Genomic DNA, 57,671 nt, shown 5'->3' on the forward strand with positions numbered 1-57,671 from the left:
CCAAGCTCGCCGGCGGCGTCCACCGTCTCGACGGCCAGCTCATGGTCGTCCTCGACGTCGATCGCGTCCTCGAGCTCAAAACCGAAGTGCAGATGGCTGCGTGAGCCCCAACAACATCGAAGCCGGAGAACCAAAATGAAAACGTGTTTGGTGGTCGATGATTCCAGCGTCGTGCGCAAGATCGCGCGCCGGATCCTGGAAGGCCTGGAATTCGAAGTCACCGAGGCCGAGGACGGCTCGAAAGCGCTCGAGATCTGCAAGCGGCAGCTGCCCGACGCGGTGCTGCTCGACTGGAACATGCCGGTGATGGACGGCTTCGAGTTCATGGGCCACATGCGCCGCCTGCCCGGCGGTGAGGAGCCCAAGGTCGTGTTCTGCACCACCGAAAACAACGTGGCTCATATCGCTCAGGCGCTCAGCGGCGGCGCCAACGAGTACATCATGAAGCCCTTCGACAAAGACATTATCGCCGACAAGTTCGCCGAAGTCGGCTTGATCCCGGTCGGACAAGCAATGGTCTGAGTGTGTCTGGCCCGAGTGCTTGGGCCAGAGTGTTCCCAGTACACCTTCCGAGAGGCTATCCGTGACCCCGACCGAGTATGAGTATCTGCGTAAGTTCCTGAGGGATCATTCCGGGCTCGACCTGTCCGCAGACAAGCAATATCTGATTGAAAGTCGGCTGCTGCCGCTCGCCCGCAAGGCCGGCCTCTCCGGCATCGGCGAGCTCGTGCAGAAGCTGCAGGGCGCAGGATCGGGCGCGCTCGTCACCAGCGTGGTCGAGGCGATGACCACCAACGAGACCTTCTTCTTCCGCGACAAGGTCCCGTTCGATCATTTCCGCGACACCATCATGCCGGAGATCATCAAGGCCCGCGCCGGCCGCCGCAGCGTGCGCATCTGGTGCGCCGCCGGCTCGACCGGACAGGAACCCTATTCACTGGCGATGAGCCTGAAGGAGATGGGCGCGGCCCTGACCGGCTGGCGCGTCGAGATCATCGCGACCGACCTGTCGCAGGAGGTGCTCGAGAAGGCCAAGGCCGGCATCTACAGCCAGTTCGAAGTGCAGCGCGGCCTGCCGATCCAGATGCTGATGAAATATTTCAAGCAGACCGGCGAAACCTGGCAGATCAATCCCGAGCTGCGGGCGATGATCCAGCACCGGCAGCTCAATCTGCTGCACGATTTCGCCCAGCTCGGCACCTTCGACGTCATCTTCTGCCGCAACGTGCTGATCTATTTCGATCAGGACACCAAGATCAACATCTTCAACCGCCTGGCGCGCCAGATCGAGCCCGACGGCTTCCTGGTGCTGGGCGCGGCCGAAACCGTGGTCGGGTTGACCGACACGTTCAGGCCGATCCCGGAGCGGCGCGGCCTCTACAAGCCGAACGACCCGCGTGCCGCAGCCGCCAAGCCGGCACTCGCCGGCGCGGCGCCGCGCATGGCGGTCATGGCAGGACGATAGGCATGGTCGAGGATGGCAAGGGCGCTGAACGCGTAACTTTCAGTCGCGGCTATGATGTCTGCATCATGGCGATCGACGGCACCTGGCGCCGCGACTGCAAGCTCAACGCGATCTCCGACACCGACGCGATCCTCACCGTGGAAGGCTCGATTCAGGGGTTGAACCTGAAAGAGTTCTTCCTGCTGCTGTCGTCCACCGGCCTCGCCTATCGCCGCTGCGAGCTGGTGCGCGTCAACGGCGCCGAAATGGACATCCAGTTCCTGCGCGGCAAGAACCGGAAGAAGCGCGGCGCAGCCGGTGGCCGTGACGAGGCGGCCTGACCGTCACATGCGTCTCGCCGCCGTTTGCCGGGACGTTGGTTCATATTTGCTGAAACATCCCCCACAATTTGCCGTAGCGGCTTTACGCCGCCTAAGCGCGAGCGGTGTATCCATTGCCGGTCTCAATCTCAGGATACGGCAATGCCCAGAAGCTCACTCTCTCCCATCCCGTCCAACCTGCCCGACGGCGCCGAACGGCGTGCGCTTCAGCTCCTGGTGGTCGATGACGACGCCACGCAGCGCAGCCTGATCACGGTCGCCGCCAAGCAGGCCGGCCACGAAGTCACGGTGGCCCCGTCCGTGACGGAAGCGATCGAAAAGCTCCGTGCCGCCCGTTTCGACTGCGTGACGCTCGATCTCGTGCTGGAGGATGGCGACGGTATCGACGTGCTGGGCGAGATGGCAAAGGTGAAATTTGCCGGCGCCGTGATCGTCATCAGCGGCATGGACGGCAAGCGCCGCAGCGCCGCCCGCAACTTCGCCCGTTCGGTCGGGATCGAGCTCCAGAGCCTGCCCAAGCCACTGGATCTCGCGGCCCTGCGCATCAGCCTCGCCAATCTCGGCAAGACCGCGATGGGCCTGCCGGCGATCCACACCTGGGGTGGTGTCGCCACCGACGCAATCGTGGGACGGCACCGCGCCTGAGCCGCGAAGCTGCCATGCGATGATCCGGCCGCGCCGGCGCGCCGATCGCGATCTACACCGTGCTTCCGGTTTCCGACAGGCATTCCAGGGCGTGGCCAAGGCCCGCCCGGCAGGCGCCGAGGGCGGCGCTCGCCGTGGCGTACCGCGGCGTGACGTCGTCGAGAACGAAAACGTCCGCGGAACCTTCCTGATCGCTGCCGTGTTCTTGATCCGTGGCTGCGGCGATGCGGCGCATGCTGGTCTCGACCTGCACGATCAGCAAGCGAAGGTCGGCCGCAATCAACTGAAGGCTCTCGACTTCGGGCATTGCGGCCAGAGGCGACGTGTCGGCCAAATTTAGCATGGATATTCTCCGTCCCCTGCAATTAGGCGCCTTGCCGCTACTTGTGCGTTAAGTCCATGTCCCGTACAAATACGGGTGGGCCGAATCCGCGCCTAACGCCATAACGGTTGGCGCGGACGCGAGTCCTTCATGCCAACCGGATGTGGCACATGGCCGAACAAAGCTCTCGCGGTGAAATCTTCGTGGTCGACGACGACGCTGCCGTTCGCGACACCTTGTCGATGGTGTTGAAGGCGGCGGGCTATGAGGTGATCTGTTTTGCGGACGGCGCAGCCTTGCTCTCCGTCGCGCGAAGCCGCACACCTGCAGCAGTCCTGCTCGACGTGCACATTCCCGGCAAGTCGGGCCTCGACATTCTCAAGGAGCTGCACGGCGAAGACTATCCGGCACCGATCTTCATGATCTCCGGACAGGGCGACATCGCGATGGCGGTCGGGGCCATCAAGAGCGGTGCGCTCGACTTCATCGAGAAGCCGTTCCGCGGCAGCGAGATCGTCGGCCGGCTCGACGAGGCGATCGGCGCCTATGCACGCAGGCAGTCGGAGAACGCGGCGCCGAAGTTCGGCTCGCTCCATTTCCCCGGACGCGAGCCGTTGACGCGGCGCGAGCGCGAGGTGCTCGAGCAGTTCGCCGCCGGCGCATCCAACAAGGAAGCCGGTCGCACGCTCGGCATCAGCCCGCGCACCATCGAGGATCACCGCGCCAACATCATGAAGAAGCTCGGCGCGCGCAATGCCGCCGATCTGATCCGCATCGTGATGACCGCGGCCCAGCGCGCGTCGTAAGTCTTTTGGTGGAGTTTTCGTAGCCCGGCTCATCCGGGCTACGGAGTCCTCAAGCGCTCAACGCCTTGCGGATGATCCGCGCCAGATCCGATTTGCGATAGGGCTTCGCCAGCAGCAGAACGCCTGAATCCAGCCGGCCGTGATGGATGATCGCGTTCTCGGTATAGCCGGACGTATAGACCACCCTGAGATCCGGACGTGTCCTCTGCAGTTGGTCGGCGAGCTGCCGTCCGTTCATCTTGCCGGGCATGATGACGTCGGTGAACAGGAGGTCGAACGGTTTTCCGGCGGCGACGATTGCGAGCGCCTCCGCGGCGTTCGCAGCCTGCAACGTGACGTAGCCCAGCGAATGCAGCTGTGCCAGCACGTAGTCGCGCACCAGCCGGTCGTCCTCGACCACCAGGATCGTTTCGTGTCCGCCCTCGATGGTTGCCGGAATCACGCCCTCGCCGACCGCCGTCGGCGTCTTGCCGGGCGGCAGGTACATCTTGATCGTGGTGCCGTGCCGTTCCTCGCTGTAGATCTTGATATGGCCCGCGGACTGCTTGATGAAGCCGTAGACCATCGAAAGCCCGAGTCCGGTGCCCTTGCCCGGCCCCTTCGAGGTGAAGAACGGATCGAACACCCTGGCCAGCATGTTGGCGGGAATGCCGCTGCCGGTATCGCTCACGGCGATCAGCACGTAATGGCCCGGCCGGACGTCGTTGACGCTGGCATAGATCTCGTCGAGATAGGCGGCGCCCGTCTCCACGATCAGCTTGCCGCCGCCGGGCATGGCGTCGCGGGCATTGAGCGCGAGGTTGAGGATCGCGGTGGTGAGCTGGTTGGGATCGACGATCGCGACGCAGTTCTCGTCCTCGAACACCGATTCGATCTGGATCTGCTCGCCCAGCGTCGGCCGCAGCAGTTTCGCGGTGTCGATGATCAGCGAGTTGATGTCGATCTCGCTCGGCTGGAGCGGCTGCTTGCGCGCGAAGGCGAGCAGGTGCTGGGTCAGATCGGCGCCGCGCGCGGCGGCCTCGTCGATCATCTTGGTGATGGCGGCAAGCTGCGGCTCCTTCTCGACCGCCTCCGCCAGGATCTCGATCGTTCCGGTGATGACGGTGAGGATGTTGTTGAAGTCGTGCGCCACGCCGCCGGTGAGTTGGCCGACCGCCTCCATCTTCTCGGCGTGGCGGATGCGCTCCTCGGCCGCGATCTTGTCGGTAAGGTCGCGGTAGAAGACGTTGAACAGCAGGCCCTCGCGGCGCTTCAGCGCGGTGACGCTCAGCTCGGCCTTGAACTCCTTGCCGTCGCGGCGGCGGCACATGAGCTCGCGGCGGCGGTTCAGCGTCCTGCCGTCCTCGCTTCCCAGGAAATGCTTCAGACCCGCCCTGACCCTTTCGCGTTCGCTCTCGGCGACGATCAGGTCGATCGTGCTCTTGCCGAGCACCTCGTCGCGGCTCCAGCCGAAGAGTTGCTCGGCCTGCGAGTTCCAGTTCAATATGCCGCCCATCTCGTCGGTCTGGACGAAGGCGTCGAGTGAGGTCTCGACGATGTTGCGGGCGAGCCGTTCGCTTTCACGCAGCGATTCCTGCGCGAGCCGCGCCTCCGTCATGTCGCGGCCGACGAAGAAGAAGCGCTTCGCCGGCTCGGACCAGCTGCCGAGCCAGGACAGCCAGACCTCGTGGCCGTCCTGGTGGAAGCAGCGGGTGTCGGCGAGCGTGGGACGTTCGCCGCGCCGCAGCGCGCGCATCTCTCCGCGCGACTGGTCGAGATGGTCGGGATGAATGAAATCGGCGCCGCTGCGGCCGATCATCTGCTCGGGCCGGTAGCCGAGAATGATTTCGCTGCTCGGGCTGATCTGCGCGATATGGCCGCGCGCGTCCATCACCATGATCAGATCCTGCGACGTATCGAAGATCTGCCGTCGCTCCTCGATCTGATGCTGCAGCACCCGCTCGGCCCGCCGCGCCTCGGTGAGGCTGCGCGCGGTGCCGGAGGCACCGACGATCTCGCCCGACGGCCCCTTGATCGGCGACAGGCTGAGCGAGATCTCCACTGGCGTGCCGTCCTTGCGCAGGCGCACCGTCTCGAAGCGTTCGATCGGCTCGCCTCTGGCGATCCGCCTCAGATAGTCCTTGCCCTGCTCGCGCCGGTCGGCCGGAACGATGATCGAGGTGGAGTTCCCGATCGCCTCCTGCGCCGAATAGCCGTAAAGGCGCTCGGCGGCGGGATTCCAGCCGGTGATGACGGCGTCGAGCGATTGCATCACGATCGCATCGTCGGACGATTCGACCGCGGAGCTGAACAGGCGCTCGCGCTCTTCATGATGGCTTCGGGCGGCCTCGGTGCGGCGATGCTCCTCGACCTCGCGTTCGAGGGCGGCCGTCTTCGCGCGCGTCTCCTCGACCATCCGGGCAAAAGCCCGGGCCAGCACGCCCGTTTCGCCGCTGGCATCGAGGGGAATGTCGGCGGACCGTCCGCTGCCGATGGCCTCCACCGCCGCGGTCAGACGTCCGATCGGGCGGGTCAGCGAGCGCGCCAGCAGCACCGCAAGTAAAGCTGCGCCGATCACGGCAAGCAGGCCGACCAGCGAAGAGGTTCTTTGAATCGCGGCCGGAACGCGGCCGAACACGGACGGCGGGACCGTCTCGATGATCGCCACCCACTCCTTGCCCGCAAGCATCGCCGGTGCGATCGCCGCTCCACTCGGCCGGCCCGATCGATCGGTCATGAGCTGTGTGGATCCTTGCGGCAGGCCGGCCCGTGCTGCAAAGAACGGAAAGTCCTTGCGCCAATCGTTGGCGTGGCCATGAAATGAGCCGAATTCCTGCGCGCGGTCGGGATGAACGAGATAATCCCCGCGCGAATTCACGACATAGATCTCGCCTCCGGCGCCAGCGGTCGTGCGGACGCGGTCGAGCGCCGGACGCATGTCGATATTGGCAATGATGATGCCGAACGGCTTGGCGTCCGGCGTGAACAGCGGCGTTGCGACGCGCAACGTCGGAATGTGAGGATCCGTGGTTCCCCCCTGCCGGGTGGCGAGATCGACCGGCGAAACATAGATGTCCCCCGGCGCCAGTCGCATCGTCGCCTGGAAATAGGGTCGCTCGCTCTTGTTCTCCAGTTCGTTGTCGGGAGCGATCCGTGCCGCCCCATTCGGACCGGAGCGATCGACGCGGACCAGTTCGCGCTGGTCGTGATCAAGGCCGATAATACGAAACTCGCCGTAGCTGGGCTTGGCCTCGATTTCGGCCGCGAGCCGTGCCGCGATGCGCTCGCGCCAGGTCTGCTCCGAAACGCCGTCGAGGGCGTCGATGCCGCCATTGATGTGGGCACGGATCAGGCCATTGATGGCTACGGCGGAGCGATAGCCGAGCAGGTCGCCGCGGGCTCCGGCGACGTAGGATTCAAGATGGGTGGCCAGCAGGCTCGACTGGGCTTCGATCCGCTCCAGGACGCGCGGAATGACGGCCTGGCTGATGTTGCGATAGCCCAGCCAGCCGACCGCGGCCACGGTCACCGCCACCAGCAGGATCATCGCGATGGCGAGCCGCGTTGCGAGCGTCATGGGGATATTCGTACCACGTCCCGAATGGTCGCGCCCGATCTGGCCCGCAGCGGATCGGATGCTGTTGTCATCGGCGCTCGGTGCTGACATCGGGAGCCTGCCGCGCCGCCGCGAAGCAGCCGTCGACCGCAGCGAGCAGGGCGTCGGGCGGGAACGGCTTCTGGAGGCTTGCCACCGCGCCGAGCTTGGTCGCCATCTTCAGGAAATCCGGCTCCGCATAGCTCTCAGGCGTGATCGAACGGCCGGAAATGACGATGATCGGAATGGCCGGGGCTAGCGCCCTTATGTGGCGCATCGCCTCCAGCCCGTCCATGCCGGGCATGAAGATGTCGAGAAACAGCAGGTCGAACCGGCCGGCCTCGAACAGCGCAATTCCCCTGCGGCCGTCGCCGGCGACGGTGACGTGATGACCGGCCCTCTCCAGGATCAGCCGGATCGTGATTTGAACGGCCGGGTCGTCATCCACGATCAGGATGTTGGCCACGTCTGAATTCCTCCGGGCCGGAGTGGGGCCTCCCCGCCGGCCGCAAATCAAACCATCAAAAATGAAATTGTTGCGCGGATTCCGCTCAGCCCGCAAGCACTTCGCGCGATTACGGGGCCCGGTCGGTCGCTGTTGCTTCGTGTCCCAATATATGCACGTTTGCGTGCATACCGGAAGGCTGAGTTCGGCACATCCGGCGACTTGCGACGTGTGGACGGCGTGTGAGAAGAGCGGACGGATATGCAGAGGAAAAAGCAATGACCAAGAAGAAAACGCCCGACCAGCTTCGCAGCGCGCGCTGGTTCGCGCCCGACGATCTCCGCTCGTTCGGCCATCGCTCCCGCGCCATGCAGATGGGCTACGCGCCGGAGGAGTGGAAGGACCGCCCGATCATCGCGATCCTCAATACATGGTCGGACGCCCAGCCTTGCCACATGCATTTCAAGTCGCGCGTCGACGACGTCAAGCGCGGCATCCTCATGGCCGGCGGCCTGCCGGTGGAGCTGCCGGCGCTGTCGCTGTCGGAATCGCTGCTCAAGCCGACCACGATGCTCTATCGCAATCTGCTCGCGATGGATGCCGAGGAGCTGCTGCGCAGCCATCCCGTCGACGGCGTGGTGCTGATGGGCGGCTGCGACAAGACCACCCCGGCGCTGCTGCTGGGCGCGACCTCGATGAACATTCCGGCGATCTATCTGCCGGCAGGTCCCATGCTGCGCGGCAACTGGAAGGGCAAGACGCTGGGCTCCGGCTCGGACGGATGGAAATACTGGGACGAGCGCCGCGCCGGAAAAATCTCCGACAAGGACTGGCTCGACATCGAAGCCGGCATCGCCCGCAGCTACGGCACCTGCATGACCATGGGGACGGCCTCGACCATGACCGCGATCGCGGAAGCGATCGGCATGACGCTGCCGGGCGCTTCCTCGATTCCGGCCGCTGACGCCAACCACATCCGCATGGCCTCCGAATGCGGCCGCCGCATCGTCGAGATGGTGTGGGAGGATTTGACCCCGAAGACGATCCAGACCCGCAAGGCGTTCGAGAACGCGATCGCGGTGGCGATGGCGATGGGCTGCTCGACCAATGCGATCATCCATCTGATCGCACAGGCCCGCCGCGCCGGGCTGGACATCGGCCTCGACGATTTCGAGATCGCCAGCCGCAAGGTGCCCGTCATCGCCAACGTGCGTCCGAGCGGCGATGCCTATCTGATGGAGGACTTCTTCTACGCCGGCGGCCTGCCGGCCTTGATGGGCCAGATCAAGCCGCACCTGCATCTCGACTGCATGACGGTCACCGGCAAGACTGTCGGCGAGAACATCGATGGCGCCGAGGTCCACAATGACGATGTGATCCGCTCGGTCGACAATCCCATCTACAAGGAAGGCGCACTCGCCGTGCTCAAGGGCAATCTGGCGCCCGACGGCTGCGTCATCAAGCCCTCCGCCTGCGCGCCGCGCTTCCTCAAGCACACCGGACCGGCGCTGGTGTTCGACGACTACCCGTCGATGAAGAAGGCGGTCGACGATCCCGATCTCGACGTCACCGAGGACCATATCCTCATTCTGCGCAATGCGGGGCCGCAGGGCGGACCGGGCATGCCGGAATGGGGCATGCTGCCGATCCCGACAAAACTCGTGAAGCAGGGCGTGCGCGACATGGTGCGCATTTCCGATGCGCGCATGAGCGGCACCAGCTACGGCGCCTGCATATTGCACGTCGCGCCGGAATCGTATGTCGGCGGTCCGCTGGCGCTGGTCCGCAACGGCGATCGCATCACGCTCGACGTGGCCGCGCGCACCATCAATCTCGACGTTCCCGAAGCCGAGCTCGACAAGCGCCGCGCCGCCTGGAAGCAGCCCGAGCGCCGCTTCGAACGCGGCTATGGCTGGATGTTCACCAAGCACATCAAGCAGGCCAATGACGGCTGCGACTTCGACTTCCTCGAGACCGATTTCGGCGCGCCGATCGGCGAGCCGTCGATTTACTAGAGAGCAAGACATGACCAAACTCAGCGAAGCCACCCGCAACAAGCTCAAATCCGTTTCCACCGCTACGGTCGCCACCGCCTTGTTCAAGCGCGGCCTGCGCATCCAGATGATCCAGGATGTGCACCCCTTGGGCGCGGACCAGCCGACCATGGTCGGTGAAGCCTTCACGCTGCGCTACATGCCGGCCCGCGAGGATCTCAACACCATCGACGTCTTCAAGGATCGCTCGCATCCGCAGCGCAAGGCGGTCGAGGATTGCCCGGCAGGCAGCGTGCTGGTGATGGACAGCCGCAAGGACGCGCGTGCCGCCTCGGCCGGCGCGATCCTGGTGACGCGGCTGATGAAGCGCGGTGTCGCCGGCGTCGTCACCGACGGCGGTTTCCGCGATTCCGCCGAGATCGCGAAACTCGGCATCCCCGCCTATCACCACCGCCCGAGCGCACCGACCAACCTCACGCTGCACCAGGCGATCGAGATCAACGTCCCGATCGGCTGCGGCGACGCGCCGGTATTTCCCGGCGACGTCATCTTGGGCGATGCCGACGGCGTCATCGTGATCCCCGCGCATCTCGCCGACGAGATCGCCAACGAGACCTTCGAGATGACCGCGTTCGAGGATTTCGTCACCGAGGAAGTAGGCCGAGGTCGCGGCATTTTTGGTCTTTATCCCGCGACCGATCCGCAGACGCTCACCGACTTCGCGGAATGGCGGAAGAGGAACGGGCGGTAGTTGGTTTGACGGTGGAGGGTGTGGCTACACCCCGGCCTCCGCCATCCCTGCCGCCCACAGCGCGAACGCATAGACGATCGCGACCTCATCGAGCCGGTCGAAGCGTCCCGAGGCGCCGCCGTGACCGGCGCCCATGTTGGTGCGCAGGAGAACCGGGCCGCCGCCGCTCATGGTCGCGCGCAGGCGCGCGATCCATTTAGCTGGCTCCCAATAGGTGACCCGCGGATCGGTCAGCCCGCCCATCGCCAGGATCGAGGGATAGTCTTTCGCCGCGACGTTGTCGTAGGGCGAGTAGGACAGGATCGTGCGAAAATCCTTTTCGCTCTCGATCGGATTGCCCCATTCGGGCCATTCCGGCGGCGTCAGCGGCAACGTGTCGTCGAGCATGGTGTTGAGCACGTCGACGAACGGCACTTCGGCGACGATGCCCGCGAACAATTCGCCGGCGCGGTTCGCCACCGCGCCCATCAGCATGCCGCCGGCCGAGCCGCCATGGCCGACGATGCGTTTCGCGCTGGTGTATTTCGCATCGATCAGCGCCCGCGCGCTGGCGGCAAAATCGTCGAACGAATTGGTCTTCTTCTCGCGCTTGCCGTCGAGATACCAGCCCCAGCCCTTGTCGGCGCCGCCGCGGATATGGGCGATGGCGTAGACGAAGCCGCGATCGACCAGCGACAGCCTGTTGGCGCTGAACGAGGCCGGCATCGCCATGCCGTAGGAGCCGTAGCCGTAGAGCAGCAGCGGCGCCGCGCCGTCGAGCTTGAGCCCGCGGCGATGCAGGATCGACACCGGCACCTCGGCGCCGTCCTGCGCCTTCGCCATGATGCGCGTCGTGACGTAGTCGGCGGCGTTGTGGCCCGACGGGATCTCTTGCCGCTTGCGCAAGGTGCGCGTGCGCCCGGTCATGTCATAGTCATAGACTTCCGACGGCGTCGTCATCGACGAATAGGCGAAGCGCAAATTCGTCGTCTCGAACTCGTAGGAGCCCATCGTATCGAGCGAGTAGGCCGCTTCGTCGAAGGCGATGGCGTGTTCCACGTTTGAGGCGAGGTCGCGGATCACGATCGACGGCAGCGCATTGGCGCGCTCCAGCCGCACCAGATGGCCGGCATAGAGATCGAGGTCGATGATGTAGATGCCGGGACGGTACGGGATCAGATCGCGCCAGTTCTTGCGCTCGGGAGAGGCGAGCGGCGCGGTGACGATCTTGAAGTCGATGGCGTCGTCGGCATTGGTGAGGATGAAGAGCTGGTCATCGCGGTCGGCGAGCGAATATTGCACGCCCTCCTCGCGCGCCGCGACCAGGCGCGGCGGCGCCTCCGGGTGAGCAAGATCGATCAACCGCTGCTCCGACGTCTCGTGATCGCCGCCCGCGATCACGCAGAACCGGCCGCTGGTGCTCTCGTGCAGATGGGTGAACCAGCCGGAATCCTGTTCCTCGTAGACGAGCGTGTCGTCGGCCTGCCTGGTGCCAAGCTTGTGCCGCCACACCTGCATCGGCCGGTGATTGTCGTCGAGCTTCACATAGAAGAAGGATTTTGCATCCGCGCTCCAGACCACGCCGCCATCGGTCTCCTCGACGAGATCGTCGAAATCCTTCCCTGTGGCCCAGTCGCGGACGCGGATCGTAAAATACTCCGAACCCTTGGTGTCGGCGCTCCAGGCCTGCAGCTTGTGGTCGTTCGAGTGGCGGCTGCCGCCGAACTTGAAGTATTCGTGGTTCTTGGCGAGCGCATCGCCGTCGAGCACGATATGGCCCTCGCCGCCGTCGCGCGGCATGCGGCCGAACAGCTCGTGCTGCCCGCCTTCGCGGAATCTGCGGAAATAGGCGAACGGACCGTCCGGCGACGGCACGCTGGAATCGTCCTCCTTGATCCGTCCGCGCATCTCGCGCACCAGCACCTTCTGCAAGGACGAGGTGTGGCCGAGCAGGCTCTCGGTGTAGACGTTCTCTTCATCCAGATATTTGCGGATGTCGGGATCGAGCACCTTCGGGTCGCGCAGCACCTCCTGCCATTTGTCGTCCTTCAGCCAGGCGTAATCGTCGGTCACGGTGATGCCGTGCCGCGTGAAGGAATGCGGCCGGCGCGGGGCGACGGGGGGCTGGGAAGGTGTTCTGGGTTGCGTCACTCGATCCTCATTCAGATGCGTCGGCGTTCTTTCACCTCTCCCCGCTTGCGGGGAGAGGTCGGATTGCATCTTCGATGCAATCCGGGTGAGGGGGACTCTCCGCGAGTTCAACTCTCACTACCTTGCTGAAGCAGGCCCTCACCCCAATCCTCTCCCCGTAAGAACGGGAGAGGGAGAAGGAAGGGCGCCGCGTTGCCTCTTATATCGTCCCGATTCCTCGAATTGCCAGCGGCACCACACCAAGTCGCCGGGTTGTTGATGCGCTGCTTCTATGCTTTAGGGGCCATATCTCCGCCGCCGGTCCAGCCTCATGCTGTTCAACTCGTACCCGTTCATCCTGCTGTTCCTTCCCATCGTTCTGGCCGGCTATTTCTGGCTGGGGCGGCGCAGCAATCTGACGCCGGTGATCTGGCTGGCGGCGGCCTCGCTTGCCTTCTACGCCATCGGCAACTGGCAATTCGTGGCCCTGCTGCTGGTCTCGATCGCGTTCAACTATGGCGTCGGCCATCTCCTCATCGTGGCGAAGCTCGCTCCCATGCAGCGCCGCGCGGCGCTCGCGCTTGGCGTTGCCGGCGATCTCCTCGTGCTCGGAATCTTCAAATATGCCGGATTTGTCGCCGAGAACGTCAATGCGCTGGCCGGGACGCATGTCGCGCTTCATATCCTGCTGCCGGTCGGCATCTCCTTCTACACCTTCACCCAGATCGCGTTCCTGGTCGATGCCTGGCGCGGCCAGGTCGCGGCCTACGCGCTGCCGCACTACGCGCTTTTCGTGACGTATTTTCCGCATCTGATCGCGGGCCCGATCCTCCACCACAAGGACATGATCCCGCAATTCGAGCGCGAGGAATCCAAGCATCCGGACGGGCATCTGATGCTGTGCGGTATCATCATCTTCGCGATCGGCCTGTTCAAGAAGACCTGCCTTGCCGACGGCATCCAGCCGCTGGTCGCGCTCGCCTTCGAGGCGCGCTCGCCGAGCTTCGACCAGGCCTGGCTCGGTGCGCTGGCCTATACGTTCCAGCTCTATTTCGACTTCTCCGGCTATTCCGACATGGCGATCGGCATATCGCTGATGTTCGGCATCTTCCTGCCCGTCAATTTCAATTCGCCCTACAAGGCCACCAGCATCGTCGAGTTCTGGCGCCGCTGGCACATGACGCTGTCGCAATTCTTGCGCGACTATCTCTACATTCCGCTCGGCGGGAACAGGCACGGCCGGGTGCTGCGTTACGTGAACCTGTCGATCACGATGCTGCTCGGCGGGCTCTGGCACGGTGCGGCCTGGACGTTCGTGGTGTGGGGCGCGTTGCACGGCGCCTATCTCTGCATCAACCATGCCTTCAGCGCGCTGGTGCCGAGCGTTCCGAGGCCTCTTGCGCGCCCGGTCCGCATGGCGGGGGCGGCGCTGACGTTCCTTGCCGTCGTCGTCGCCTGGGTGTTTTTCCGCGCCGAGCGCATCGATTGGGCGCTGCGAATCCTCGGCGCCATGGCTGATCCCGCGAACATCGCCTTCGGCCGTGCCGAGATCGCGGCGCTGGTGCAGATCACGATCTACGCTGCGCTGGTGTGGCTGGCGCCGAACACGCAGGGAATCATGGGATATGACCACGCCAATCGCCGGGTCGGTGAGAGCCTGAGGGCAGGGCGCATGCGGTCGCTGTTCCTCTATGCCGCGTCGCTCGTGCTCGCGTTCGGGTTTCTCGGCATCCAGAGCCACAGCGAATTCATCTATTTCCGGTTCTGATGCAAAGCGCATTCACATATTCGGGACGTGTTCTCCTCGCGAGCGTCGCGTGCGTCCTGGGCGCGGCCGCGCTCACCTTCGTCGTCGATCCGCTGCAACTGTTCCGCTCCTCGCGTCTCGCCCCGGCTTTCTATTCCGACGACACGCGGGTGCAGAACGCCGGGCTGATCCGCAGCCAGTCGTTCGACACCGCCTTCATGGGCACCTCGCTCGCGATTCACTTTCGCCAGAGCGACATCGATCGTGCGCTCGGCGTCCATTCGCTCAAGCTGGCGATGACCGGATCCAATTCGCGTCAGCAGGGCTTCGTGCTGGAGCAGGCGATCGATCACGGCGCGAGGCGCGTGGTCTGGGCGATGGACGATTTCATTTTTGTCGATGCGGCCGGCATCGAGGCCGATCCTTATCTCGCCGTCGATCTCTATCGCGGGACGGCAAAGGGGATCGCGTCCTATCTGTTCAACGCGACGATGGCGAAGGAATCCCTGTTCGCTCTGCTGCGGTCAGTTCCGCCGCTGCGGGGCCCGCTGGGCCGGGTGGCGCCGTTTCTCCCCGTCAAGTTTGCGTTGTCCGACGTCGACGACATCTACGCGCTGCCGCGGGATTTCGAGGTCGCACGTGGCTACAATGCGAAAAGGACGCTCGCGGCCTTCGCTTACATCACCGATCCCGTGCGCAGCCGTTTCCTCGGCGAAGGCTACGGCTACGACGCCATGGTGCGGCATTTCGAGCACGATGCCGTCGGCCTGATCGCGCGCCATCCGGACGTGACCTTCGACATCTACTTCCCGCCTTATTCGATCCTGCAATTCGTCGCGATGCGCGACGCCTCGCCGGCGACGCTGAAGATCGTCACAGATCTCACGGCCTTCATCGCACAGCGCCTGACGCAGCTTCCCAATGTGCGCTTGTACGATTTCCGCGCGATCAAGGCGGTGACGCACGACCTCGACAATTACGGCGACGTCATCCACCATTCGCCGGTGATTGATGCGAAGGTGCTGTCGTGGCTGGCGCGTGGAGAGTACAGGGTCGACCCGAAGGCGCCGCTGGCGTCGCTGAACGAGCTGAAGGCGCAGGTCGAGGCGTATCGCGTCGAGCACTGATGTTCCCCTCTCCCCTTCTTGTGGGAGAGGGTGGCTCGCCGCAGTCGCGGCGAGACGGGCTATCTAACCGCGAGTCCATTTCGCAATTCAGATCGCGGAAGGCAACCCCTCATCCGGCGCTTCGCGCCACCTTCTGCCACAAGGGGAGCAGGAAAAAAGACGCCTTACACCGCCACCTCTTCGCCGAGATACGCGACCGCTGCTTCGAGCCCGCCCTTGCCGTGCGGGATCTTCAGCGCGTTCAGGCCGATCTCGATGACCCCTAACGTGCCGAGCAGCATCGGCGCATTGACGTGGCCCATATGGGCGATGCGGAAGGCCTGTCCCGAGAGTTCGCCGATGCCGGTGCCGAGCACGACGCCGCACTTCTCCTTGCAATAGCGTTGCAGGATTGCCGGATCGTGGCCATTGCTCATGGTCACCGTGGTGACGGTGTTGGAGCGCTCATGGGGTTCGGCGACGTTGAAGCCGAGCACCTGGCCTTCCGACCATGCGGACACCGCGCGGCGCGCGGCTTCGCCGAGCAGGCTGTGGCGGCGGAAGGCGTTTTCCAGCCCTTCCTCGTGCAGCAGGTCGATCGCCTGGCGCAGCGCGAACAACAGATGCACCGGCGCGGTGCCGGCATATTTGCGGTAGTTCTCGGTGCCCTCGCGCTCGCTCCAGCTCCAATAGGGCGTCGACATGTTTGCCTTCTTGTGCACTTCGAGGGCGCGCGCGTTGGCCGCGACGAAGCCGAGGCCGGGCGGCGTCATCAGGCCCTTCTGCGAGCCGGACATCGCGACGTCGATACCCCATTTGTCCATCTCGAACGGCATGCAGCCCAGCGATGCCACGGTGTCGACCATGTACAGCGCGGGATGGCCAGCCGCCTTGATCGCCTTGCCGATCGCCTCGATGTCGTTCTGCACCCCCGAGGCCGTATCGACCTGGACGACGACGACGGCCTTGATCGTGTGCTCCTTGTCGCGGCGCAGGCGCTCCTCGACCTCGCTCGGCCGCACCGCGCGGCGCCAGTCGCCCTTGAGCACCTCGACCTCGGCGCCCATCAGCGCCGCTGCGTTGCCCCAGCCGATCGCGAAGCGTCCGCTCTCCAGCACCAGCACCTTGTCGCCGCGCGACAGCACGTTGCTGAGCGCCGCTTCCCAGGCGCCATGACCGTTGGCGATGTAGATGTAGGACTTGCCCTTGGTCGCAAACAGCTTCGAGATGTCGCTGAGCAGGCTCTCGGTCAGATCGAGCATCTCTTTGGAGTAGATGTCGATCGCCGGACGATGCATCGCCCGCAGCACCTCGTCGGGCATCGTGGTGGGCCCGGGGATGGCCAGAAACTCCCGGCCCGCGCGAACGGTCATTGCTGTTGGTCCTTGTTGCTTGAGAACAGGATGGTGGGTCGCTGATTTTTGCTTTTACGCGTGCCTGGCATCCAAGAAAAGCGCGCAAAATGCAGGTCTGGGGCTCTACCTCTTCGTTTCCCGGCAGCCGGCGGCTTCCGCCTCCTCCACCGAGCAGAACCAGCGGGTGCCCTTGCTGATCTTCATCTTGATCTGGGTGTACCAGCGGCTGGTCGGCTGGTGATAGATGCACTCGCCGGCGGTGTTGACGTTGCCCTTGATTGTGCAGTCGGGTGAGGGCGCGACCGGCCCCGAGGCCGAGGCAAGCAGCACCGCATGCGCCCCGTCGGGCGGCTTGGTCGCGCCAAGGATTGTTGTCTTCTTGTTGCGCACGCGCCAGTCCCAGGGCGCGATGAAGGCGCCCTGCCACATGCCGGCCCTGGCCTCGCGCGCGGCCTTCTCGTCCGCCTCATAGTCGTGGGACATTCGGGTGTAGGCCAGTGCCCAGCCGCTGCGAACCAGCCATTTCTGGATGTCCTCCCCGCCGACCTCGCAGCGCGCCACGGTGCGGCCGCGCCGATCGATCGCCCTCGCATGGCAGACCCAGTTCTTGCCCTCGGCGTATTTGGCGAGCTCGTCGCGGGCTGCGATGCCGCAGGTCCAGCGCTCGCGCTTGGTGTTGAGGCACAGCTGGTCGACCGCGGGCGCGTCGATGCCGCCGAGCCTGATCCGCGTATTCCCGATGACGACGGAATCGCCCTCGCGGACCTTGGCCGTGCCTGTGATGTCGGCGGCCTCGGCCGGCGACGGCAAGCCGGGCAAGGACAAGGCGAGCAATGACAGCGCAATCAGGGATTTTCGCAACATGCCGGTCCGCGTGTTCAGGACAATCTCGATAAGCCGCGCAATTGTGGTCGGCTTTTGTCCGCCCGGCCAGCGCCTGCCCAACAGATGGGCTTTCAACTTCCCGTCATTGCGTGATGGCCACCGATGAAGAAGCGTTGCGCTGCGTCCGGGGCACGAGACCATCTCACCCCTGCCCCATCATCGCCTTTCGCGCCACCGCCAGTCCCATCAGAACGAACGCCGACGTCACTTCGGGCCCGCCGACCAGGATCCGTGTCGGCGTCTTCATCTTGTTCCATTCATAGGCGCGGAACGGACCACGGCGGCCGCCTTCGCCAAGGCTCGCGACGATCACGTTGAGCGCCGGCGCAAAGGCACGCGGGTCGGCACCGAGATGACCGAGTGCGATCAGGGCCAGGGCCGCATCGAACACGTTCATTTCGCCGGCCATCAGCTCGCCCTTGACGTAGGAGAGCACGCGGTGGCGGATGAAATCGAAATCGCCGTCGGGATCGATCACGGCCTGCGCTGCCAGCGGCAGCGCCAGGAAGGCGGCGTAGCAGCGGCCGAAATAGGCGCTGTAGAGCTCCGGCAGATAATAGATGTGCGAGCGCGGATTGGCGAAGGCGCCGCTGGCGGCCAGCCGCTTCTGGAAGCCGATGATGCGATGCACGATCGCAAGCCGCGCCGGCGTCTCCAGAACCTTCCAGCGCGCCAGGTTGCGAAAGCTGACCTCGAGAATGTCGAGATTGAGCGTCGGATCGAGATCGTTGCCATAGGGGCGCTCGCCGTTGAGATTGTCGATCCAGGTCGCAACGCCGCCCTCGTAGTCGATATTGTCGTTGATCGGCACGGTCACGCGCGGCTCGTTGACGCCGGCGCGCACCTGATAGCCGGCGTAGAAATCCAGCAGCGGCTGGTCGATGATCGGATCGGTGCAGCCGGCCTGCGTCGCTGCCGAGATCGAGCACGCCGTGGTGTCGCAATCCGGCACGTAGACGCCGAAACCGAGATCCTGCTTGATCTGGGCGAAGTAGCGCGAAAAACGCGGATGCGGCGCAGGCGCGAGCGCGGTGATGACGTTGAACCGCGCGCCGCCGCTGCCCTCGACCTCTTCGCGGCTGATGTTGACGCAGAAGTCCACCATGTCGGCGATCGCGCGTTCGGCCGCCATCTTGTCGGCGGACGAGGCGAGCCCGGTCTCGACGAAGCTCAGCAGCGCCTCGATGAAGAACGCGTCGTAATAGGCCGAGCGGTGACGGATCTGCACCGGCTCCCACATCGGCTCGGCAATGCCGGTCCAGGGCGGGTTGACGACCGCGCGCGCCGGGGAGCGCGCGATGAAGACGCGGGCGAGGTTGAACAGCAGCGAGGAGTTCTTGTAGCCGCGCGCGTTGAGGCCCGTGAGCGCCATGGTCAGCTCGCGCCCGCGGAAATCGGGATCGCCGATCAGGTTGAAGGCGGCATAGGTCGGCAGGAAGCCGTTCCTGCGGTACGAGCCGAGCAGATGCTGCGCACAATCGCGGATCACGCCGTCGATCTGCGATGGTTGCGGCGCCGTGCCGACGAACATTGCCGGCGGCGGCTTGGGATGGTCGAGCGCGATGCCGTCGACGAGATCGGCGACGGGCTGGCCGATCGCAGTCCAATCGGGCTCGGCCTCGTCGCGGGCGCGCACCAGCGCCTCTCGCAGCCGGGCCAGTTTCCCTTCGTCGCGCAGCTCGGGCAGGCCGGCCCGGCGGAGCAGCAGCCGCAATGCAGGATTGCCCAGCGCTGTTTTGTAGAATTTGGCCAGATGCAGATCGCCGCTGGCGGGGCCCGACAGGACGGGATCGCAGACGTCGTAAAGCGAGGGGCCGTCCTTCCGCGCCGTCAGCGCCCGGCAGGCGGCGCCGGCAAAGTAATGAAAGCTCATGAAATACCTGGTCGCGGGGCATTGGCCGGGGGCCGGCCGGCACGCTCCCAGCCGCGCGCCACCCCCTGCAAGTCGTTGAAAAAGCTACCCGGATTCGCAGGAAATACAAATGTGATCGCAGTCACGGAAAAACCCGGCACGAACGCTGCATGATCGGGCTCCGGAAGGTTACGGGGACGCAGAAAACGGAGACTTTTAGGCGGATAAATTATCCAATGTTGTCAGCGACTTAGTTCTAATTTTGGGCAATCTATTGCGGGGCACACTATATCCCGTTAAAGGTTTGTTTGGTGCGGCGCCGCAAATTGCGCGCAATTCGGGGGCACACCCCGGCCAATCCCTCAAACCTAAAGACGCTAGCGCGCTACTCAACCTGTATGCGCGCGCTTGGCTGGTCTTTGGCACTGACAGGAATGAAGCGAGATGAATGTTAGGCAGCTCGACATTTCCCGACGCACGATTGCGGTGGCCGCAGCCCTCATCGGCACGGTCTCGCTCGTGATCGGCGCCCATGCTGCTCTCAACATGCGCGCGCTCGATGCGGCCAAGGCCGTCTCGACCGACCAGGTCACGGGCTCGATCGGCCAGACCTCCCGCCTCGCGCTCGTCATCGGCAATGGACATTATCCCGACGCCAACGCGCCGCTGACCCAGTCGATCAACGACGCCCGCGCGCTGTCCTCGTCGCTGCGCAAGAACGGCTTTGACGTCGACATGGTGGAAGACGCGACCAAGGACGACATGGTCCGTGCCGTCAACCGCCTGAAGTCCCGGATCAAGCGCGACACCGTCGTCATGCTGTTCTTCGGCGGCTACGGCGTGCAGGCCGGCCGCGAAAGCTACATGCTGCCGGTCGATGCCGTGATCTGGAAGGAAAACGACGTCCGCCGCCAGGGCGTCTCCATCGAGGGCGTGCTCGACATGATGAAGGAGCAGGGCGCCAAGGCCAAGCTCGTCGTGGTCGACGCCTCTCGCCGTAACCCTTACGAGCGCCGCTTCCGCTCCTACAGCCACGGCCTCGCGCCGATCAGCACGCCGGACAATGCGCTGATCCTCTCCTCGGCTTCGCCCGGCAAGGTCGTCGATGACGGCAAGGGCGAGCACAGCGTGCTGGTCAGCGAGTTCCTCAACAACCTCAATGCGCAGGGCAGCGCCGAGAGCGTCTTCAACAAGACCCGCGTCGCCATCTCGCGCGCGAGCGAAGGCGACCAGGTCCCGTCGGTCTCCTCCTCGTTGCTCGAAGACGTCCATTTCGGCGAAGCCGGCGGCTAGTTTTCTTTCCACCCTCCCCTGGAGGGGAAGGGTCGATCGCATAGGACAGCGGGAGGTTTCCGAAAGAGCTCGGCCTGCATGGTTCGAGACGCCCGCTTTGGCGGGCTCCTCACGCTGAGGGTCTGATATCTCACCGCAAAACGCCACCTCATCCTGAGAGCCCGCCGTAGGCGGGCGTCCGCAGGCAAGCTGCCCGCCACGCTTTTCTTCATATGCGATTCCCCTGCCCTTCAGGGGAGGGTGCAGAGTCTCGTCTCGCTGAATTCTACTTCGCCGCTTCCGCGGCCATCACCGGGCGCACCGGATCGCCTTCGCGCAACAGCGCGCCGGCGCGGGCGACGATGACGTCGCCGTCGTTGAGGCCGTCGCGAACCTCGATATTGCCGCCCGACATCAGCCCGACCTCGACCCGCTTGGTCTCGACGCGGTTGCGGCGGATCACCTGCACGACGGTGCCGGCGGAGGAATATTGCACGGCCGTCAGCGGCACGGCGACGTTGCAGCTCTGCCCGCTCTTGATCAGAGCGCGCCCGCTCGCATTCAGCAACAGCCGCTTCTGCGAGGAGATGCCGATATAGACCATGCCTTGCTGGATGTTCGGCTCGACGGTCGGGCCGATGCGGCGCACCTTGCCGTCGATGTCGCCGGCGCCGGCGATGCGCACCGTCGCCGTCTGGTTGATCGCGAGCTTGCGCACGTCGCTGGTCGCGACGAGGGCGACGAGATCGTATTCGCTGCGCGCCACGATCGTGAACAGTGCCTCGCCCTTGGCCGAAGCGAGATTGCCGATCTGCGCGGTCGAGGTCGCGATCACGCCCGCCACGGGTGCGGTGACCTGAAGCGTGCCGCCTTCCGGCAGCGCCAGCCGCGCCAGCACCTGTCCGGCCGTGGTCGTCTCGCCGGCTTCCGCCAGCACCTCCGTCACCTTCAGGCCCGGGCGCTCGGGCCGCACCGAGGTCACCTCGCGCGCGATGGTCGTGCCGGTGGCCTCGACGATGTCGGAGAAGCAGGATTTCGCGACCTTCAGCACCGTGACTGCCGGCCCCTTGGGCGCGTCGTCATCGGCGGCGGCAGCCGGATATTGGCCGAAGACGAGCACTCCGGCGATGGCTGCGGGAAACAGGCTTCTAACAACGGAACGGGGCAAATCGCGCATCGGGAATTCCACGGGAGCTATGCCTCCAATCGATAGCAGATGGCAGCGGCCCGGACTACGGCAGCGTTGTCCCAAAGCGGGATGCCTCGCCGCCGCCGGCTGCCGCGGCAAGTCCTTGATTAGTCGCGCGATCGGAGATCAGGTTCGCTCGCCGCCGGGCAGGGCGTCGTGGTCGCACAGCCTGTGGTTCGAGATGGGATGGAACGGTTCGTCTTCGAGCCGCCGGTCAGCCTCGGCGATCTCCGAGCAGCTTGCCGGTGGCACGGTCGATCAGATGCAGCCGCGTACAGGCCGGGCAGGACACCGAAACGTGCGTGAGATCGGCCGGCTCGTCGCCAAGCCGATGCTGCACGTTCATGCCGGTCTGAGGGCACTTGAAGACAATATGGCGGTCCATCGCCGCCATATGACGACAAGACGGTGACTTTGAAATTACGGATGTTTACTTAGGCCGGCCCGCGATCCCTCACGGCAGGCTCAAGAACTCCACCCAGTTCGGCTTCTTGCCGGTGGCGTAGGATTTCAGCTTGCTGAGCGCGCCGCTGCTTTGGTCGATGGCATAGACCGTCATGCTGTCCGAGAGCTCGCCGACCGCGGCGAGGTAGCGCCCGGTGGGATCGATGTGGAAGCCGCGCGGCTGCTTCTCGGTCGGCACGCTGCCGATCGTGGTCAGCTTGCCGCTGGTTGCATCGACCTTGTAGGCGGCGAGTGTGTTGGTGGTGCGCTCGGAGGCGTAGAGGAAACGGCCGTCCGGGGTGATGTGGATGTCGGCGGCCCAGGGCTTTCCGGTAAATCCTTCGGGCAAGGCGGTGGTGCGCTGGATCTCGTCCCATGCGCCGCCCTTTGCCTCATAGGCGAACGCCGCGACGTCGCCGTTCAGCTCGTGGACGAGATAGATGAACTTGCCGTTGGGGTGGAACACGAAATGCCGCGGCCCCGATTTCTCCGGCACCTTGTGCGCCGGCGGATCGTTCGGCGTGAGCGTGCCGGCCGTGGCATCGAACGCGAAGGCCAGCACCTGGTCGGAGCCGAGATTGGTCGCGAACACGTAGCGATTGTCGGGCGAGGGCAGGAAGGCGTGGGCGTTCAGCCCGGTCGGGATCACCTGCTTCGGCTCGCCCGCGACGCCGCTGGCGAGCAATGGATTGAGCGCGACCTTGTTGCCGCCATAGGACGCGCTGAACAGGAATTTGCCGGTGCGGTCGATGGCGATATTGGCCATGCTGTCGGCGAGCGGGCCGTTGCCGATATGGCTGAGCTGGCCGGTCTTGGGATCGATCGCAAAGCTCACCGCGAGGTACGGCTGCGAGCGGACACCGGCGATCAGCACGCGATGGTCGGGCGTGATCGCGAGCGGCGTCGAGGGGCCGGGCTTTTCGACGCCGGTGAAGGCGGCCGTCTGCACCGGCATCATCTCGCCGTTCTCGGCCATCTTGAACACGCTGATGTCGTTGCTGTCGGCGTTGCCGACATAGGCGAAGGTCTCGGCCATGCCGGCGCGGACTCCAGAAATGAGAGTGAGGAAAGCGAGGGTGGTGGCGATCGCGGCGCGTGGCGCGGCGGATGCGATGCGTCTGGTCGGTCTCGACATGGGGTCCTCCTGAAAGCCGGTGCGGCATTGTTGTTTTGAAGGCGAGGATAGCGGGTGCCGCCTCGCCGCACCAAATTCCAATTGGGATCGATCGATGCCGAAATCGTATCGGTGGGCGGGTTATCGCACCGCTGCTGTGCGGGAGGGCAGATGCGGAACGGACGGGCGGTCGGGCGGCCCGAGCACGGTCCACACGGTGAGCGCGAGCAGCGCGCAGGTCAGGACAGTCCAGGCGACGAGTCGCTTCCGCATCAGCCGAATCCGTCCCTCAAATGGATCCCCCCGGGGGGCGCGGCGTCATCCTGCACTGCAAACCGCGGCGATCCTATGAACTCGTTCACAGGCCAAAACAGCCGGGCGTCCATGCGAACCAATGCCGCGCGAACGCATTGACCCGGCATGCCCCGTGAAAACGATCTGGAAGGTAAGCCCGACATGGGCGGCAAGCATGGCGGTCAGGCCGGCCAGCCCAAGCCGCCGCCGCGCCCGCGCGCGGGTCCGCGTGATGAGGACGTCGTGGCAAAGCGCCACACCGGTCAAACCGATCGCACGCCGCCGCCGACCAACAAAAAATAGCGCCCTCGCCCGCGCCGCGCGCGCATCGGGAACGGCAGGGTCGACTTGCCGTTACCCTGATCCCGCGGGCGAAGGCGATCGAAACGGAGGCTGGCACGTGTTTTGGATTTATTGGGACACCGCCTGGTCGCTCATCATCAGCGGCATCATGTTCGCCACCATCGTCACCCATCCCGACGCCGAGTTCGCCGAGATCCGGGCGGCCAGGCAGGCCAAGTAAGCGCGAAGCAAACGCGCGCCGCCCGGTTCAACGGCGCATCGTTGCATGCTGCGCCGCGCCCCGGGACACGAGGGTTCATATCTCAAATCATGCTGCCCGGGGTCCAGCCGTCTCAGCCGGGCGATAACCGCAAGGTCCGAGGTTTGATCCTGTTTTTCCGGGAGGGCGCGCACTCATGTTTCAACGAGTCCGCGCCCTGCTTGGGCGCTAGCCTGAGAAGCGGTCAGTAGTCCCAGAACACCGGCACCCAGCGGAAGGCATCGCCGTCGGCGGCGACCCGGCCCACCGACGGGAACGGCAGGTGGGTGGCCACCAGCATCTCGCCGCTCTCGGCAAGCTCGCGCAAGAGACGGACACGAACCCGTGCCGCCTGCTCGGGGTCGTGCTCGAAACCATTGTGCCAGTCGGGTTGCTCGAACCCGACGGCAAACACGGCGTCGCCGGCGAATGTCAGCGCGTCACCGCCGGACGCCATGCGAACCACGCTGTGTCCGGGGGTATGGCCGCCAGTGCGACGGGCGATGACGCCAGGCGCAATTTCGTGCTCGTCATCGAACAGCCGCAGCTGACTGCCGTACTCCTTCACGAACCGCTTGGCGGTCGATCGCAGCGCGTCCGGGAATCCTTCCGGCATGGCAGTGCGGGAGAAATCGGGCGCCTCCCAGAACTTGACCTCGGCGGCCGCGACGTGGATCCGCAGGTCCTTGCGCAGCTGTTCCTTCACTCCGTCGACGAGCAGCCCGCCGATGTGGTCCATGTGCAAATGGGTCAGCACCAGATCGGTCACGGACGCAAGATCGATCCCGGCCGCCGCCAGTCGCTTGATCAACTGCCCGGCTCGCGGCAAATGCAGGTTCGGGTCGGAGCCCAGCCCAGCGTCGATGAGGATGGTCTTGCCGCCGCTGCGGACCATGACCGCGTTCAGCGCCCAGTCGAAAGCGTCCTGCGGCAGGAACATGTCGTGCAGCCAGGCCGCGCGGACCGCCGGATCGGCGTTGTGCGCCAGCATCGTAGTCGGGAGCGGCAGCACGCCATCGCTGACCACCAGCACGTCGATCTCGCCGATCCGCAATGCGTAGCGTGACGGCACCAGCTCTTCGGGGCCCGATGAGCGGGGATATGAGGTGTTGTGCAGATTCATGTTCGTCTCCGGTTTCAAGGATAGAGGCTTCCGGCTGGTCCTGGTCGAGCAGGCCGCGCCGCCGGGGAGAGCGCGGCCCTTATTGCTTCGCGCGTCAGAGGCTGGTCACGCGCTCCGGATCGGCCGAGGCGAGGGCGGCGGCGCGCTCGGCCTTCGGCGGGTAGATCCAGACGGTGTTGATCTCCCGCTTGGTCTTCTTGGCGACGTCGCCGACCATCTCGACCGTGCGCTCCCAGCCGCGCGTGAACAGCGCACCGGCCTCGCCGAGGTCGAGGCACGTGACGTAAGCCTTCTGGTGGTAGGGCCTGGTCGGAACGCCGAGCAGCTCGGCAGCGGCGTTGTTGCCGGCAAAGGCGCCCATCCGCGTGGCGTGCTGGCACGACATCAGCGCGTGATTGCCGTCGTCGTCGCACGCGGCACGCGCGGCATCGCCGGTGGCGAAGACGCCGGCGACACCGGGCACGCGCAGATCGCGGTCCACCAGCAGCCGGCCGAAACTATCGCGCTCGGCGGGGATCTGCGCGGTCAGCGGCGCGGCGCGAATACCCGCCGCCCAGATCATTGTTTCGGTTTCGATGTGCTCGCCGTTCGACAGCGTGACGCCGGATTGATCGAGCGAGACGATGCCGGCGCCGAGCCGTGTCTCGACGCCGAGCTTGCGCAGCGCTTCCGCGATGAGAGGGCGGGGGCCTTCGCCCATGTCGGGCGCGATCGCATTGTTGCGCTCGACGATGACGATGCGGAGCCTGGCATCCTTGCCGAAGATTCCGCGCAGCCGCGACGGCATCTCCGTTGCCGCCTCGATGCCGGTGAAGCCGCCGCCGGCGACGACCACCGTATCGCGTCCGTTCGCGGCGGGCCGCGTCGGAAGATTGTGCAGATGCTTGTCGAGCGCAACCGCATCATCGAGCGTATCGACGCTGAAGCCGTGCTCGGCGAGACCCGGGATGTTCGGACGGAACAGCCGGCTGCCGGTGGCCACGACGAGGCGGTCGTAGGACAGGGTCTTTCGCGGGCCGTTCGGAACCGTGATCTGCACCGTTCGAGCCTCGGTGTTGATCGTCTCGGCGCTGCCCTGGATGTAATCGACGTCGATCGCCGTGAGGACATCGAGCAGCGGCGCCGTCAGGGTTTCCGGCTTCGGCTCGTAGAGCCGCGGACGGACCACCAGAAAAGGCTCCGGTGCGACCAGCGCGATCTGGAGATCCTGCGGCGAGGCGCCCTGGATGTCGCGCAGGCGGGCTGCGGAGAGGGCGGCGTACATGCCGGCGAAGCCGGCGCCGATGATGATGATTCGCATCGATTTTCTCCTTGTTTGCCTTTCGAAAGGCCGCGTGCGACCGCGCTACTGCGTTGAGGGCAGCGTCCGACGACGGCATGTGGGTGCGAGGTGGATCGCGCCTCTTAAGGCGCGCTGCAGCGTGCCAGCGGCGAGCCCGGCGGCCGGCCGTAGCCGAAGACGACAGGCTGAGGCTCATTTCGGCCCCAGTCCTGATAGGGAAGGCCGGGATCATTTCGGGTCATGATGGACAGCGGCGGATGTGTCGGGTGCATGGCGTACGCGGGCACTTCAACCTCCTCGCCGGTCGCCGACGTGAAGCGAACGGCCAGCGAGAGTCCGTACAGGGTTGCGGTCGCAAGGCGTCGGTGGCGAGCCGCGATCACCCGTCGGCTGACGAAGTCTTTCCAAATCATCTTGGGTCTCCATCGATTGCTCTGGACATGGTGATGATGTAGCCGACCGGATTTGCCGCTGCGCCAGAGCGATTGCCGCGGTTGCAGCGCGATTGCTGCCAACGCCTGCGCCTGCGCCAGTCGCTCGGGGTCTCGCCGGTCAGCTTCCGGAACGCCGCCGCGAACGCCGTCTGCGAGGAATAGCCGAGCGCGGCCGCGATCGAGGCGACCGTTTCGCGGTCGTCGCGCAGCATGTTCATGGCCATCCCGAGCACGCGCGCCATCTCCGCATCGGCGGTGCGCCGCTCGCATGTCGGGCGGTTGTCGGGCTGCGCGTAAGGCGCAGGCGGCGAGCCCTTGTGCGAGGAATCGCGCATGAGTGAGGTGGTCTCGGTCATGGTGTGGCTCTCCTGATCATCCCGAGGTTTCGATCAGTCGTCCGAATTTGTACGGAACGGCGCTTGTTCTAGGCGCCGCGAACGCCAAGCGTATTTCCTGAATCGGCCATGCCTTGTCCGATCCTGCGCCAAGCCGAGGCGCGCTTGCGCGAACGCACGGCGGGCGGCCGATGCGGGACGGATGCTTTATGAAAACAGGTGAGGCAGGCTGTCACATGGATGTCGGGATGGAGCTTGCCCGATTCCGCGATAGATCCCGCAGATGGACGGTGCGGCGATGGTTGCGCGCCGCTAGGCCGCCGCCGCCTGCGCCGAGAGCAATTGCTTCAGCTTCGCCGCGGGCACGGCCGGGCTGAACAGCCAGCCTTGCATCTGGCTGCATCCGAGCTGGCGCAGCACTTCGCGCTGCGCCTCGGTCTCGACGCCTTCCGCGGTCGTCACCATGTGGCGCGCGGCGGCCATATGCACCACGGCCTGAACGATCGGCGAGGAATCCTCCGACTGGCCGATGTCGCTGATGAAGCTGCGGTCGATCTTGATCTTGTCGAAGGGGAAGCGGTGCAGATAGCTCAGCGACGAATAGCCGGTGCCGAAATCGTCGAGCGCGATGCGCACGCCGAGCTCGCGCAGCTGCTGCAGGACCGTCAGTGCCTCTGCGTCGTCGCGAATGAGGACGGTCTCGGTGATTTCGAGCTCGAGCCGTCCGGGCGCCAGCCCCGACTCCGCGAGCGCGGCGGCGACCTTGAGCGCCAGCGTCCGCGAGCGGAACTGCACGGGCGAGACGTTGACCGCGATGTGGATCTGGCCGGGCCAGCTTGCGGCCTCGAGGCAGGCCTGCTTCAGCACCCATTCGCCGATCTCGCCGATCAGGCCGGTGTCTTCCGCGACGGGAATGAAGTCCGCGGGCGAAACCATGCCGCGTTCGGGATGGCGCCAGCGCAGCAGCGCCTCGCAGCCGTTGACGACATTGGCCGCGAGATCGACCAGCGGCTGGTAGTGCACCTCGAACTCGCCGCGGGCGAGCGCCTGCCGCAGATCGAGCTCGAGCTGCCGGCGCTCCCGCGCCTTGGCGTCGTATTCGGGGGCGAACACGCGGTAGGTGCGGCGTCCCTCGGACTTGGCCGCGTACATCGCAAGATCGGCGCGCTTGAGCAGATCGTCGAGATTGTCGCCGTGTTCGGGCGCGATCGCGATGCCGATGCTGGCATCGGTCGGGATCTCCTGGCCGTTGCAGTTCACCGGCGCCCGCAGCGCCTTCAGGATCTGCTCGGCGAGCGCCGTCAGCTCGTCCTGGTCGCTGGTGCCGGCCTTGACGATGGCGAATTCGTCGCCGCCGAGCCGGGCGACGAGATCGTTGCCGCTGACGCAGGCGCGCAGCCGGTTCGCGACCTGGCGCAGCAGCTCGTCGCCGGCCTCATGGCCGAGCGAATCGTTGACGCCCTTGAACTCGTCGACGTCGATGTAGAGGATCGCGAACGGCTTGCCTTGGGCAAGCTCGGCGATGCGCCGCTCCAGATGGCCGCGCATCAGCACGCGGTTGGGCAGGTCGGTCAGCGCGTCGTAATGCGCCAGGTGAGCGATGCGCTCGTCGGCGCGGAGACGCTCGGTGGCGTCGTCATGGGTCGCCAGCCAGCCGCCGCCCGCGGCGGGCTGGTTCTTGATCTCGATCAGGCGGCCGTCGCCGGTCTCGACGATGGCGCTATGGGTCTGCTCGACACTGTTCAAGATGCCGTCGCAATAGGCGTCGACATCGCCGTCGAAGGACCCGGTGTCGTAGCGGTGCTGGATCACGTCGCGGAAATGGGCGCCGGGCTTCACGACGTCGGCCGACAGTCCGTACATCTCGATGTAGCGGCGGTTGCAGACGATCAGCCGCTCGTCCTGGTCGAACATCAGCAGGCCCTGCGTCATCGTGTTCATCGCGGTGTCGAGCCGCTGCTTCTCCACCGAGAGGCGGTGCGTCACCTGGCGGAAGATCAGGAACAGAGTGAGCACGAGCAGGCCGATCGACAGCACGGCAACGGCGACGAAGAACTTGGTTTGCGTGCGCCAGGTGGCGAGCGTCGCATCGAGCGACTTGGTCGCGACCACGACCAGCGGCTCGCCGGTCAGCATGCGCGAGGCGACGATGCGCTCCTTGCCGTCCACCGGGCTTGCTAGCTGGGTCGTGACGAAGGTGCGCTCGAAGATCGCCATCTGCTCGCGCGTGCCGTTGCGGAAATTCCGGCCGATCATCGTATCGACATGCGGAATGCGCGCGAGCAGCTGGCCGTTCTGGTGGTGCATCGCGATCGAGGATTCCTCGCCGAGCCCGCTCGAGGCGAAGAAGGATTCGAGCTGCTCCGGCGTGATCGCCCGCGAGACCAGCCCGAGAAATTCGCCGTGCGGGCCGGAGACGCGGCGCGCGAACACGATCGCCGGTCCGCTGCCGAGCCGGCCGGGCACCACCTCGACCTCTTCCTGCGAAGCCGGATCGTTCTTGAGGCGATTGAAATAGCCGCGGTCGGCGACCGAAATATCGGCGACCGGCCAGCGCCGCGACGAGTTGATCAGCAGGCCCTCGGCATCGAACACATTGGCGCCGGCGACGTCGGACCAGCCGCTGGCTTTGGCGCGCAGCACCTCGTGCATGGCGAGCGTGCCCATCTCGCTGCGGAAGACGTCGGCGGATTCGATGCCATGGCTTTCGAGTTCCGCGATGACGCTCTTCTGCAGCACCGCAAAATCCTCAAACTCACGGTCGAAATGATGGGCGAGCAGGCGGACGGAATTCTCCAGGCTGTCGCGGCCGCTCTCGATCGCATTCTGCCGGAAGCGGTCGACGGTGAGCGCGGTGCCGATGGCCATCGCGACCATCAGCACGAAGCCACCCGCGATCAGCCATGTCAGCGGCGCTCCGCGCCAGCGGCGCAGCAACCCGCGCATGCGCGCGGTCCATCGGATCGATGTGCCCATCCAGCCCTCCCGTGGGATGCAAGATGCGGCAAAACCGACAAGACCTCGTTACCAGCGAGGGTTAGGAAAACATGAATCGGAATGGAATCAGGGGGTTGGTTCCCTCGCAGCGGAACTTGCCGTTGGGCGATGGCTGCCTCACCGGCGGATTTCCCATTTCAACGCGTCCGCATTGGTCTTGGCGAACATCGCCGGCACGTCGAAGGTCCCGGTCTTGAGATCGTAGCGGCATTTCCAGTCGGCCAATCCCTTCACGGCGACGTTCTTCGGATGCTTGTCCATCTCGCCCGACAGCGAGATCACGAGGTAGCGGTTGTTGGGCCAATCGACGCCGAGCCAGCGATAGGCTTCTTCGGTGCCTTTCACCAGATTGGCCGAGATGTGGTAGTCGAGCTTCATCTTCCGGGTGTCGGGCCGGCTATGGAAATAGGCCCAGGCCAGATCGCTGAGCGAGGTCTTCGTCGCGCTGACGAAGGACCCCTTCCCGGCACGGTAGAGATAGAGGTCCTGCTCGCCCGAGCCGGTCTTCTGCATCCGCACCAGCCATTGCGAGTCGCTGGTGAAACGGAAGCCGGCCGGATAGCCCTGCTCCGGCTTCAGCTCGGTCATGTCTTCGCCGTGCCGCGCCCAGACCTGCCATTTGACGTCGAAATCGCCGCCGTCCTTCATGTACTGCTCGAGCCGGGTGGCCTTGTCGGGCGAGGTGAAGGCGAGTTCGGCATCGTCGGTGAGGGCGAATCCCGGCGGCGGGCCGGATGCGGCGCGCGCGGGCGATGCGGCCAGTGTCAGGGCAAGCGCCAGCCATTGTGCGGGGCGGCAAAATGCGTTCACGGGGAAATTCCTCAAGAAAAAAACTGCCGCGACGCGGCCTCGGCCATATGACGCCGGCGGGGTGGCGCCGGTTCATCCCCTGGCGACCCGGCCATCATCCTATCGACCGTCTTGCTGCCGTAGCCAAATCGGCGCAACTTGGTATCTTCCGCTGATTTACATGGTTCTTTCTGATCAAGGTCCGTTTCCGATGGTGACCGCGTCCAAGGCCTTCATTGCATTTTGTCTGCTTGCCGTGGGCGGCGCCGTGCTGGTGATCGGTCCCACCGAGCTGCGCCGTCTGCTGCCGGGCGGGACGAAGACCGGCACCGTCGTCGCCGCCAAGCCGGAGGCCAAAGCCGAACCCAAGGCCGAACTAAAGGCAGAACTCAAGGCCGAACCCAAGGTTGACGCCAAAGTCGAACCCAAGCCGGAACTCAAGCCGGAACAGCCGAAGCTCGCCGCCGCTGCGCCGCCGGCACCCGCCGCGTCGCCGGCGCCGGCCTCCGAGCCGAAGGGCGCGCTGGCCGAGACGCAGAAGCAGGTCACGGCCGCGCTCGCCGATCTTGCACCGGTCAAGCCGCTGCCGGCGGTTGCGGACCCCGGTCCCCGTTTCGACGTCGCGCGCGTCGACGATCACGGCGAGGCGGCGGTGATCGCGGGCCAGGCCGCGCCGGGCGCAAAGGTCGAGCTGCTGCGCGACGGCCAGCCGCTTGATTCCGTGGTCGCCGATGCCTCGGGCCAGTTCGTGATGACGCCGCCGCAGCTTCCTGCCGGTTCCTATGAGCTGACCCTGCGGGCGAAATCGCCTGACGGCACCGTCACGCAATCCGCCCGCAGCATGCCGGTGACCGTTGCCGAAGCCGCGCCGCCGCCCGCGCGCCCCGCACCGGTCGCAAAGCAAGAGTCGAAGCAAGAGGCGAAACATGCCGAGAAGTCCGACGACAAATCCGATGTCGTTGCCTCCTTGCAGTCCACATCGCCGCGCGGTGCCTCGGCAGCGGACAGGCCAGCGGCCCGGCCGAGATTGATGGGCGCATCGAAGCCGAGGGGCGCCTCAGGGGTCATGGCGCGGGCGCCCGCGGCCGCGACGGCGGTTGCATCGGCCTCGCCGGCGGAAATCGTCGGCGGCACGCCGGCGGAAGCGGGTAGCCGGGTGATCTCCCGCGGCGACAGCCTGTGGGCGCTCAGCCGCCTCGCTTACGGCGACGGCGCCCGTTTTGCCGTGATCTACAACGCCAACCGCGACAAGATCCACAACCCCAATCTGATCTATCCCGGCCAGACCTTCGTGCTGCCGCAGAAGGCGGAGTAGTTTCTGCGACGGTTTGACCGTCACTGGCCCGGAACCTTCGGTTCCCCTGTGCGTCATCGTGATGCGCCGTGATGTGCGCTTGGCACCGGAGGAGGGCCAAGGTGGACAGCTCAGGGGTCGACAGGTCTGTGGTCATGTCGAGATCACGCTTCGGGCTTGCGCTGGCAGGCGCAACCCTCGTGCTTCTGGCAGTGCTGTTGCCGACTCGCGCCGAGGCGCAGTTCGGCTTGCGCGGCGGCCCGCTCGGCGTTGCCAGGTTTGCCGTCGGCCACATGATCGGTCTGTCGCGCCTGCGCCATGCCCGCATGGCGGTGCGGGGCGGCCGCTACCGTTCCGCCGCCTTGAGATCACAGAATCCGCGCGGTGCAGAGCGCGGCGAACCGTCCAATCCCTACGTCCTCCGTGCGGCGCTCACGGCGCAGGCTGCGCTGTCGGGCTGGCGCGGCGGCCGCCGTCCGCAGGGCTGGTGGCGGCACCCCGACGGCAGCTATGGCTGGGTCGGCCCGGTGTTCTGGCCGTTCGCCCATGACGACCTCACCACTGCAGTGGTCTTCGGCGATACGACCAGTCTCTCGCTCTACGGCTATGGCGACATCTATGCCGCGATCTTCGCGCCTTATGCGGCGACGGAGCTTGCCGCCTACACCGCGCCGCAAGGAAGGCGCGGACGAAGGGTCCCGACCGTGGACGCCGTCTGCGATGCCAGCGACACCGGCGGCCTTCCGGTCGACCGCATCGCCGCTGCCGTGCAGCCGAATGAATTGCAGCGCGTGGCGCTCGACGAGCTCGCCACCGCGTGGAATGGAGCTCGTGACACGATCCGTGCGACCTGCCCCACGCAGGTGCCCGCGACGGCCACGGAACGCCTCGGCCTGATGCGCGAGCGCCTCGAGGCGATGATCAAGGCAACGGATGCCGTCGCACCTGCGCTGGCAAAATTCGTCGATCTCCTCGACGACGACCAGAAGACGAGGCTCGATGCGCTGGCCAGGGACCGCCGCGTCGCGCTCGCGTCGATCCAGCAAAAGAATCCCCAGGCGGCATCGGCCTGCCAGGCGGACAGCGATCCCCGCTACGACGAGAAGGTGCAGCGCCAATACGAGCAGCTCGTGCAGCAGCAATGGCCCGCGGCCGACATCGCGTCCACGCTCAAGCTCGACGACATCGCCCGCGCGCGCCTCGACGTGCTGCAGGACACCACGCTGCGCACGATGGAGACCTTAAGCCCCTGTCCATCGAGCGCCGCCGCGACACCGCAGGCCCGCCTCGCCGCGGTGAAGACCCGGCTCGAGACCATGCTGCAGGCGGTGAGCGGCGTCGGCGATGCGCTCGACGATTTCGAAGCGGATTTGAGCGACGAGCAGAAGGCCGGCTTCGAGGCGATCGGGCCGAAGCGCGGGGCGTGATCACCCGCACGCCCAGTCGAACTTCATGTCCCTGAAGTCGAGCTGGGCATTGCCGCCGCCGAAATTGCAGCCGCCGAAATATTCCTCGAACTCGATGTAGAACGGGCTCATCTCCGGCACCGCCTGGCACGGTCGCATGGTGCCGCCGACATGATTGTGGGCGTGGTCCTTGCCCCAATCGTGCAGGCGGAAATTGTCGCGGCCCGGCACGCCGCCGGCATAGTAGTAATAGGACTGATAGCCGGTCGGCGGGTTCCGGCGTGTGTGCTCGTCCTGCGGGCCCTTGCCGGCATTGGGATCGGTGGCGCGCGGGACCAGCGCGATGGCGCGGGTCTCGCCGAGATCGGTGCGCGGCGAAGTGGCGAACATCTTCCTGGCGTAGGGTGCGGCGGCCTCGAAGAAAGCGTTGGCGCCGCCGACATCCAGCCAGCGCGGCCGATCGGCGCTCGCCTGCGCAAGCGGCGCCGGCGGAGCCGCGAATGAGCCGTCATATTCGACCCTGGTCAGCAGCAGCGCGGCATATTCGTAATCGAGAATGTCGGTCATGCGCGACAGGCGCGGATGCGAGGTGCGCGCCAGCACCGCCTCGCGGATTTCGGGATCGTCGGGCGCGCCGCTGTCATTGTGATCGGGCGCGGTGGCGAAGAACGACACCGCGACGATGTCCTCGCCATGCACGCGATAATCCTCCGGCAGCAGAAGCGTGAAGCCGTGCATCAACGGATAGCCGGTGACGGGATCGAGCGGCCATTGCTCGGATGCAATGCCCGGCGGCAGGCCATAGACCCAGCCCTGGTCGTGCGCGCGATCGGCGGGCCGGTCCAGCATCTGCAAATCATACGCACGCGAAGGCAAGGCAAGCGCCACAGGCCGACTCCCATCCGGATTGTCGCCTCGTAGTTGAGGCGAGGGTTAGTCGCGGGGAGGAGGGAAGTGGTTCGTGGCCGGGGTGGGGGAATGATGCCATCCTGCCGGTGTTTTGCCCGACGTGTCAAACGGCTTCACCGCGCGCGCGTCATACGCGCAAGTCATTGATCCGGCACGCCCCGGCTACTGTGCATGGGGTTGTTTTCGACATTCTTTGTTTTGGCTACCCCCGCCGCCTTGCGGCCGCGGCATCCACCACGTTCTCCGCGCCGTCGGACCAGGACAAGATCTCCATCGCCAGCACCGGGTGGTTGAAGCCCTTGAGCTGGAGATCGTCGAGGGCGCGGGCTTCGACGAACGGCTCGACGATGCCGTAGACGCGGCGACTGACCACGATCTGGTTGGCCTTGGCCTCGCCGCAGAGGCGGGAGGCGAGGTTGGTGACGCTGCCGATCGCGGCATATTCCAGCCGCTGCTCGAAGCCGACCTGGCCGAGCGTGGCATAGCCGACCGCGATGCCGATGCCGAAGCCGAGGCTGTGCCCGCGGTTGCGCCAGCGCTCGGTCAGCGGGCCGATCGTGTCGCGCATCTCCAGCGCCATCTTCACGGCGCGCCTGGTGTGGTCCTCGAACTGGATCGGCGCGTTGAACAGGATCATCACGCCGTCGCCGGCATATTTGTCGAGCGTGCCTTCGTATTTGAAGATCAGCGTGCCGAGCGCTGCGTGGTATTCGCGCAGCACGTTCATCGCCTCTTCCGGCTCGGTCGCTTCGGTGAACGCGGTGAAGCCGCGCAGATCGCAGAACACCACGGTCACCTCGCGGCGCTGGCTGGTGAGCAGCCCCTCGGGGCTGTCGGACGAGGCGATCAGCTGCGCCACCTGCGGCGCCAGGAACCGCTCGAGCTTGCGGATGCGCTCGATCTCGCCGAGCTGGGTCTTGACGCGCTCCTCCAGCGACTTGTTCCAGTCCTTGAGCTGCTCGGTCTGTTCGCGCAGCTTGTCGGCCTGGGCGCGCACGGTCTCGTGCGCCGCGGCGAGCTCGCGGCCCTTGTGGTCGACCTCGGTGAACAGCCGCGCATTGCGCATCGCCAGCACGGCCTGGTTGGCGAAGGTGCGCATCAGGCCGATGACGCTGCCGGCGAACTCGCCGCGCGCGCGGCGCAGCACCACCAGCGAGCCGAGCGTGCCCTGCTGGTCGACCAGCGGCACCACCAGCACCGAATGGAAGCCGGAATCGATCGCGACGTCGCGCAGCGGCTGCTCGGCCGCATGGTCGAGATCGGCAATCGCGATCGGCTCGCCGCTCCCGGCGGCATCGCTCAGGATGTTCGCACCTTCCTCGATGGTGACATGCGCGCCGTCGGCGGATTTGTCGATGCCGACCGCCTCGACCAGGTTGAAGCGGCGCCCCTCGGCGTCATAGCCGTAGATCAGCACGGCGTCGGCATGGGTGATCTCGATCGCGCGCGCGGCGATGGTCGGCAGCACGGCGTCGAGGTCGAGCGAGGCGGCGACCGCGCGGCCGACCTCTTCCAGCACCTTGAGCTCGTTGATCGACTGCGCGAGGTCGCGGGTACGCTCCTCGACCTTGGTCTCCAGGTTCGAATAGGTCTCCTGGATCTGGCCCGCCATGCGGTTGAACTGGCCGGCGAGGTCTTCCAACTCGTCGGAGGTGTGCACGTCGATGCGGTGGCTGAAATCACCCTCGCCGAGCTTGTGCGCGCCGTCGCGCAGCGCGGTGATCGGGATGATCATGCGGCGGGCGAGCAGCGTGCCGGCGAGGATCGCGACCATCAGGCCCATGCCGATCAGCAGCGCGATGCGCACCAGCTGGTCGCGGATCGGCATCAGGGCCTGCGTGGTCGGCTGCTCGAACATCACGCTCCAGCCGAGCTTGGGCACGGTGCTCGCGGCACTCATCACCGAATGGCCGTTGAAGTCGGTGCCCGACATGTCGGTCTCGTGGCCAGGCGCGACCGCGGCCGCAACCTGCGGCAGCTTCGACAGGTCCTTGCCGACATCGGGCCCTTTCGAGGACGTCGCCAGCACGCGGCCGCGCGGATCGACGACATAGGCGAAGGCGGCCTTGCCGACCTGGGCGTCGGACAGCAACTCGGAGAGGAAGCTGAGATCGAGCTCGGCGACCGTGACGCCGGCATTGAAGCCGGAATGCGCCACCGAGATCGACATGAACGGCGTCCGGTCCACGAACCAGGCCGGCGCGTAGCTGACGCCCCGGGCGACGGTTTCGGTGAAGCGCATGTCGCGGGAGAGGTCGGCATTGCTGCCGGTCGTGGTCGACTGGCGCGAGACGCGCAGCACCTCGCGTCCGTCGCCGTTGAGCTGGAACAGCTGGTTGACGACCGCGACCTGGTGCAGCAGCTGGGCATAATCGGCGCGGCGCTTCTCGAGCGTGTCCTGGCTCGCCCGCGTCACCCAGCTGATCTGGCGCTCCAGCTCCGAGATCGACTGCTCGATCCGCCGGGCGGCTGCTTGCGCCTTGTCCTCGAGACCGTCGGTCAGCTGTGTCTTGGTGGCGCGGTAGGAGATCCAGGTCTCCATCGCGCCGTTGACGGCGAGCACGAACACGACGAGGCCGACGAGGGAGACGACGTATTTGGCGAACAGGCCCTCGCGCAGAAACCGTGTCTTGTCGTTCGCTCCTGCCATCCCGATCCTCTCGCGCCACCATCGACGCCGGCGCTACGGGCCGCACGGACCCTGCGAGCCTTCTACCACAATCCGGGCCTACGGACTGCCCGAGGGACCGGTGAACCGGCCGCCTTGGTTACCCGCTGTGGGCGCAGCAGGCGGCGGAAGGGTGATCAATTGTCGCAGTCTCATCCTTTTGGAGGAAGCCGTGAGCGGGGAAGCCGATGTAAGGGGAGGACTTGGTTAAGGGCAGGGCTTGGAGTCCGGCGCTTTGGTCCTGCAATCATCGATTAAAGAGCTGCCGCAGCACGTCGTTCATCGGCTGACTGTCCTGCTGTGCAGCCGGCGGGTCCTCCAGGGCGGGGGACGCGGGCGAGGCCTGCGGCGCCGGTGTGGATGGCGCTGCCGGCAGGCTGCGGCTGCGGCTGGCGCCCGTCGCGGTGCCGGTGCCGTTTCCCGCGCCACTGGAAAGCCCCTGCTGAATCAGATTGCCGATCGCCTCGCCCAAGGGGCCGCCGAGCAAATTGTTCTGTCCCGGCTGCTGGGTTTGCGTTTGCGGATTGGCATCGCCGGCCGCGTTGCCGCCGCCGGGCGCGGTGGCGCCGCCCAACCCAAGGTTACCACCAAGATTACCGCCAAGATTACCACCGAGGCTGCCCAGGATATTGCCGAGCCCGGCGCCGTCGGGACCGAACAGGCCCTTGCCCATCTCGCGCAGCTTGGCATAGGCAGCATCCGGATTGTCCAGCATGCCGGCCATGTCGGGGAAGATCCGCGGCTGCGACCAGGGGCCCTGGATCATCACGGGAATGCCGAAGCCGACCGGCTCGGACGCGCGGCCCTGACCTTCGGTCGTCATCACCAGCTTCGGCTCGACGCGAAAACCCATCATCTTGGTGTCGAGTGCGATCGTGCCGGCGCCGGTGACGCGGACCAGCGGTCCGATCAGATTGAGATCGGTCGTCACCGCCTGGCCCTTGTCGATACGGAAGGACGCCGACAGCTGCGACAGATCCGTGCTCTGCTCCTGGCTGTTGTTCTGGTTACTGTTCTGATTGTCCTGCCAGCCCGACAGCGTGCCCGATGTCAGCGAGCGGATCATCTGCGCGACGTTGATGCCGCGAATGGCGCCGTCCTGGAAGGTGACGAAGGCGGTGCCCTGCATGTTCGCCATCAGCGCGCGCTGGCTGGTGCCGGCGCTGCGCAGCGCGAGCTTGGCCTGCAGCTTGCCGTCGATCCGGTCGAATTCGGCAAGGCCCTGCAGCAGCGGCAGCGCGCGCACGCCGGTGAGGTCGGAGTGCATGGCAAAGCTCGGCGCGCCGCTGGTCGCATCCAGGATCAACTCGCCCGAGACCTGGCCGCCATAGGTGCCGAGATTGGCGGTGCCGGCCTTCAGCACGCCGCCGGCGAGCTTTGCATCGAGTGCCAGCGGTGCGAGGCGCGCGTCGCCGATGACGGCTTCGTGCGCGGAAATCCTGATCTGCGCATCGACATAGTTGAGCCCGGAGACGTCGATCGGCGCATCGCTCCAGGGCTGCCCGGACGCGCCTTGCGGCGATTTCGCCAGCGGGATCGCGAGCCGCTGGAAGTCGAGATCGACCTTCACCAGAGGCTTGCTCGCGATGTCGACCGAGGCCCAGCCGTTGAAGGCGCCGTCGCCGAGCGTGCCATTCACGCCGTTGATCATCACGACATCGCCGCTCAGCCGCATCTCGGCATGACCCGCGAGCCGGGATTTCAGCACATCGGGCATATCGATGGCGAAATCCACCGGAATCGTCGGCCGGTCGGCCGGCGGTACCGGCGTGGTCGCCTTGATGTCGAACTTGGTCGGGTGCTCGCCGACCCGCGCGGTGCCGGTGATGTTGATCTTGCGGTCGCGGCCGACGGTCGCGTCGGCATTGATGGCGCTGATGCGGCTCTCGACGCGATCACGCGCGCGCGCGAATGCGACCTCGCCATCGGTGATCGTGATGCGGTCGATGGCGGCGCCGTCCGTATCGAGCGCGAGCGGTTTCGACGCGCCGCCGGCATTCGGCAGGCGCTCACGCAGCAGCGGCTGGTAGAGCACGGGATGGGTGACGACGAGCTCGCTGACCTTCGGACGGCCCGACCATACGCTCGAGAGCGACATGTCGGCCTGCACGCTGTCGATGGTCAGGCGCGTGATACCGCTGCGGTCCTTGGGGTCGGCAAGCGAAAGGTCGTTCAGTGTCACGTTCAGCGTCGGCCACAGGCTGATCCTGGTGGTGCCGTCGATCGACAGGCGATAGCCGGTCGCGCTCTCGACCCGCGAGGCAATCGTCGAGGTCAGGAAACCCGAGGGGATCCCGACCACCAGCAGGAGTGCGATCACGATGATGACGGCGGCCAAAGCCGCGCCGGCGAATTTCACTGCTCTCATGTCGACTTTCCAGCGACGGACGATCGGCGTCGAATCCGGCCTCCCATCCGTCCTTTGCGCCTGAGTTTATCCCCGGACGGGAAGCGGCTCCAAGCGCGTAAAAATAGTCCGGGGGTGCTGCAAAGTTATGTGACTTATGACACACTTCGCCGGCGCGGTTTTACGCGATCCTGATCTTGATGGTTCCAAGCGATTTGCCAGGGAAAACCGGCCAGGGAATCTGGCCAAGGAAATTCACAAGGACATTGAAATGAGCAAGCAGGCCGAATTTGCGGTCATCCTGAAGATGAACGCGATGTTCGCTGATCTCGGCGCAGACGAGCTCCAGCGGTTGTCGAATCTCTGCCACACCCAGCATCTGGGGAACGGCGAGGTGCTGTTCCAGAAGGGCGATGCGGGCGACGCGTTGTTCGGCGTGCGCCGCGGACAGGTCCGCATCGAGACCGGCGCCTCCGACGGCAGCCGGCTGACGCTGAATTTCATGGGGCCGGGCGATCTGTTCGGCGAGGTTGCGGTGCTGGACGGCCAGAGCCGCACGGCGGATGCGACCGCGGGCGAAGCCAGCGAATTGTTCGTGCTGCGGCGCGAAGATTTTCTCGCCTTCCTCGAACGCGAGCCGAAGGTCGCGATCAAGATCATCGCGCTGCTCTGCCAGCGCATCCGCTGGCAGAGCGAGCGCATGGAAGAGTCCATGCTGCAACCGCTGCCGGTGCGACTGGCGCGGCGGCTCTGCGCGCTCGCCGCCGATTTCGGCTCGGAGGTCCACATCTCCCAGGAGCAGCTCGGCGTCTTCGTCGGTGCCGCCCGCGAAAGCGTCAACCGCCAGCTTCAGGCCTGGCGCAAGGAGGCGATTCTGGATCTGCAGCGGGGCCGCATCCTGCTGCGGAACATGACCAAGCTGACGGCGATCGCGCGGAACGAGTAAGGGGCAGCTACGCTGGGTTGCTGCAATCGGGGCGAGGCAGTTCGTCGGAAGAGCCCCCAGCTCGCCACCCAGGCTTTCACCGTCTCGAGCGGCACGGCACGACCGGTACGCCTGAACGTTTCGTAGCGAACACGATCCTCGGCTATGTCGGGCTCGCGGATGGAGGCCGCTGAACTGCCTTGCGTACCTGACGTCGGTGCTACGGCTACTCCGCCGCAGGGTGCACGATGTTCTTCGGCGCTGATGCCGCTTCGGCGGGCGCGGCTTCGTGATGCCCGGCGGTCTCCGCATCCTCGCTGTGCACGACCAGCCGCTTGCCGAAGCGCCAGATCAGGGCGCCGAGATCGTCCATCACCATGAACATCGCGGGCACGAACACCAGCGACAGGATGGTCGAGAAGATCAGGCCGCCGATCACCGCGAGCGCCATTGGCGAGCGGAACTCGCCGCCGGCGCCGACCGCGAGCGCGCTCGGCATCATTCCGGCGGCCATCGCGATCGTGGTCATCACGATCGGGCGGGCCCGCTTCATGCCGGCATCGATCATGGCTTCCTCGCGCGGCTTGCCGGCGTGGATGGATTCGATGGCGAATTCCACCAGCATGATCGCGTTCTTGGTGACGATGCCCATCAGCATCAGGATGCCGATCCACACCGGTGTCGTGAGCTGCTTGCCGGTGACGAGCAGGGCCGCGATCGCGCCGCCGATCGAGAGCGGCAGCGAGAACAGGATGGTGATCGGCTGCAGGAAGGTGCCGAACAGCAGCACCAGCACGGCGTAGACCATCATCAGGCCCGCCGTGATCGCGGTGGCAAAGCCGTCGGACAATTCGTTCAGGCTCTCGGCGTCGCCGGAGGGCGAGACCTTCACGCCCTTCGGCCGGCTCTTCATGACCGGCAGGTCGTAGATCTTCTTGGTGGCGTCGCCGAGTGCTGCGGAACCGACGAGATCGGCCGCGACGGTCGCCTGCCGCTCGCGGTCGTAGCGGTTGATGCTGGTCGGACCCTGGTCGAGCTTGACGTCGGCGATGACCGAGAGCGGCACGCCGCCCTTTTCGCCGTGCTCGCCGAGCGGCACGCGCAACTGTTCAAGCGTCTTCAGATTGCCGCGCGCGGCATCCTCGAGCTGCACGCGGATCGGCACCAGACGGTCGCCGACGTCGAACTTGGCGAGCGCCGGCCCGACGTCGCCGATGGTGGCGACGCGGATGGTCTGCGACAGGCTTTCGGTCGAGACACCGAGGCGTGCGGCAAGATCGGCGCGCGGTTCGACACGCAGCTCGGGTCGCTCCAGCGTGGTTTCCGAGATCACGTTCGAGATGGTCGGAATCCGCTTCATCTGCGTCGCGAGCTCGCTGGCGACGTTGTTGACGATGTTGGCGTCGACCCCGGTCACGACCAGCGAGATGGCGCGCAGGCCGTTCTCGTCGAGGAACCAGAAGCGGATGTCGGGAACGTTCTCCAGCTCCTGGCTGATCGAGAATTCGAGCTCGCGCTGGGTGATGTCGCGGCTGTCCTTGGGCGTGTAGTTGATGATCAAGGCGGCGCGCCGGACTTCCTGGGTCCCCGGTGGGACGCGCCCGCCGTCGACGAAGATGCTCTTGACCTCGGGCCGCTTGCGCAGGCGCGCGACGATGTCCTCGGTGACCTTTTCGGTGTAGGCGAGCTGGGTGCCCGGCGGCAGCTCGAGGGCAAGCAGCGAGCGCGCGCTGTCCTGCGCCGGCAGGAAGCCCTGCGGCAGCAGCGTGATGCTCCAGATCGAGGCGGCGAAGACGCCGAAGCCGACCAGCACCGTGATGAAATAGTGCTTCACCGACCACGCCACGATCCTGTGATAGGACCGCAGCACGCGGCCGGGCGGCGGCTCTTCGTGATTGCCATGTTTGAGGAAGTAGGCGGCGAGCACCGGCGTGACGAAGCGCGCCGCGAGCAGCGAGAAGAACACCTGCACCGAGACGGTGATGCCGAACTGCTTGAAGAACTGTCCGGCGATGCCCGACATGAAGCTCGCAGGCGCGAAGATCGCGATGATCGTCAGCGAGATCGCGATCACGGCAAGGCCGATCTCGTCGGCGGCTTCGAGCGCGGCACGATAGGGCGACTTGCCCATGTTCATGTGCCTGACGATGTTCTCGATCTCGACGATGGCGTCGTCGACGAGGATACCTGTCGACAGCGTGATGGCGAGAAAGCTGACGAGGTTGAGCGAGAAGCCGAGCAGGTCCATCGCCCAGAACGCCGGGAAGATCGACAATGGCAGCGAGATCGCTGCAATGATGGTGGCACGCAGGTCGCGCAGGAACAACAGTACGATGACGACGGCGAGGATAGCGCCTTCGAACAGGGTCGAGATCGCCGCGTGGTAATTGCCGTTGGTATATTCGACCGAGGTATCGATCACCTTCAGGTCGACGTCGGGATAGGCGGCCTTGAGCGCGTCGATGCGCTTCTGCACGGCCTCGGCCACCTTCACGTCGCTCGCGCCTTTGGAACGCTTGATGCCGAGCGCGACGATCGGCTCGCCGTTGAAGCGGGCGAAGGTGCGGCGGTCTGCAATGGTGTCGGTGACGGTGCCGAGGTCGTCGAGCCGGACCTCGCCGCCGCCGAACAGCGGGATCATTGTGCCGGCAAGGTCGCCCAGCGTCTTGGCGCCCGCGAGCGTGCGGATCGCCTGGTCGTTCTTTCCGATCTCGGCGCGCCCGCCGGCGACGTCGACATTGGTGCCGCGCAGGCTCTGGCTGACATTGACGGCGGTCAGCCCCATCGCCTGCAAACGGTCCGGATCGAGCGAGACCAGGATCTCGCGCTCGACACCGCCGATGCGCTCGACCTGGGCGACGCCGCGCACGCCTTGCAGCGCGCGCTTGACCACGTCGTCGACGAAATAGGAGAGCTGCTCCGGCGTCTTGCCGGGCGAGATCGCGGCATAGGTGACGATCGGCAATCCGATGACGTCGACGCGCTGGATCAGCGGCTCGGTGACGTTCTGCGGCAGGTTGGAGCGCACGCGCGTCACCGCGTCCTTGACGTCGTTGAGCGCACGGTCGGTGTTGGTCTCGAGCGCGAACTGGATGGTGGTCACCGACAGGCCGTCGGTGATCTGTGAGGTGATGTGCCTGACGCCCTCGACGCCTGAGACCGCGTCTTCAACCGTCTTGGTGACCTGGGATTCCAGCTCGGCGGGTGCTGCGCCGAATTGCGACACCGCGACCGAGATCACGGGAATGTCTGCCGAGGGCAGCCGCGTCACCGCGAGCTTGGTGAAGGACACCCAGCCGAGGATCAGCAGGATGATCGAGAAGACGACCGACGGCAGCGGATTGCGGATCGACCATGCCGAGATATTGAGAGCCATCAGCGTACCCGCGTGCGATCGAGTTCATCGGCGAACATGGTCTTGATCTGGTCGCCGTCATGCAGTGAAGAGCCCGCGTCGGCCACGACGATTTCGCCGACCTCGAGGCCTTCCAGGATTTCCGTGGCGCTGTCGGACGACAGTCCGACCCGCACCTTGCGCGTCTCGATAATGTTGCCCTTGACGACCTGCACGGTGAGATGGTCGATCGCGGTCTTGGGAACCGCGACGCCGCAGCTGCGCTTGGCGTCGATCGAGGCGCGGGCGAACACGCCGACTTTCAGCGAGGGATTGTTGGTGACGCTGATGCGGACGCGGCCGAGCTGGGTCGCGCGATCGATTTCGGGCGCGACCAGCCGAACCCTGCCGATCAAATCGGGCGCGTCGTCGCGGCTGATGCGAACGGTCGCGCCTGAGCTCAGCTTGGGCATGTGCACCGCCGGGACCTGCGCGTCCAGCTCGATCTCGTTGTTGACGGCGATGCGGAACATCGGGCCGGCCTGCGGCGAGGCCGGCGCGCCGACGATGGTGCGAACTTCGGTGACGAGGCCCGGCGCGGACGCCTTCAGCGAAACCGGGCCTTGCGGGCCGGGCCGCTGCTGCTGGCCCGGAATCTGGGGCGGCGCGGTCAGGCGCGCCAATTCCTGATTGTCGGTGACAAGGGTGCCCTCGGTGACGAAGAGGTCAGTGACCCTCGATCCCTCCTGGTCGGCGACGACCACGGCCTCACGGCGCGGCACGAAGAAGCCGGTCACCCGGACCAGGTCCGAGAAGCACGCATTGGTCGACTTGGTCACGATGACCTGCGCCTCGCTCGGCGTTTCCTTGGGCTCGGCGCGATGCCGGTGCTCGAACAGGTAATAGCCGACGCCGAGCGCGACGACGAAGACGACCGTTCCGGCCGGCTTTAGATATTCGGAGAGATTCATCGCCGGATCGTCCTGGCCTGGCTCACGGCCATCCGCACGCGGCCCATAGCGAGCGTTTCCGCGAAATGAAGCAGCGTCCCGCAAGGCTGCGGGACGCGCTCCGGGAGCGAGACTTTACACCACATCACGACTTGTCACTTCAAAGGATTACGTCGTGCTCACTTCGATGCGGTGGTCTTGTTTTCCATGTTGACGACCTGCACGCGGCGGTTGACCTCCGCCAACGGCTGGCTCGGGTCCTTCAGCTTGCTCTTGCCGTAGCCGACGGTGACGAGATCGGTCGCGGAGATGCTGTACTTGTCGACGAGGTAGCGCTTGATCGAATCCGCGCGGCGCTCCGACAGGTCCTGATTGTAGCCCTCGCCGCCGGCGGCGTCGGTGTGGCCGGCGACCACGAAGGTCGAACCTTTCAGGTCGGGACTGGTCAGCGCGCGACCGAGCGCCTGTACCGAGGCAAGCGATTTGGCGCTGATATTGGCCGAGTTGTAGTCGAACGTGATTTCCAGATCGATATTCGGCTTGTCCTTGGCCACCGACGCGATTTCCTCGCGCTCGGTCGACGAGAGCGAGCGCGTCGAGCGGCCGCGCACGGACTGGATCAGCTTGGTCTCCGCCGCATTCGGTGCGGGATCGGCCTGCGGAGCGATCGAAAGGCCGCGGGTCAGCGGCTTTTTCGCCGGCGGTGCCAGCGCGCGCACGATCTCGTCCTCGGTGACGTTCTTGCTGTTGCCGTCGTCGCCCGCGAAGGCGAGCGGGGTCGTCAGCGACAGGGCGGCGCCGATGGTCATGATGGACAGGATCGCGGTAAGTCCCTTTGCAGCCAATCTCATAGCCAGTCCCTCCTGCGCAGCCAGCTGGCGCGGTTCCAAAATCTCTGCAATCAGCCCCGAAAGGGCGGCTTGCGGCATCCGTTCGGTTAGTATTCGCCGGGCCGCCGGGGGTTCGAGGCACACCGGCCTCGATTCAAAGAAATATCAACGCACTCCGTAGCTTGCGAATTCCTGAACAATGTTCGGGTCCATCGCCTTGGCATTGGCGATGTCGAGCGCGCCTTCCTGGGCCGAGCCATTGCGCTGCTTGGCGATCCCGCGTCCGAACAGCGAGGAGGTCAGGCGCGGGTTGATCCTCAGGGCCGCGTCGAAATCGGCGATGGCGTTCTTGACCGCTCCCGATTTCAGATTGACCAGCCCGCGGCTGTCCAGCGCGTCGACGAAGTTCGGCCGCAGCCGCAGGGCCTCGTTGCAATCCTTGAGCGCGCCCTGGAGGTCGCCAATCACGGTGCGGGTCCAGCAGCGGTTGTTCAGAGCCTCGACGTCCTTCGCGTTGATCCGGAGCGTCTCGTCGAAATCCTTGATGGCCAGGTTGTAGGCGCCCTTGCTGGCATAGACCTGGCCGCGCCGGTACAGCGCGTTCACGTCGTCCGGATTGGCGGCGATCTTGGCCGTCAGTCCCTTGATGGTCGGGTCCTCCGCCAGCACGGCCGCGCTCGGCCCGCTATCCATGCTTGGCGCGGGGGTGGTTTCGGCCGGCTTCACCGGCGGCGGGGCCGGCGGCAAGGCTGCTTCGACCTGAGGTTTTGGTGACGGAGCCGGCGCAGGCGCGACCGCCGTGTCGGCCGGCTTCGGTGCCGGAGGCGGTGACGGCGGCGCGGGTGGGGCCGGCGGCGGGTTATTGGCGACGACGGGCGGCGGCGCGGGAGGCGGGGGTGGCGGCGTCGTTGTCGGACGCGATCCGCCGGCCCCCGGAATGAACGAGAAATCTTCGGCCAGCGACGAGGATATCCACGGCACCTGCTCGCCGCGGGAGGCGCGGGTGACGCCCATCTTGGTGCGGTTCAACGTCTCCTCGGCCATCAGGTCGGGGACGCGGATTTCCTTGAGCAGTTCCTGGACGAACAGGCTGTGCTCGCCGCCGACGTCCGAGACCACCGAGGCCAGCGCCGCCGAATACATCACCAGCGTGCCGTTCGGCGCGATGACGGGCGTGAGGCCGGCCGAGAAGCTGCGGAACCGGCGCTCGAACGGGTTGCGCCTGCTGGCGTCGACCAGCGCGATCTTGACGCCGGCGCCGCGGGTATTGAGCTCTCCGAGCACGGTTTCGAGGCCGACGCCGTCGCGGCGCACGTCGGATTCGGTCCAGATCTGCGCGTCGACCGGCAGCAAATAGCTTTGCCGCGCCGACTGGATGCCGAAGCCGCTGAAGAACACCAGCGCCACCGACCCCGGCTTGATCTTGCTGTAGAGCTTGTCGAAAGCGCGGCGCATGCCGTCGCCGGTCAGGTTCTCGCCGATCTCGACGGAAAAGCCGTCGCGCTTGAGCTCGTCGGCGACGTCGCGCGCATCGTTGAGCGGTTCCTTCAGCGGGGCGTCGGCGTCTGGATATTTGGCGTTGCCGATGACCAGCGCAAAGCGATCACCGGCCGCCCGCGACGGCGCGGTCGGGATGAGCGAGACAAGCAGGGGCAGAAGGAAAAGAAGGCGAATTTTCATAATCAGCGCGGTCCAGCCAAAAAGGCGCCGTTCCAGCTTGCGCCGCGGCGACCTTAACTTACGCAATGTGCATTATCAAACCGGGGAAGGGGGGCGTCAACCGCTTGGAGATTCGGCGTTATCGCGACGATTGACCGCAACGCATGGGCGCGCCGCGGGGGGAATAAACGGGCCATCATGGTTGTGCTCGAGGCGATCTGGTTGGGCATTGCTGCTGCCATGTCAGGCCACCCATGTTAGGGGATCCATGGCGCCGAAAATGTGATTGGTCTCACATTGGAGCCGGCCTTCAGGCATCGCGCGTGGCGTTTGACCTTTCCGGCGGACAATGGCTTGGTGCGCTCGTACCTCCGCGAAAAGAAAAGCCAAAAGCAAAATCATGGGAAACGCCTACGAAATCTACGCCCTGCGCTATGCGACGATGTCGCCGCGTACCCTCAGCATGAACTTCCTGGCGCCGGATCCGCATGACAGTGCGGCGCAGGACCTCGACTACTTCGTTTGGCTGATCCGCGGCGGCGGCCGCGATATCCTGGTCGATACCGGCTTCAATGCCGAGGAGGCGAGCGCACGGGCGCGCAAGCTGACGCTCAATCCGGTCGATGCACTGGAGCGCTTTGGTGTGGCGGCGTCAGCCATACGCGACATCATCGTGACACATCTGCATTACGACCACGCCGGCAATCTCGACCGTTTCCCGAGCGCGCGCTTCCATCTCCAGGAGCGCGAGATGGCCTACGCGACGGGGCGCTGCATGTGCAACGGACTGCTGCGACATCCGTTCTCGGTCGAGCACGTCACGCAGATGGTCCGGCATGTCTATGGCGAGCGCGTCAATTTTTATTCCGGCGACGGCGAGGTCGCGCCCGGCGTCACCGTGCACCGCGTCGGCGGTCACTCGGACGGCTTGCAGGTGGTCAAGGTCGAGACGGCGCGCGGGCCGGTGGTGCTGGCCTCCGATGCCGCGCATTACTACGCCAATCTCCAGCGCAGGAGCCCTTTCCCGATCGTCTACAACATCGGCGACATGGCACAGGGCTGGGAGACGATCGAGCGTCTCGCCGGCCATCCTGACAGGTTCATTCCCGGCCACGATCCGATCGTGACGGAGATCTATCCGCGCGCGAGCGACAAGGTCGACGCCTGGGCGCTGCACCTGCCGCCGTCGCGGTCGTTTGCGAAGTGACGGCCTAGCCGTCATTCCGGGGCGCGCGGAGCGCGTACCCGGAATCCAGAAGTTGTCGCTTGAGATTCAGGGTTCGCCGCTGTCGCTGCGTCCCGGAATGACAACGTCGGCTAATACGCCTGCTTGGCGGCGGCCATTTCGCTGGTCTGGATCAGTCGAGGCACGCTTCGATCTCGCCGAGCAGGTCCGAGAGCGCTCTTGCGGCTCAGATCAGCCGGGCCTGATATCCGCGGTGCTCCTGAAAGCAGCGCGCAAACGAGCATCGCCGAAGATCCGAGTCGGGCCAAACCCGGAAGTAACGCATCATTTATTCGATCTGCACGCCGCGACAATCGCGTACAGCAGTTTCGCGACGCTGTACCCAATATCTTCCCGCGTCAAACCCATGCGCAGGATTACCAGTTTACGCGAGGGGATGATCGCGATCACCTGGCGGAGGTGCCCTTGCAACATGAAAGTGTCGGCAGGGAGTCGGAATCCCTGGCCCGGCCCCAACCAAAGCTGTCCGCGACCGTAGACCGGGCCATGTCCCTCGTCGGACGCCGGCACAGGCGAGCGCATGTAATCGACAAAGGCCGGCGGCAAAAGCTGTGCACCGTTCCATTCTCCGTTCAAGCGCAGGAACTCGCCGAAGCGCACCCAATCATGTGCACTGGCGAAGAGAAAGGCTTCGCCAAGGAATGTGCCTGAAGGGTCGGCCTCAAGAACAGCGCTGGTCATGCCCAAAGGCTTGAACAATCGCTCCTGCGGATACGCTCGCGCGTTCGCTCCAACCGCGTTCTGCCAGAGCCGGGCCAACAGGACGGACGAGCCCCCGGAATAGTTGAACTTCGTTCCAGGCGAGGCGGCAAGCGGACGGTCCCTCGCGAAAGCCGCCGCATCATTTGCGAGATTCTCCAACCCGTCAGGGTCGGGAGAATCACCATCTTCATTCCATTGCAATCCGCTTGTCATGGCCATCAAATCGGCCACTGAGATGTCCGCGCGCGCGTCGCCGGCCCACTGCGGAAACAGATTCTTTCGATCGAGCGAAAGCTTTCCGTCCTTGATCGCCATGCCGGCCAAGACGGCGTTCACGGTCTTCGTCATCGACCAGCCCTGCAAGGGCGTCGAAGCGTTGAAGCCTTCGCCGTAGGTTTCACCGATGATGCGCCCGTCCTGGACCACGACAATCGCGCGCATGCCGGGTCCTTGGAGAGCCGGATCGTTCAGCGCCGCCAGCAGACGCTTGTCCTCTGACAATTGCACCCTCTCGCCGGCCGGCCAGAGCGCATCCGACATTGCCGACGGTGAGGGCGGCGCGGCGCGATCGGGGATTTCGCCCTTCGAGACCAGCGTGCAACCGCGTCCCTCCTCATATTGGGCATAGCGTTTGGCGAAGAGGCCGCGAAATGCCACTTCGACACGCTGGTTGGCGTTGTCGATATTGATGTTCAGACGTTTGACGACACGAGGAAGGGCGAACGCCACGTCGGTCATAATCACCGCATCCGCGTCGCGTTTGGCAATGAACACGTTCGAGCAAACCATTTTTGCCGCATAGGCCGTGGCGGACAGCAGCCCATTGGGTGGGATGAAGGTTAGCCAGACGCTGAATACTAAAACGCCGAGAAGCACAATCGCGACAATAAGTTTCAACATTATTAGAACAAGACGCATGCTTCCCGACTCGTCTCAAACAAGCGCTGGCCACACGCATCATGGACGGATTCCACGAAAACTCAACTCAAAGTAGGACTCCTGTCCGACCTTTCGCGATGTCCGAGTTGGGTGAAAAGCGCCGGTTTGAGTCTCAGCCGGCGACTTTCGGTCTTGCCCCTTCTCCGGACACGTTCAGCCTCCGAGGCGGGCGGCTGGCGTGGTGTCAACGAGCGCCGGCTGGATTCCTACAAGCAACTATATCGCGGGGAGATTTTCGAGCCGCTAGCTCCGGCGGAGAGAATATCGCCAAATATCCTCCGTCACCTGCGAGCTTGTAGGTGGCGACCTCGCGATAGCCGACGGCGGTCAATTCACAGCGCAACAGCTCAATTGGCGTGCCATGCTTCGACGTCGGAAGCTCGAGATCGACAATTCCAACCCGCGCACCCTGCTTCAAGGCGGGCGCGAGGTTGTAGAGGAAGGCATAGGGTTGGGCTATCTCGTGATACATATGCACGAGGATTGCGGCATCCAGCGAAGAAGCGGGTAGACGCGGGTCGTGTGGTTCGCCGAGCGCGAATTGCACGTTCGTCAACTTCAGAAGTTCTGTTCGCCTGGCGAGTTCTATGAGGTAATCCCGCGTGACGTCCTGGGCAATGACAGAGCCGGCGGGTCCGACGAGGCGGGAGAGCCTGACCGTGTGGTAGCCACTGCCTGCTCCAATGTCGCCGACTGTCATACCTGGTTTCAGTTCGAGAACACGTGCGATTTGACCGGCCTCATTGAGGGCGTCGCGGCGCTCTTCGGCGGCGCGGCGGGGGCTGACGATCCGTGCAACAGGGCGCTGCGGTGAGGGAAACTCGTTTGCAGCGACTCCGGGGGGAGCCAGATAACCTATGTCAGCCGCATATGCGCGAGTTGCAGCAAACGCCACAAGTAGCGCCGTTGTATAAGCCAGTGTCGTCACGGGCCTGCCTGGCTTTCTCAACCAGTTTAGGCGCAGTCGTCCAGGTCTTGTGAGCTCCAAATGTGAGCCCACCGTCATGGCAACGAGGTTCAAGGTAGCAGGCAACTCCATCCGTGCGCCTCGCGCTCACGCCCGCCAATCGCACCAGAGAGCAAATCCCAACGAGTCAAGCCATTAACATCCGTTGCGGCTCAAAAAGCACTGCCCTGATGAAGTATAAGATCTTTGCTCACCCCCAAAAAGCCGACGTCTGCGCCTTTACGATTACGCGCCCTAATACGCCTGCTTGGCGTCGGCCTCTTCGCTGGTCTGGATCAGATCGAGGCTCTGCTCGATCTTGCCGAGCAGTGCCGAGAGCTGCTTGCGCTCCTGCGCGGACAGGCAGGCGAAGATCTCGTCCTCCCGCCGCAGCAATTGCGGGAACAACTCCTCGTAGAGCGCGCGGCCTTTCTTCGTCAGTTGCAGGCGGAATTCGCGGCGGTCGGCTTCGTTCTCGACCCGCTCGATCATCGCCTCATGCAACAGCATGGTGACGGCACGGCTGATGGTCGATTTGTGTGTGCGGGTGCACTGCGAGATGTACTGCGCGCTGCAGGCATCGTTGCGAAAGCCGAGTGTTGCGATCACGCGCCAGGCGGGAATATCGAGGCCGTGACGCTCCTGATATTCGATTGCGAGCGCGGAACTCACCTCCGCCGCGAGCCGGTTGAGGCGGAACGGCACGAACTTGAACAGATCGAGCCGTGCCTTGGCCTTTGGCCGCGGTGACGCCTCGCCCGCCACTTGTCTCTTCAGCGCCGTATCGCTGGATGTCCTCGCCAAGGCTTGCGCTCCGAATTCCAGTTGACGGCCGGCCGGCTCCGGTCCAAAATAGTTGCACGTGAGACTATCTAGCAGATCAGCCCCCTCCTGACCAGAGCCGAGGTTAGCGCATGGCGCAGGTCAATACGCATCAAGCGAAGACCTTTCAAACGAAGACCCAGTTCGGCTATCGCCGCCACTCGGATCAGGATCGTCCCGGCCAAGCCTCGGCCGAGCATCCGGTCGTGATTGTCGGCGCGGGCCCGGTCGGGCTGTCGCTGGCGATCGATCTTGCCCAGCGCGGTCAGCGCGTCGTCCTTCTGGACGATGCCGACCGCATCGGTGAAGGCTCGCGCGCGATCTGCTTCTCGAAACGCTCGCTGGAATATTGGGACCGGCTCGGCGTCGGCGACCGCATGGTCGAGAAGGGCGTGGTGTGGAGCGTCGGTCGCATTTTTCATGGCGAGCAGCAGCTCTACCAGTTCAACCTGCTCCCCGAAGATGGTCACAAACGGCCGGCCTTCATCAATCTCCAGCAATATTACGCCGAAGCCTACCTGGTCGACCGCATCGGCGATCTGCCCGATATCAACCTGCGCTGGCGCAACAAGGTGACGGCGCTCGAGCAGCGCAACGATTCTATCGCGCTGACGATCGAAACCCCGGAGGGCGCCTATCGGCTGCAGGCGCAATATGTCGTCGCCTGCGACGGTGCGCGGTCGTCGCTGCGGCAGATGGTCGGCGCCGAGTTCGCCGGGCAGGTGTTCGAGGATCAGTTCCTGATCGCTGACGTCAAGATGACGGCGGAATTTCCGACCGAGCGCTGGTTCTGGTTCGATCCGCCGTTTCATGCGGGACGTTCGGCGCTGCTGCACCGGCAGCCTGACGATGTCTGGCGCATCGATCTCCAGCTCAACCGCTATGCCGATCCCCTCGTCGAGAAGCAGCCGGAGAACGTGCGACCGCGGATCGCGCGCATGCTCGGGCACGACAAGTTCGAGTTCGAGTGGATCTCGCTCTACAAATTCCAGTGCCGGCGGATGGATCGTTTCCTCCATGGCCGCGTGATCTTCGCGGGCGATTCCGCGCATCAGGTCTCGCCGTTCGGTGCGCGCGGCGCCAATTCCGGACTTGAAGACGCGGAAAACCTGTCCTGGAAGCTCGATCGCGTCCTGCGCGGGACCTCGCCCGCGAGCCTGCTCGAGAGCTATCATGTCGAGCGCAGCGCGGCCGCCGACGAAAACATCCGCGAATCGACCCGCTCGACCGATTTCATGGCGCCGAATTCGCATCAGGAAGCGCGGCTGCGCAAGGCGGTGCTGTCGCTTGCCAAGGAAACCGAGTTCGGCAAGCGCATGGTCAATGGCGGCCGGCTGTCGGTGCCTTGCAGCTATTACTCGCCGCTGTCATCGCATGATGCGGATGCGTGGGCCGGTGGACCGCCGCCGGGCTGTTCCATGCTCGATGCGCCCGTTGCGACGCGCGAGAGCGAGCAGGCTTATTTGACGGATGCATTCCGCAAGGGTGGAACGGACTTCACCTTGCTGTCGTTCAGCAACGGCGCGGCCGTCGCTGCGCCCGACGGCGTGAAGGATATCCGCATCGGCGGCACGGGCGGGCTTGCCGATCCCTCGGGCCTACTTGCCAAGCGCTATGACGCCGAGCCCGGTGCTGCCTATCTGCTGCGGCCGGACGGCTACGTCGCGGCGCGCTTCCGCCATCCGACGCGCGAGGCGATCGCGGCAGCGCTGTCGCGGGCCCAAGGCTTCAATTGAAAGGCGTGATTTGAGGATTCGCATGCCGCTTTCAACCAGCTCAAACTTCGCACGGCCCGACGATGCCTTTCGCGCCATCGTCGAGGCGCATCGCGGCCTTACCGACGAGCAGAGCGCCGATTTCGACGCGGCGCTGGTGCTGATCCTCGCCAACCATATCGGCGACATCGACGTGCTGCGGGAGGCAATCCTGCTGGCGAAACGCCGCATGATCGACGGCCAGCAGCAGCAACAGCAACAACAATAACCCCGTGACCTAAGGATGAACTGATGGCGAAGAATTTCGCGTCCACCGGCGATCTCTCCGAGAAGAAGATCACCTTCTCCGAGATCGGAACCGATCTCTACGCCTTCACCGCGGAGGGCGATCCGAACAGCGCGATCATCGTCGGCGACGACGGCTGCCTCGTGTTCGACGCGCAATCGACGCCGGCGATGGCGAGCAAGGTGATCGAGCGCGTCCGCGCCGTTACCGACAAGCCGATCAAATATGTCGTGCTATCGCATTATCACGCCGTGCGCGTGCTCGGCGCCTCCGCCTACAAGGCGCAAGGAATCGTGGCTTCGCAGGAGACCTATCGCCTGATCGAGGAGCGCGGCCAGCAGGATTGGGATTCTGAATACGGCCGCTTCCCGCGCCTGTTCCAGGATGCCTCGAGCATTCCCGGCCTGACCTGGCCGACGCTGACCTTCGAAGGCGAGATGTCGATCTATCTCGGCAAGCGCGAGGTGCGCCTTATGCAGCTCGGCGCCGGTCATACCTCCGGCGACATCGTCGCATGGGTGCCGGATGCGGAAGTGATGTTCTCCGGGGACCTCATCGAATATCACTCGGCCTGCTATTGCGGCGACGCGCATTTGCGCGAATGGCCGCTGACGCTGAACGAGATCCGCAACTTCAATCCAAAGGCGATCGCGCCGGGCCGCGGCGATGCGCTCAAGGGCACAGCCACGGTGCGCGAGGCCATCGCGATGACGCGCGACTTCGTCACCTCGCTCTATGGCGCTGCCGAAATCTCGGTCGCCAAGGGGCGCACGCTGAAGGAATCGATGGCGGCGACGCGCGAGGTGATGGATCCGAAGTTCCACAGCTTCGCCATTTACGAGCATTGCCTGCCGTTCAACGTGTCGCGCGCCTTCGACGAGGCGTCGGGAATCGACGATCCCGTGATCTGGACCGACAAGCGCGACCAGGAAATGTGGGCCGCCCTGCAAGGAGGAGGATAGTCATGAACATCAACACCTCGCCCGATCAGATCGTTCGCAGCACCGCTCAGGTCACGCCGGGCTACATGTCGGGCTTCGGCAACAGCTTTGAGACCGAGGCGCTGCCGGGTGCGCTGCCGATCGGCCGCAACTCGCCGCAGCGCTGCGCCTACGGACTTTATGCCGAGCAGCTCTCCGGCTCTCCCTTCACCGCGCCGCGCGGCACCAACGAGCGCTCCTGGCTCTATCGCATCCGCCCCTCGGTGAAGCATTCCGGGCGCTTCGAGAAGGCCGATGCCGGTCTGTGGCGCTCGGCGCCCTGCCACGAGAACGACCTGCCGATCGCGCAATTGCGCTGGGATCCGGCGCCGATCCCGAAGGAGGACATGACCTTCCTCCAGGGCGTGCAGACCATGACGACGGCCGGTGACGTGAACACGCAGGCCGGCATGGCGGCGAATGTCTACCTCATCACTAGGTCGATGGTAGACCAGCATTTCTACAATGCCGACGGCGAGCTGATGTTCGTGCTCCAGCAGGGCAACCTGCGCCTCGTCACCGAGTTCGGGCGCATCGACGCCGAGCCCGGCGAGATCGTGGTGATCCCGCGCGGCGTCAAATTCCGCGTCGAGATTCCGAACGGGCCGGCGCGGGGCTATCTCTGCGAGAATTACGGCGGCGCCTTCACGCTGCCGGAACGTGGCCCGATCGGCGCCAACTGCCTCGCCAATGCGCGCGACTTCCTCACGCCGGTCGCGTACTACGAGGACAAGGACACGCCGACCGAGCTCTATGTGAAATGGGGCGGTGCGCTGTTCAAGACGACCTTGCCGCATTCACCGATCGACGTGGTCGCCTGGCACGGCAATTACGCGCCCTACAAATACGATCTGCGCACGTTCTCGCCGGTCGGCGCGATCGGCTTCGACCATCCCGATCCGTCGATCTTCACCGTGCTGACCTCGCCGTCGGAGACCGCGGGCACCGCGAACATCGACTTCGTGATCTTCCCCGAGCGCTGGATGGTTGCCGACAACACCTTCCGTCCGCCCTGGTATCACATGAACATCATGAGCGAGTTCATGGGCCTGATCTACGGCGTCTACGACGCCAAGCCGCAGGGCTTCGTTCCCGGCGGCATGAGCCTGCACAATTGCATGCTGCCGCACGGCCCCGACCGCGACGCCTTCGAGCACGCCAGCAACGGCGAACTGAAGCCGGTGAAGCTGACCGGCACCATGGCCTTCATGTTCGAGACCCGCTACCCGCAGCGCGTCACCGCCCATGCCGCTAAGGCTGCGACATTGCAGGACGATTACGCGGATTGCTGGAAGGGACTCGAGAAGCGGTTCGATCCGAACCGGCCTTAGCGGTCTTCCCCTCTCCCCTTGTGGGAGAGGGTGGCTCGCCACGGAGCGGCGAGACGGGTTAGGGGTCCCTGTCCGCGAGTGACCCTAACTCATTTGGACTCGCGGATAGAACCCCTCATCCGGCGCTTAGCGCCACCTTCTCCCACAAGGGGAGAAGGAAGAAAGGACCGGGCCAAAAGTGACGACCCACCCCAACAACCCCAGCCTCCGCTCCTTCGTCGATGTCGATCCGTCCTCCGACTTCCCGATCCAGAACCTGCCCTACGGCGTGTTCTCGACCGCGACCAATCCGACGCCGCGCGTCGGCGTTGCGATCGGCAATTATGTGCTCGATCTCTGGGAGCTCGAGCAGGATTCCCGGCTCGACGTCGGCCCGCTCGGCGTGTTCTCCGGCGCCTCGCTCAATCCGTTCATGGCGCTCGGGCCGAAGGTTTGGGCGAAGACGCGGGCGCGGATCAGCGAGCTCTTGCGCGCGGATCATCCGGAGCTGCGCGACAATGACGAGCTGCGCAAGCAAGCCTTGGTGCCGATGCGCGACGTCAGGCTGCATCTGCCGTTCGCGGTCTCCGGCTACACCGATTTCTATTCCTCCAGGGAGCATGCCACCAATGTTGGCGTGATGTTCCGCGGCAAGGACAATGCGCTGCAGCCGAACTGGCTGCATATGCCGATCGCCTATAACGGCCGCGCCTCGACCGTCGTGGTCTCCGGCACCAAGGTGAAGCGCCCGCGCGGGCAGCTGAAGCCGCCGAACGTCGAGATGCCGAGCTTCGGGCCGTGCAAGCGGCTCGACTTCGAGCTGGAGATGGGCGTGGTGGTCGGCCAGCCATCGCCGATGGGCGGCATGCTCACGGAGAGCCAAGCCGAGGAGATGATCTTCGGCTTCGTGCTGCTCAACGACTGGAGCGCGCGCGATATCCAGCAATGGGAATATGTGCCGCTCGGGCCGTTCCTCGCCAAAGCGTTTGCGACCTCGATCAGCCCGTGGGTGGTGACGCGCGAGGCGCTGGAGCCGTTCCGCCTGAAGGGGCCGGAGCAGGAGCCGGCGCCACTGGATTATCTCAAGCAGGGCAAGCCGCAGAATTACGATGTCGAGCTCGACGTCTCCTTGCGTGCCGTCGGAGCGAATGCGCCGGCCGGCATCAGCCGCACCAATTTCAGGTACATGTATTGGTCCTCGGTGCAGCAGTTG

At 65.2% G+C, this 57,671-nt stretch carries 47 protein-coding genes and 2 pseudogenes (1 of these 49 running past the window's edge); 22 read left to right on the forward strand and 27 right to left on the reverse strand.

All coding sequences use genetic code 11. The features are described from left to right. The 5 genes and pseudogenes from JQ572_RS35245 to JQ572_RS33920 all read left to right on the forward strand — a co-directional run. A pseudogene (locus JQ572_RS35245) lies at positions 1-104 on the forward strand (chemotaxis protein CheW); the annotation flags it as partial. A gap of 31 nt (positions 105-135) precedes the next feature. Beyond that, positions 136-522: a response regulator gene (locus JQ572_RS33905; protein ID WP_211387191.1), complete on the forward strand. Its 387-nt coding sequence runs from the start codon at positions 136-138 to the stop codon at positions 520-522. Between the two features lie 61 nt (positions 523-583). Beyond that, positions 584-1,465 carry a CheR family methyltransferase gene (locus tag JQ572_RS33910; protein ID WP_211387192.1) on the forward strand — a complete coding sequence of 294 codons (882 nt, stop codon included), beginning with the start codon at positions 584-586 and terminating at the stop codon, positions 1,463-1,465. A gap of 2 nt (positions 1,466-1,467) precedes the next feature. Continuing rightward, entirely contained in the window at positions 1,468-1,785 is a 318-nt protein-coding gene (locus JQ572_RS33915) for a PilZ domain-containing protein (RefSeq protein ID WP_211387193.1), read from the forward strand. Positions 1,786-1,926: 141 nt separating this feature from the next. After that, positions 1,927-2,430, forward strand: a complete 504-nt coding sequence (locus tag JQ572_RS33920) for a response regulator (protein WP_211387194.1) — start codon at positions 1,927-1,929, stop codon at positions 2,428-2,430. Between the two features lie 52 nt (positions 2,431-2,482). Here the strand turns inward: JQ572_RS33920 and JQ572_RS33925 are convergent, their stop codons facing one another. After that, on the reverse strand, positions 2,483-2,773 hold the full coding sequence (locus JQ572_RS33925; RefSeq protein WP_211387195.1) for a hypothetical protein: 291 nt from the start codon (positions 2,771-2,773) through the stop codon (positions 2,483-2,485). 149 nt (positions 2,774-2,922) lie between these two features. Between JQ572_RS33925 and JQ572_RS33930 the strand changes: the two genes are divergently transcribed. Beyond that, positions 2,923-3,558, forward strand: coding sequence for a response regulator transcription factor (locus JQ572_RS33930; protein ID WP_106946755.1), 636 nt, complete (start codon positions 2,923-2,925; stop codon positions 3,556-3,558). A 49-nt stretch (positions 3,559-3,607) separates the two neighbouring features. Here the strand turns inward: JQ572_RS33930 and JQ572_RS33935 are convergent, their stop codons facing one another. Both JQ572_RS33935 and JQ572_RS33940 read right to left on the reverse strand, forming a co-directional pair. Further along, the gene (locus tag JQ572_RS33935; protein WP_211387196.1) at positions 3,608-7,204 is read right to left on the reverse strand and encodes a PAS domain S-box protein; all 3,597 of its coding nucleotides are present in this window, start codon (positions 7,202-7,204) and stop codon (positions 3,608-3,610) included. Then, on the reverse strand, positions 7,182-7,598 hold the full coding sequence (locus JQ572_RS33940) for a response regulator (RefSeq protein WP_211387197.1): 417 nt from the start codon (positions 7,596-7,598) through the stop codon (positions 7,182-7,184). Before JQ572_RS33940 ends, JQ572_RS33935 begins: the two co-directional genes overlap by 23 nt. 257 nt (positions 7,599-7,855) lie before the next feature. On the opposite strand from JQ572_RS33940, the gene araD reads away from it, so the two are divergent. After that, entirely contained in the window at positions 7,856-9,592 is a 1,737-nt protein-coding gene (araD, locus tag JQ572_RS33945) for an L-arabinonate dehydratase (protein WP_211387198.1), read from the forward strand. A gap of 10 nt (positions 9,593-9,602) precedes the next feature. Next, entirely contained in the window at positions 9,603-10,322 is a 720-nt protein-coding gene (locus tag JQ572_RS33950; RefSeq protein WP_211387199.1) for a ribonuclease activity regulator RraA, read from the forward strand. 24 nt (positions 10,323-10,346) lie between these two features. On the opposite strand, the gene JQ572_RS33955 is transcribed toward JQ572_RS33950, so the two are convergent. After that, a complete protein-coding gene (locus JQ572_RS33955; protein ID WP_211387200.1) occupies positions 10,347-12,452 on the reverse strand; it encodes a S9 family peptidase in 2,106 nt (701 codons plus the stop codon). 310 nt (positions 12,453-12,762) lie between these two features. Between JQ572_RS33955 and JQ572_RS33960 the strand changes: the two genes are divergently transcribed. Together JQ572_RS33960 and JQ572_RS33965 are read left to right on the forward strand one after the other, a co-directional pair. Continuing rightward, complete coding sequence (locus tag JQ572_RS33960; RefSeq protein ID WP_211387201.1) at positions 12,763-14,199, forward strand: MBOAT family O-acyltransferase; 1,437 nt, start codon at positions 12,763-12,765, stop codon at positions 14,197-14,199. Further along, a complete protein-coding gene (locus JQ572_RS33965) occupies positions 14,199-15,305 on the forward strand; it encodes a hypothetical protein (RefSeq protein ID WP_211387202.1) in 1,107 nt (368 codons plus the stop codon). The genes JQ572_RS33960 and JQ572_RS33965 overlap by 1 nt, the downstream gene beginning before the upstream one ends. 164 nt (positions 15,306-15,469) lie before the next feature. Here JQ572_RS33965 and JQ572_RS33970 read toward each other — a convergent pair whose 3' ends face one another. The 3 genes from JQ572_RS33970 to JQ572_RS33980 all read right to left on the reverse strand — a co-directional run bounded on the left by JQ572_RS33970 (position 15,470) and on the right by JQ572_RS33980 (position 19,397). Further along, positions 15,470-16,657, reverse strand: coding sequence for a pyridoxal-phosphate-dependent aminotransferase family protein (locus tag JQ572_RS33970; RefSeq protein ID WP_211387203.1), 1,188 nt, complete (start codon positions 16,655-16,657; stop codon positions 15,470-15,472). A 105-nt stretch (positions 16,658-16,762) separates the two neighbouring features. Then, positions 16,763-17,503, reverse strand: coding sequence for a thermonuclease family protein (locus tag JQ572_RS33975; protein ID WP_211387204.1), 741 nt, complete (start codon positions 17,501-17,503; stop codon positions 16,763-16,765). Positions 17,504-17,666: 163 nt separating this feature from the next. Beyond that, positions 17,667-19,397 (reverse strand): hypothetical protein, encoded by a 1,731-nt coding sequence (locus JQ572_RS33980; protein ID WP_211387205.1) that lies wholly within the window; start codon positions 19,395-19,397, stop codon positions 17,667-17,669. A gap of 423 nt (positions 19,398-19,820) precedes the next feature. Here JQ572_RS33980 and JQ572_RS33985 point away from each other — a divergent pair, with 423 nt between their 5' ends. After that, positions 19,821-20,669, forward strand: coding sequence for a caspase family protein (locus tag JQ572_RS33985; RefSeq protein ID WP_211387206.1), 849 nt, complete (start codon positions 19,821-19,823; stop codon positions 20,667-20,669). Between the two features lie 265 nt (positions 20,670-20,934). On the opposite strand, the gene JQ572_RS33990 is transcribed toward JQ572_RS33985, so the two are convergent. The 4 genes from JQ572_RS33990 to JQ572_RS35375 form a co-directional block, all read right to left on the reverse strand. Beyond that, the gene (locus JQ572_RS33990) at positions 20,935-21,825 is read right to left on the reverse strand and encodes an efflux RND transporter periplasmic adaptor subunit (RefSeq protein ID WP_211387207.1); all 891 of its coding nucleotides are present in this window, start codon (positions 21,823-21,825) and stop codon (positions 20,935-20,937) included. 226 nt (positions 21,826-22,051) lie between these two features. Beyond that, positions 22,052-22,183 carry a hypothetical protein gene (locus JQ572_RS35370; protein WP_256806220.1) on the reverse strand — a complete coding sequence of 44 codons (132 nt, stop codon included), beginning with the start codon at positions 22,181-22,183 and terminating at the stop codon, positions 22,052-22,054. A 108-nt stretch (positions 22,184-22,291) separates the two neighbouring features. Continuing rightward, entirely contained in the window at positions 22,292-23,416 is a 1,125-nt protein-coding gene (locus JQ572_RS33995; protein WP_211387208.1) for a lactonase family protein, read from the reverse strand. 120 nt (positions 23,417-23,536) lie between these two features. Then, positions 23,537-23,668 carry a hypothetical protein gene (locus JQ572_RS35375; RefSeq protein ID WP_256805408.1) on the reverse strand — a complete coding sequence of 44 codons (132 nt, stop codon included), beginning with the start codon at positions 23,666-23,668 and terminating at the stop codon, positions 23,537-23,539. A 147-nt stretch (positions 23,669-23,815) separates the two neighbouring features. Between JQ572_RS35375 and JQ572_RS34000 the strand changes: the two genes are divergently transcribed. Further along, complete coding sequence (locus JQ572_RS34000) at positions 23,816-23,992, forward strand: hypothetical protein (protein WP_211387248.1); 177 nt, start codon at positions 23,816-23,818, stop codon at positions 23,990-23,992. Positions 23,993-24,089: 97 nt separating this feature from the next. Beyond that, positions 24,090-24,212: a hypothetical protein gene (locus JQ572_RS35380; RefSeq protein ID WP_256805409.1), complete on the forward strand. Its 123-nt coding sequence runs from the start codon at positions 24,090-24,092 to the stop codon at positions 24,210-24,212. Positions 24,213-24,435: 223 nt separating this feature from the next. Here JQ572_RS35380 and JQ572_RS34005 read toward each other — a convergent pair whose 3' ends face one another. The 6 genes and pseudogenes from JQ572_RS34005 to JQ572_RS34030 all read right to left on the reverse strand — a co-directional run bounded on the left by JQ572_RS34005 (position 24,436) and on the right by JQ572_RS34030 (position 31,211). Next, positions 24,436-25,353, reverse strand: a complete 918-nt coding sequence (locus tag JQ572_RS34005; RefSeq protein ID WP_211387209.1) for an MBL fold metallo-hydrolase — start codon at positions 25,351-25,353, stop codon at positions 24,436-24,438. A 94-nt stretch (positions 25,354-25,447) separates the two neighbouring features. Then, the gene (locus JQ572_RS34010) at positions 25,448-26,653 is read right to left on the reverse strand and encodes an NAD(P)/FAD-dependent oxidoreductase (protein ID WP_211387210.1); all 1,206 of its coding nucleotides are present in this window, start codon (positions 26,651-26,653) and stop codon (positions 25,448-25,450) included. Positions 26,654-26,757: 104 nt separating this feature from the next. Beyond that, positions 26,758-27,048, reverse strand: a complete 291-nt coding sequence (locus tag JQ572_RS34015) for a hypothetical protein (RefSeq protein WP_211387211.1) — start codon at positions 27,046-27,048, stop codon at positions 26,758-26,760. Positions 27,049-27,155: 107 nt separating this feature from the next. Further along, positions 27,156-27,299: pseudogene (locus tag JQ572_RS35250) on the reverse strand (helix-turn-helix domain-containing protein); the annotation flags it as partial. Between the two features lie 417 nt (positions 27,300-27,716). Further along, a complete protein-coding gene (locus JQ572_RS34025) occupies positions 27,717-30,380 on the reverse strand; it encodes a bifunctional diguanylate cyclase/phosphodiesterase (protein ID WP_211387212.1) in 2,664 nt (887 codons plus the stop codon). 138 nt (positions 30,381-30,518) lie between these two features. Further along, positions 30,519-31,211, reverse strand: a complete 693-nt coding sequence (locus JQ572_RS34030) for a hypothetical protein (RefSeq protein WP_211387213.1) — start codon at positions 31,209-31,211, stop codon at positions 30,519-30,521. A gap of 190 nt (positions 31,212-31,401) precedes the next feature. Here JQ572_RS34030 and JQ572_RS34035 point away from each other — a divergent pair, with 190 nt between their 5' ends. Both JQ572_RS34035 and JQ572_RS34040 read left to right on the forward strand, forming a co-directional pair. Continuing rightward, on the forward strand, positions 31,402-32,505 hold the full coding sequence (locus JQ572_RS34035; protein ID WP_211387247.1) for a LysM peptidoglycan-binding domain-containing protein: 1,104 nt from the start codon (positions 31,402-31,404) through the stop codon (positions 32,503-32,505). A 134-nt stretch (positions 32,506-32,639) separates the two neighbouring features. After that, positions 32,640-33,911, forward strand: a complete 1,272-nt coding sequence (locus tag JQ572_RS34040; RefSeq protein WP_249129696.1) for a Spy/CpxP family protein refolding chaperone — start codon at positions 32,640-32,642, stop codon at positions 33,909-33,911. Here JQ572_RS34040 and JQ572_RS34045 read toward each other — a convergent pair whose 3' ends face one another. The 3 genes from JQ572_RS34045 to JQ572_RS34055 form a co-directional block, all read right to left on the reverse strand. Next, positions 33,912-34,739 carry a hypothetical protein gene (locus JQ572_RS34045; RefSeq protein ID WP_249129699.1) on the reverse strand — a complete coding sequence of 276 codons (828 nt, stop codon included), beginning with the start codon at positions 34,737-34,739 and terminating at the stop codon, positions 33,912-33,914. Positions 34,740-35,001: 262 nt separating this feature from the next. Then, the gene (locus JQ572_RS34050; RefSeq protein WP_211387216.1) at positions 35,002-37,449 is read right to left on the reverse strand and encodes an adenylate/guanylate cyclase domain-containing protein; all 2,448 of its coding nucleotides are present in this window, start codon (positions 37,447-37,449) and stop codon (positions 35,002-35,004) included. A gap of 265 nt (positions 37,450-37,714) precedes the next feature. Beyond that, positions 37,715-39,835, reverse strand: coding sequence for an AsmA family protein (locus tag JQ572_RS34055; protein ID WP_211387217.1), 2,121 nt, complete (start codon positions 39,833-39,835; stop codon positions 37,715-37,717). A gap of 250 nt (positions 39,836-40,085) precedes the next feature. Here JQ572_RS34055 and JQ572_RS34060 point away from each other — a divergent pair, with 250 nt between their 5' ends. After that, positions 40,086-40,760 carry a Crp/Fnr family transcriptional regulator gene (locus JQ572_RS34060; protein WP_211387218.1) on the forward strand — a complete coding sequence of 225 codons (675 nt, stop codon included), beginning with the start codon at positions 40,086-40,088 and terminating at the stop codon, positions 40,758-40,760. A gap of 205 nt (positions 40,761-40,965) precedes the next feature. Here JQ572_RS34060 and JQ572_RS34065 read toward each other — a convergent pair whose 3' ends face one another. From JQ572_RS34065 to JQ572_RS34080, 4 genes are all read right to left on the reverse strand, one after another. Further along, a complete protein-coding gene (locus JQ572_RS34065) occupies positions 40,966-44,115 on the reverse strand; it encodes an efflux RND transporter permease subunit (RefSeq protein ID WP_211387219.1) in 3,150 nt (1,049 codons plus the stop codon). Continuing rightward, complete coding sequence (locus tag JQ572_RS34070; RefSeq protein WP_211387220.1) at positions 44,115-45,044, reverse strand: RND family efflux transporter; 930 nt, start codon at positions 45,042-45,044, stop codon at positions 44,115-44,117. Before JQ572_RS34070 ends, JQ572_RS34065 begins: the two co-directional genes overlap by 1 nt. 158 nt (positions 45,045-45,202) lie before the next feature. After that, a complete protein-coding gene (locus JQ572_RS34075; protein WP_211387221.1) occupies positions 45,203-45,874 on the reverse strand; it encodes an OmpA family protein in 672 nt (223 codons plus the stop codon). Positions 45,875-46,018: 144 nt separating this feature from the next. Continuing rightward, positions 46,019-47,533, reverse strand: a complete 1,515-nt coding sequence (locus tag JQ572_RS34080) for a caspase family protein (protein WP_211387222.1) — start codon at positions 47,531-47,533, stop codon at positions 46,019-46,021. A gap of 379 nt (positions 47,534-47,912) precedes the next feature. Between JQ572_RS34080 and JQ572_RS34085 the strand changes: the two genes are divergently transcribed. Further along, the gene (locus JQ572_RS34085) at positions 47,913-48,719 is read left to right on the forward strand and encodes an N-acyl homoserine lactonase family protein (RefSeq protein ID WP_211387223.1); all 807 of its coding nucleotides are present in this window, start codon (positions 47,913-47,915) and stop codon (positions 48,717-48,719) included. A gap of 303 nt (positions 48,720-49,022) precedes the next feature. Here JQ572_RS34085 and JQ572_RS34090 read toward each other — a convergent pair whose 3' ends face one another. The 3 genes from JQ572_RS34090 to JQ572_RS34100 form a co-directional block, all read right to left on the reverse strand. Next, positions 49,023-50,360 (reverse strand): serine hydrolase domain-containing protein, encoded by a 1,338-nt coding sequence (locus tag JQ572_RS34090; protein ID WP_249129701.1) that lies wholly within the window; start codon positions 50,358-50,360, stop codon positions 49,023-49,025. A gap of 223 nt (positions 50,361-50,583) precedes the next feature. Further along, the gene (locus tag JQ572_RS34095) at positions 50,584-51,327 is read right to left on the reverse strand and encodes a class I SAM-dependent methyltransferase (RefSeq protein WP_211387225.1); all 744 of its coding nucleotides are present in this window, start codon (positions 51,325-51,327) and stop codon (positions 50,584-50,586) included. A gap of 273 nt (positions 51,328-51,600) precedes the next feature. After that, complete coding sequence (locus JQ572_RS34100) at positions 51,601-52,149, reverse strand: MarR family winged helix-turn-helix transcriptional regulator (protein WP_211387226.1); 549 nt, start codon at positions 52,147-52,149, stop codon at positions 51,601-51,603. 110 nt (positions 52,150-52,259) lie between these two features. Between JQ572_RS34100 and JQ572_RS34105 the strand changes: the two genes are divergently transcribed. From JQ572_RS34105 to fahA, 5 genes are all read left to right on the forward strand, one after another. Continuing rightward, positions 52,260-53,903 carry an FAD-dependent oxidoreductase gene (locus JQ572_RS34105; protein ID WP_211387227.1) on the forward strand — a complete coding sequence of 548 codons (1,644 nt, stop codon included), beginning with the start codon at positions 52,260-52,262 and terminating at the stop codon, positions 53,901-53,903. A gap of 22 nt (positions 53,904-53,925) precedes the next feature. Next, on the forward strand, positions 53,926-54,150 hold the full coding sequence (locus JQ572_RS34110; RefSeq protein ID WP_211387228.1) for a DUF2783 domain-containing protein: 225 nt from the start codon (positions 53,926-53,928) through the stop codon (positions 54,148-54,150). Between the two features lie 23 nt (positions 54,151-54,173). Further along, complete coding sequence (locus JQ572_RS34115) at positions 54,174-55,130, forward strand: MBL fold metallo-hydrolase (RefSeq protein WP_211387229.1); 957 nt, start codon at positions 54,174-54,176, stop codon at positions 55,128-55,130. Between the two features lie 2 nt (positions 55,131-55,132). Next, positions 55,133-56,479, forward strand: coding sequence for a homogentisate 1,2-dioxygenase (gene hmgA / locus JQ572_RS34120; protein ID WP_211387230.1), 1,347 nt, complete (start codon positions 55,133-55,135; stop codon positions 56,477-56,479). Positions 56,480-56,657: 178 nt separating this feature from the next. Continuing rightward, positions 56,658-57,671, forward strand: the 5' portion of a protein-coding gene (gene fahA / locus JQ572_RS34125) for a fumarylacetoacetase (protein ID WP_211387231.1). It continues 261 nt past the right edge of the window; 1,014 of the gene's 1,275 nt are visible here — the first part of the coding sequence; it begins with the start codon at positions 56,658-56,660; its stop codon lies off the right edge, out of view.

Origin of the sequence: Bradyrhizobium sp. SZCCT0153 (assembly GCF_018129995.1) — a bacterium.
In the GTDB taxonomy this organism is placed as follows: Bacteria; Pseudomonadota; Alphaproteobacteria; order Rhizobiales; family Xanthobacteraceae; genus Bradyrhizobium; species Bradyrhizobium japonicum_G.

What these genes read in the sequence shown, in the direction of transcription:
- JQ572_RS33905 (WP_211387191.1), top strand. Translation starts at nt 136, where the DNA reads ATGAAAACGTGTTTGGTGGTCGATGATTCCAGCGTCGTGCGCAAGATC.
- JQ572_RS33915 (WP_211387193.1), top strand. Translation starts at nt 1,468, where the DNA reads ATGGTCGAGGATGGCAAGGGCGCTGAACGCGTAACTTTCAGTCGCGGC.
- JQ572_RS33920 (WP_211387194.1), top strand. Translation starts at nt 1,927, where the DNA reads ATGCCCAGAAGCTCACTCTCTCCCATCCCGTCCAACCTGCCCGACGGC.
- JQ572_RS33925 (WP_211387195.1), bottom strand. Translation starts at nt 2,773, where the DNA reads ATGCTAAATTTGGCCGACACGTCGCCTCTGGCCGCAATGCCCGAAGTC.
- JQ572_RS33930 (WP_106946755.1), top strand. Translation starts at nt 2,923, where the DNA reads ATGGCCGAACAAAGCTCTCGCGGTGAAATCTTCGTGGTCGACGACGAC.
- JQ572_RS33935 (WP_211387196.1), bottom strand. Translation starts at nt 7,204, where the DNA reads ATGTCAGCACCGAGCGCCGATGACAACAGCATCCGATCCGCTGCGGGC.
- araD (WP_211387198.1), top strand. Translation starts at nt 7,856, where the DNA reads ATGACCAAGAAGAAAACGCCCGACCAGCTTCGCAGCGCGCGCTGGTTC.
- JQ572_RS33950 (WP_211387199.1), top strand. Translation starts at nt 9,603, where the DNA reads ATGACCAAACTCAGCGAAGCCACCCGCAACAAGCTCAAATCCGTTTCC.
- JQ572_RS33960 (WP_211387201.1), top strand. Translation starts at nt 12,763, where the DNA reads ATGCTGTTCAACTCGTACCCGTTCATCCTGCTGTTCCTTCCCATCGTT.
- JQ572_RS33965 (WP_211387202.1), top strand. Translation starts at nt 14,199, where the DNA reads ATGCAAAGCGCATTCACATATTCGGGACGTGTTCTCCTCGCGAGCGTC.
- JQ572_RS33970 (WP_211387203.1), bottom strand. Translation starts at nt 16,657, where the DNA reads ATGACCGTTCGCGCGGGCCGGGAGTTTCTGGCCATCCCCGGGCCCACC.
- JQ572_RS33975 (WP_211387204.1), bottom strand. Translation starts at nt 17,503, where the DNA reads ATGTTGCGAAAATCCCTGATTGCGCTGTCATTGCTCGCCTTGTCCTTG.
- JQ572_RS33980 (WP_211387205.1), bottom strand. Translation starts at nt 19,397, where the DNA reads ATGAGCTTTCATTACTTTGCCGGCGCCGCCTGCCGGGCGCTGACGGCG.
- JQ572_RS33985 (WP_211387206.1), top strand. Translation starts at nt 19,821, where the DNA reads ATGAATGTTAGGCAGCTCGACATTTCCCGACGCACGATTGCGGTGGCC.
- JQ572_RS33990 (WP_211387207.1), bottom strand. Translation starts at nt 21,825, where the DNA reads ATGCGCGATTTGCCCCGTTCCGTTGTTAGAAGCCTGTTTCCCGCAGCC.
- JQ572_RS35370 (WP_256806220.1), bottom strand. Translation starts at nt 22,183, where the DNA reads ATGAACGTGCAGCATCGGCTTGGCGACGAGCCGGCCGATCTCACGCAC.
- JQ572_RS33995 (WP_211387208.1), bottom strand. Translation starts at nt 23,416, where the DNA reads ATGTCGAGACCGACCAGACGCATCGCATCCGCCGCGCCACGCGCCGCG.
- JQ572_RS35375 (WP_256805408.1), bottom strand. Translation starts at nt 23,668, where the DNA reads ATGCGGAAGCGACTCGTCGCCTGGACTGTCCTGACCTGCGCGCTGCTC.
- JQ572_RS34000 (WP_211387248.1), top strand. Translation starts at nt 23,816, where the DNA reads ATGCCCCGTGAAAACGATCTGGAAGGTAAGCCCGACATGGGCGGCAAG.
- JQ572_RS34005 (WP_211387209.1), bottom strand. Translation starts at nt 25,353, where the DNA reads ATGAATCTGCACAACACCTCATATCCCCGCTCATCGGGCCCCGAAGAG.
- JQ572_RS34010 (WP_211387210.1), bottom strand. Translation starts at nt 26,653, where the DNA reads ATGCGAATCATCATCATCGGCGCCGGCTTCGCCGGCATGTACGCCGCC.
- JQ572_RS34015 (WP_211387211.1), bottom strand. Translation starts at nt 27,048, where the DNA reads ATGATTTGGAAAGACTTCGTCAGCCGACGGGTGATCGCGGCTCGCCAC.
- JQ572_RS34025 (WP_211387212.1), bottom strand. Translation starts at nt 30,380, where the DNA reads ATGGGCACATCGATCCGATGGACCGCGCGCATGCGCGGGTTGCTGCGC.
- JQ572_RS34035 (WP_211387247.1), top strand. Translation starts at nt 31,402, where the DNA reads ATGGTGACCGCGTCCAAGGCCTTCATTGCATTTTGTCTGCTTGCCGTG.
- JQ572_RS34040 (WP_249129696.1), top strand. Translation starts at nt 32,640, where the DNA reads ATGTCGAGATCACGCTTCGGGCTTGCGCTGGCAGGCGCAACCCTCGTG.
- JQ572_RS34045 (WP_249129699.1), bottom strand. Translation starts at nt 34,739, where the DNA reads ATGCTGGACCGGCCCGCCGATCGCGCGCACGACCAGGGCTGGGTCTAT.
- JQ572_RS34050 (WP_211387216.1), bottom strand. Translation starts at nt 37,449, where the DNA reads ATGGCAGGAGCGAACGACAAGACACGGTTTCTGCGCGAGGGCCTGTTC.
- JQ572_RS34055 (WP_211387217.1), bottom strand. Translation starts at nt 39,835, where the DNA reads ATGAGAGCAGTGAAATTCGCCGGCGCGGCTTTGGCCGCCGTCATCATC.
- JQ572_RS34060 (WP_211387218.1), top strand. Translation starts at nt 40,086, where the DNA reads ATGAGCAAGCAGGCCGAATTTGCGGTCATCCTGAAGATGAACGCGATG.
- JQ572_RS34065 (WP_211387219.1), bottom strand. Translation starts at nt 44,115, where the DNA reads ATGGCTCTCAATATCTCGGCATGGTCGATCCGCAATCCGCTGCCGTCG.
- JQ572_RS34070 (WP_211387220.1), bottom strand. Translation starts at nt 45,044, where the DNA reads ATGAATCTCTCCGAATATCTAAAGCCGGCCGGAACGGTCGTCTTCGTC.
- JQ572_RS34075 (WP_211387221.1), bottom strand. Translation starts at nt 45,874, where the DNA reads ATGAGATTGGCTGCAAAGGGACTTACCGCGATCCTGTCCATCATGACC.
- JQ572_RS34080 (WP_211387222.1), bottom strand. Translation starts at nt 47,533, where the DNA reads ATGAAAATTCGCCTTCTTTTCCTTCTGCCCCTGCTTGTCTCGCTCATC.
- JQ572_RS34085 (WP_211387223.1), top strand. Translation starts at nt 47,913, where the DNA reads ATGGGAAACGCCTACGAAATCTACGCCCTGCGCTATGCGACGATGTCG.
- JQ572_RS34090 (WP_249129701.1), bottom strand. Translation starts at nt 50,360, where the DNA reads ATGTTGAAACTTATTGTCGCGATTGTGCTTCTCGGCGTTTTAGTATTC.
- JQ572_RS34105 (WP_211387227.1), top strand. Translation starts at nt 52,260, where the DNA reads ATGGCGCAGGTCAATACGCATCAAGCGAAGACCTTTCAAACGAAGACC.
- JQ572_RS34110 (WP_211387228.1), top strand. Translation starts at nt 53,926, where the DNA reads ATGCCGCTTTCAACCAGCTCAAACTTCGCACGGCCCGACGATGCCTTT.
- JQ572_RS34115 (WP_211387229.1), top strand. Translation starts at nt 54,174, where the DNA reads ATGGCGAAGAATTTCGCGTCCACCGGCGATCTCTCCGAGAAGAAGATC.
- hmgA (WP_211387230.1), top strand. Translation starts at nt 55,133, where the DNA reads ATGAACATCAACACCTCGCCCGATCAGATCGTTCGCAGCACCGCTCAG.